Origin of the sequence: Arthrobacter sp., assembly GCF_031988865.1 — a bacterium.
Lineage (GTDB): Bacteria > Actinomycetota > Actinomycetes > Actinomycetales > Micrococcaceae > Arthrobacter_B.
Window position 1 is genome coordinate 1 of the sequence record NZ_DALZXY010000003.1, and the last position, 57,416, is coordinate 57,416.

Annotated in this window: 48 protein-coding genes, 1 tRNA gene, 1 pseudogene and 2 riboswitches (1 of these 52 running past the window's edge); of the genes and pseudogenes, 16 read left to right on the forward strand and 34 right to left on the reverse strand. The window is 65.4% G+C overall.

Translation table 11 applies throughout. From position 1 onward, the window contains the following. Positions 1–111: 111 nt before the first annotated feature. Positions 112–408 carry a DUF503 domain-containing protein gene (locus RTN46_RS00930; protein WP_312178550.1) on the reverse strand — a complete coding sequence of 99 codons (297 nt, stop codon included), beginning with the start codon at positions 406–408 and terminating at the stop codon, positions 112–114. 216 nt (positions 409–624) lie between these two features. Here RTN46_RS00930 and RTN46_RS00935 point away from each other — a divergent pair, with 216 nt between their 5' ends. After that, entirely contained in the window at positions 625–1,377 is a 753-nt protein-coding gene (locus RTN46_RS00935; protein ID WP_312178551.1) for a cytochrome c oxidase assembly protein, read from the forward strand. A 22-nt stretch (positions 1,378–1,399) separates the two neighbouring features. On the opposite strand, the gene RTN46_RS00940 is transcribed toward RTN46_RS00935, so the two are convergent. Beyond that, the gene (locus RTN46_RS00940; RefSeq protein WP_312178552.1) at positions 1,400–2,884 is read right to left on the reverse strand and encodes a CoA-acylating methylmalonate-semialdehyde dehydrogenase; all 1,485 of its coding nucleotides are present in this window, start codon (positions 2,882–2,884) and stop codon (positions 1,400–1,402) included. A gap of 27 nt (positions 2,885–2,911) precedes the next feature. Further along, entirely contained in the window at positions 2,912–3,880 is a 969-nt protein-coding gene (gene mmsB, locus RTN46_RS00945; protein WP_312178618.1) for a 3-hydroxyisobutyrate dehydrogenase, read from the reverse strand. A gap of 181 nt (positions 3,881–4,061) precedes the next feature. Between mmsB and RTN46_RS00950 the strand changes: the two genes are divergently transcribed. Then, positions 4,062–4,940 (forward strand): LysR family transcriptional regulator, encoded by an 879-nt coding sequence (locus RTN46_RS00950; RefSeq protein WP_312178553.1) that lies wholly within the window; start codon positions 4,062–4,064, stop codon positions 4,938–4,940. Between the two features lie 36 nt (positions 4,941–4,976). Here RTN46_RS00950 and RTN46_RS00955 read toward each other — a convergent pair whose 3' ends face one another. Further along, entirely contained in the window at positions 4,977–6,392 is a 1,416-nt protein-coding gene (locus tag RTN46_RS00955; RefSeq protein WP_312178554.1) for an MFS transporter, read from the reverse strand. A gap of 233 nt (positions 6,393–6,625) precedes the next feature. Here RTN46_RS00955 and RTN46_RS00960 point away from each other — a divergent pair, with 233 nt between their 5' ends. The 3 genes from RTN46_RS00960 to RTN46_RS00970 are packed head-to-tail and all read left to right on the forward strand — an operon-like array spanning position 6,626 to position 9,836. Then, positions 6,626–7,819: a type III polyketide synthase gene (locus tag RTN46_RS00960; protein WP_312178555.1), complete on the forward strand. Its 1,194-nt coding sequence runs from the start codon at positions 6,626–6,628 to the stop codon at positions 7,817–7,819. Between the two features lie 5 nt (positions 7,820–7,824). Beyond that, positions 7,825–8,556 carry a class I SAM-dependent methyltransferase gene (locus tag RTN46_RS00965; RefSeq protein ID WP_312178556.1) on the forward strand — a complete coding sequence of 244 codons (732 nt, stop codon included), beginning with the start codon at positions 7,825–7,827 and terminating at the stop codon, positions 8,554–8,556. Positions 8,557–8,579: 23 nt separating this feature from the next. Continuing rightward, positions 8,580–9,836 (forward strand): NAD(P)/FAD-dependent oxidoreductase, encoded by a 1,257-nt coding sequence (locus RTN46_RS00970; RefSeq protein WP_312178557.1) that lies wholly within the window; start codon positions 8,580–8,582, stop codon positions 9,834–9,836. 41 nt (positions 9,837–9,877) lie between these two features. Here RTN46_RS00970 and RTN46_RS00975 read toward each other — a convergent pair whose 3' ends face one another. From RTN46_RS00975 to speB, 3 genes are all read right to left on the reverse strand, one after another. Next, positions 9,878–11,458, reverse strand: coding sequence for a Na+/H+ antiporter (locus tag RTN46_RS00975; protein ID WP_312178558.1), 1,581 nt, complete (start codon positions 11,456–11,458; stop codon positions 9,878–9,880). 116 nt (positions 11,459–11,574) lie between these two features. Continuing rightward, on the reverse strand, positions 11,575–13,230 hold the full coding sequence (locus RTN46_RS00980; protein ID WP_312178559.1) for a thiamine pyrophosphate-binding protein: 1,656 nt from the start codon (positions 13,228–13,230) through the stop codon (positions 11,575–11,577). Further along, positions 13,227–14,204: an agmatinase gene (speB, locus tag RTN46_RS00985; protein ID WP_312178560.1), complete on the reverse strand. Its 978-nt coding sequence runs from the start codon at positions 14,202–14,204 to the stop codon at positions 13,227–13,229. Before speB ends, RTN46_RS00980 begins: the two co-directional genes overlap by 4 nt. A 153-nt stretch (positions 14,205–14,357) precedes the next feature. Here speB and RTN46_RS00990 point away from each other — a divergent pair, with 153 nt between their 5' ends. After that, positions 14,358–16,070 carry an FAD-dependent monooxygenase gene (locus tag RTN46_RS00990; RefSeq protein ID WP_312178561.1) on the forward strand — a complete coding sequence of 571 codons (1,713 nt, stop codon included), beginning with the start codon at positions 14,358–14,360 and terminating at the stop codon, positions 16,068–16,070. A gap of 110 nt (positions 16,071–16,180) precedes the next feature. On the opposite strand, the gene RTN46_RS00995 is transcribed toward RTN46_RS00990, so the two are convergent. From RTN46_RS00995 to RTN46_RS01005, 3 genes are all read right to left on the reverse strand, one after another. After that, positions 16,181–16,759: a helix-turn-helix domain-containing protein gene (locus RTN46_RS00995; protein WP_312178562.1), complete on the reverse strand. Its 579-nt coding sequence runs from the start codon at positions 16,757–16,759 to the stop codon at positions 16,181–16,183. 217 nt (positions 16,760–16,976) lie between these two features. Then, a complete protein-coding gene (locus RTN46_RS01000) occupies positions 16,977–18,161 on the reverse strand; it encodes an AI-2E family transporter (RefSeq protein WP_396157121.1) in 1,185 nt (394 codons plus the stop codon). A gap of 16 nt (positions 18,162–18,177) precedes the next feature. Then, a complete protein-coding gene (locus tag RTN46_RS01005) occupies positions 18,178–19,956 on the reverse strand; it encodes a long-chain-fatty-acid--CoA ligase (protein ID WP_312178563.1) in 1,779 nt (592 codons plus the stop codon). Positions 19,957–20,289: 333 nt separating this feature from the next. On the opposite strand from RTN46_RS01005, the gene RTN46_RS01010 reads away from it, so the two are divergent. After that, positions 20,290–21,420, forward strand: a complete 1,131-nt coding sequence (locus RTN46_RS01010; RefSeq protein WP_312178564.1) for a VIT1/CCC1 transporter family protein — start codon at positions 20,290–20,292, stop codon at positions 21,418–21,420. A 95-nt stretch (positions 21,421–21,515) separates the two neighbouring features. Here RTN46_RS01010 and RTN46_RS01015 read toward each other — a convergent pair whose 3' ends face one another. Beyond that, a complete protein-coding gene (locus tag RTN46_RS01015) occupies positions 21,516–23,159 on the reverse strand; it encodes an MDR family MFS transporter (protein ID WP_312178565.1) in 1,644 nt (547 codons plus the stop codon). Next, complete coding sequence (locus RTN46_RS01020) at positions 23,156–23,794, reverse strand: TetR/AcrR family transcriptional regulator (protein WP_312178566.1); 639 nt, start codon at positions 23,792–23,794, stop codon at positions 23,156–23,158. The genes RTN46_RS01015 and RTN46_RS01020 overlap by 4 nt, the downstream gene beginning before the upstream one ends. Before the next feature lie 431 nt (positions 23,795–24,225). On the opposite strand from RTN46_RS01020, the gene RTN46_RS01025 reads away from it, so the two are divergent. After that, complete coding sequence (locus tag RTN46_RS01025; RefSeq protein ID WP_312178567.1) at positions 24,226–24,795, forward strand: hypothetical protein; 570 nt, start codon at positions 24,226–24,228, stop codon at positions 24,793–24,795. Positions 24,796–24,821: 26 nt separating this feature from the next. Here RTN46_RS01025 and RTN46_RS01030 read toward each other — a convergent pair whose 3' ends face one another. The 5 genes from RTN46_RS01030 to RTN46_RS01050 all read right to left on the reverse strand — a co-directional run bounded on the left by RTN46_RS01030 (position 24,822) and on the right by RTN46_RS01050 (position 32,004). Continuing rightward, positions 24,822–26,213, reverse strand: a complete 1,392-nt coding sequence (locus tag RTN46_RS01030) for a sugar porter family MFS transporter (protein ID WP_312178568.1) — start codon at positions 26,211–26,213, stop codon at positions 24,822–24,824. An 80-nt stretch (positions 26,214–26,293) separates the two neighbouring features. After that, the gene (sucD, locus tag RTN46_RS01035; RefSeq protein ID WP_312178569.1) at positions 26,294–27,196 is read right to left on the reverse strand and encodes a succinate--CoA ligase subunit alpha; all 903 of its coding nucleotides are present in this window, start codon (positions 27,194–27,196) and stop codon (positions 26,294–26,296) included. A 31-nt stretch (positions 27,197–27,227) separates the two neighbouring features. Further along, positions 27,228–28,397, reverse strand: coding sequence for an ADP-forming succinate--CoA ligase subunit beta (gene sucC, locus RTN46_RS01040; protein WP_312178570.1), 1,170 nt, complete (start codon positions 28,395–28,397; stop codon positions 27,228–27,230). A gap of 209 nt (positions 28,398–28,606) precedes the next feature. Further along, positions 28,607–31,108, reverse strand: a complete 2,502-nt coding sequence (gene pcrA / locus RTN46_RS01045; RefSeq protein ID WP_312178571.1) for a DNA helicase PcrA — start codon at positions 31,106–31,108, stop codon at positions 28,607–28,609. 80 nt (positions 31,109–31,188) lie between these two features. After that, positions 31,189–32,004, reverse strand: a complete 816-nt coding sequence (locus RTN46_RS01050; protein ID WP_312178572.1) for an inositol monophosphatase family protein — start codon at positions 32,002–32,004, stop codon at positions 31,189–31,191. Between the two features lie 68 nt (positions 32,005–32,072). On the opposite strand from RTN46_RS01050, the gene RTN46_RS01055 reads away from it, so the two are divergent. After that, positions 32,073–32,717, forward strand: coding sequence for a hypothetical protein (locus tag RTN46_RS01055; protein ID WP_312178573.1), 645 nt, complete (start codon positions 32,073–32,075; stop codon positions 32,715–32,717). A gap of 24 nt (positions 32,718–32,741) precedes the next feature. On the opposite strand, the pseudogene RTN46_RS01060 reads toward RTN46_RS01055, so the two are convergent. After that, positions 32,742–34,703, reverse strand: a pseudogene (locus tag RTN46_RS01060) (MMPL family transporter); the annotation flags it as partial. A 92-nt stretch (positions 34,704–34,795) separates the two neighbouring features. On the opposite strand from RTN46_RS01060, the gene RTN46_RS01065 reads away from it, so the two are divergent. Next, complete coding sequence (locus RTN46_RS01065) at positions 34,796–35,284, forward strand: MarR family transcriptional regulator (RefSeq protein ID WP_312178574.1); 489 nt, start codon at positions 34,796–34,798, stop codon at positions 35,282–35,284. 90 nt (positions 35,285–35,374) lie between these two features. Then, a tRNA-Arg gene (locus RTN46_RS01070) sits at positions 35,375–35,448 on the forward strand. A 95-nt stretch (positions 35,449–35,543) separates the two neighbouring features. Here RTN46_RS01070 and RTN46_RS01075 read toward each other — a convergent pair. The 3 genes from RTN46_RS01075 to RTN46_RS01085 are packed head-to-tail and all read right to left on the reverse strand — an operon-like array spanning position 35,544 to position 38,694. Continuing rightward, positions 35,544–36,671 (reverse strand): Zn-dependent alcohol dehydrogenase, encoded by a 1,128-nt coding sequence (locus RTN46_RS01075; RefSeq protein WP_312178575.1) that lies wholly within the window; start codon positions 36,669–36,671, stop codon positions 35,544–35,546. Then, positions 36,668–37,258: a hypothetical protein gene (locus RTN46_RS01080; protein ID WP_312178576.1), complete on the reverse strand. Its 591-nt coding sequence runs from the start codon at positions 37,256–37,258 to the stop codon at positions 36,668–36,670. Before RTN46_RS01080 ends, RTN46_RS01075 begins: the two co-directional genes overlap by 4 nt. Further along, the gene (locus tag RTN46_RS01085; RefSeq protein ID WP_312178577.1) at positions 37,255–38,694 is read right to left on the reverse strand and encodes an APC family permease; all 1,440 of its coding nucleotides are present in this window, start codon (positions 38,692–38,694) and stop codon (positions 37,255–37,257) included. The genes RTN46_RS01080 and RTN46_RS01085 overlap by 4 nt, the downstream gene beginning before the upstream one ends. Before the next feature lie 322 nt (positions 38,695–39,016). Here RTN46_RS01085 and RTN46_RS01090 point away from each other — a divergent pair, with 322 nt between their 5' ends. Continuing rightward, positions 39,017–39,610, forward strand: coding sequence for a hypothetical protein (locus RTN46_RS01090; protein ID WP_312178578.1), 594 nt, complete (start codon positions 39,017–39,019; stop codon positions 39,608–39,610). 73 nt (positions 39,611–39,683) lie between these two features. Here RTN46_RS01090 and RTN46_RS01095 read toward each other — a convergent pair whose 3' ends face one another. Beyond that, positions 39,684–41,591, reverse strand: a complete 1,908-nt coding sequence (locus tag RTN46_RS01095; protein WP_312178579.1) for an ABC transporter ATP-binding protein — start codon at positions 41,589–41,591, stop codon at positions 39,684–39,686. A gap of 206 nt (positions 41,592–41,797) precedes the next feature. Here RTN46_RS01095 and RTN46_RS01100 point away from each other — a divergent pair, with 206 nt between their 5' ends. Continuing rightward, positions 41,798–43,468: an ATP-binding protein gene (locus RTN46_RS01100; RefSeq protein ID WP_312178580.1), complete on the forward strand. Its 1,671-nt coding sequence runs from the start codon at positions 41,798–41,800 to the stop codon at positions 43,466–43,468. Here RTN46_RS01100 and fdhD read toward each other — a convergent pair. Beyond that, entirely contained in the window at positions 43,465–44,340 is an 876-nt protein-coding gene (gene fdhD / locus RTN46_RS01105; RefSeq protein ID WP_312178581.1) for a formate dehydrogenase accessory sulfurtransferase FdhD, read from the reverse strand. The two genes, RTN46_RS01100 and fdhD, sit on opposite strands and share 4 nt — an antisense overlap. Positions 44,341–44,416: 76 nt before the next feature. Between fdhD and RTN46_RS01110 the strand changes: the two genes are divergently transcribed. Beyond that, positions 44,417–46,768: an FdhF/YdeP family oxidoreductase gene (locus tag RTN46_RS01110; RefSeq protein ID WP_312178582.1), complete on the forward strand. Its 2,352-nt coding sequence runs from the start codon at positions 44,417–44,419 to the stop codon at positions 46,766–46,768. On the opposite strand, the gene RTN46_RS01115 is transcribed toward RTN46_RS01110, so the two are convergent. The 8 genes from RTN46_RS01115 to RTN46_RS01150 form a co-directional block, all read right to left on the reverse strand. Beyond that, positions 46,719–48,011 carry a molybdopterin molybdotransferase MoeA gene (locus RTN46_RS01115; protein WP_312178583.1) on the reverse strand — a complete coding sequence of 431 codons (1,293 nt, stop codon included), beginning with the start codon at positions 48,009–48,011 and terminating at the stop codon, positions 46,719–46,721. The two genes, RTN46_RS01110 and RTN46_RS01115, sit on opposite strands and share 50 nt — an antisense overlap. Further along, a complete protein-coding gene (locus RTN46_RS01120) occupies positions 48,008–48,295 on the reverse strand; it encodes a DUF6457 domain-containing protein (RefSeq protein WP_312178584.1) in 288 nt (95 codons plus the stop codon). Before RTN46_RS01120 ends, RTN46_RS01115 begins: the two co-directional genes overlap by 4 nt. Before the next feature lie 40 nt (positions 48,296–48,335). Continuing rightward, positions 48,336–48,983: an NTP transferase domain-containing protein gene (locus RTN46_RS01125; RefSeq protein WP_312178585.1), complete on the reverse strand. Its 648-nt coding sequence runs from the start codon at positions 48,981–48,983 to the stop codon at positions 48,336–48,338. Continuing rightward, complete coding sequence (locus RTN46_RS01130; protein ID WP_312178586.1) at positions 48,983–49,480, reverse strand: HNH endonuclease; 498 nt, start codon at positions 49,478–49,480, stop codon at positions 48,983–48,985. Before RTN46_RS01130 ends, RTN46_RS01125 begins: the two co-directional genes overlap by 1 nt. Positions 49,481–49,720: 240 nt before the next feature. After that, the gene (locus tag RTN46_RS01135) at positions 49,721–50,503 is read right to left on the reverse strand and encodes an NlpC/P60 family protein (RefSeq protein WP_312178587.1); all 783 of its coding nucleotides are present in this window, start codon (positions 50,501–50,503) and stop codon (positions 49,721–49,723) included. 33 nt (positions 50,504–50,536) lie between these two features. Next, positions 50,537–51,331 (reverse strand): NlpC/P60 family protein, encoded by a 795-nt coding sequence (locus RTN46_RS01140; RefSeq protein WP_312178588.1) that lies wholly within the window; start codon positions 51,329–51,331, stop codon positions 50,537–50,539. 4 nt (positions 51,332–51,335) lie between these two features. After that, positions 51,336–51,524, reverse strand: a riboswitch (cyclic di-AMP (ydaO/yuaA leader). 94 nt (positions 51,525–51,618) lie between these two features. Then, complete coding sequence (locus tag RTN46_RS01145) at positions 51,619–52,401, reverse strand: M23 family metallopeptidase (protein WP_312178589.1); 783 nt, start codon at positions 52,399–52,401, stop codon at positions 51,619–51,621. A 3-nt stretch (positions 52,402–52,404) separates the two neighbouring features. Further along, positions 52,405–52,617, reverse strand: a riboswitch (cyclic di-AMP (ydaO/yuaA leader). 86 nt (positions 52,618–52,703) lie between these two features. Next, complete coding sequence (locus tag RTN46_RS01150; protein ID WP_312178590.1) at positions 52,704–53,402, reverse strand: metal-dependent transcriptional regulator; 699 nt, start codon at positions 53,400–53,402, stop codon at positions 52,704–52,706. A 228-nt stretch (positions 53,403–53,630) separates the two neighbouring features. Here RTN46_RS01150 and serC point away from each other — a divergent pair, with 228 nt between their 5' ends. After that, complete coding sequence (serC, locus tag RTN46_RS01155; protein ID WP_312178591.1) at positions 53,631–54,758, forward strand: phosphoserine transaminase; 1,128 nt, start codon at positions 53,631–53,633, stop codon at positions 54,756–54,758. Positions 54,759–54,809: 51 nt separating this feature from the next. Here serC and RTN46_RS01160 read toward each other — a convergent pair whose 3' ends face one another. Genes RTN46_RS01160 through RTN46_RS01170 form a run of 3 tightly spaced genes read right to left on the reverse strand, consistent with a single transcriptional unit; the run spans position 54,810 to position 57,119 of the window. Then, positions 54,810–56,078 (reverse strand): MFS transporter, encoded by a 1,269-nt coding sequence (locus RTN46_RS01160; RefSeq protein WP_312178592.1) that lies wholly within the window; start codon positions 56,076–56,078, stop codon positions 54,810–54,812. A gap of 54 nt (positions 56,079–56,132) precedes the next feature. Then, positions 56,133–56,720 carry a DUF3027 domain-containing protein gene (locus tag RTN46_RS01165; RefSeq protein WP_312178593.1) on the reverse strand — a complete coding sequence of 196 codons (588 nt, stop codon included), beginning with the start codon at positions 56,718–56,720 and terminating at the stop codon, positions 56,133–56,135. A 15-nt stretch (positions 56,721–56,735) separates the two neighbouring features. Then, positions 56,736–57,119 (reverse strand): cold shock domain-containing protein, encoded by a 384-nt coding sequence (locus RTN46_RS01170; protein WP_312178594.1) that lies wholly within the window; start codon positions 57,117–57,119, stop codon positions 56,736–56,738. Between the two features lie 257 nt (positions 57,120–57,376). Between RTN46_RS01170 and RTN46_RS01175 the strand changes: the two genes are divergently transcribed. Next, on the forward strand, positions 57,377–57,416 hold the 5' portion of the coding sequence (locus tag RTN46_RS01175; protein WP_312178595.1) for a hypothetical protein. It continues 278 nt past the right edge of the window; 40 of the gene's 318 nt are visible here — the first part of the coding sequence; it begins with the start codon at positions 57,377–57,379; the stop codon falls past the right edge of the window.

The following is a 57,416-nucleotide window of genomic DNA, read 5'->3' on the forward strand; positions in this document are numbered from 1 at the left end:
TTGCGGCCAAACCCCGGGCAAGAGAAGCCTGGAAGTGCAAAGCGTTCATTGACACGGTGGCTCACGGTCTGCGGCCGAACTGCCACTTACCGGTTGCCTGCTGCTGTGTCGTTACTCGTCCTCACTGGATTGCACCCGCCGCCGCGTGCTAAGCAGCTGAACCTCCGGGCGTCCCGCCACCAGCCGTTCCGCAGCATCCAGAACCTCCACAACGTGCGCCCGGTCCGCTGCAACCACCGCAATACCAACGGCCGCCCTCCGGTGCAGGTCCAGATGGCCGGATTCGGCAGCGGACACGGAGAACCTGCGGTGAAGCTCAGCGATCAGGGGCCGCACCAGGGACCGTTTCTCCTTGAGCGAGTGCACGTCATCCAGCAGCAGGTCGAATTCCAGGCTCCCCGTCCACATGGCCCTCATCCTCGCCTCCGCCAGCCAGATGTCAACAGAGGAGGCCGGCGGCTGACCCCGGGGCTAGCGGCACGCGGACACGCGCTTAGGGTTAGGCCCACGGGGAGCACGGTTAGCGGAACATGGTTAGGCCCACAGGGTTCATGGCCGGAACCAGCGGTGCTATGTTCGCACTTATGACGCCGTCCCCAACCGTGCGTTTCCCGGTTCCTCCTGATGCATAACCACGGGGCTTTCTCGGTCGAGTCACTCTTCCTGATCCCGGCGGTCGCTGCGGCGGCGGCCTATTGGGCAGGGGTCGCCTCGGCGAAATCCGGACGATGGCCGGCTTGGCGGCTGGTGAGCTTTCTTGCCGGTGTCCTCGCAGTGCTGGTTACGCTCCTGGAACCGCTGGCCAGCTGGGCGCACCAGGATTTCACCGCCCTGTGCCTCTCCCATGCGCTCGCCGGGCTGGTGGGTCCGTTGCTGCTGATGGTTGCCCGGCCGGCGGCACTCGCTCTGCGGACGCTGGATGAATTCCCTGCCCGGCGGCTGCGCCGGCTCCTGGACAGCGCTCCGGCCAGGTCCCTCTCCCATCCGGCCACCGCCACGGTGCTGGTGCTCGCGGGAATGTGGGCGATGTTCCACACCGGCTTGTTCACGTCCATGCAGGAGTCCATGCCGGTGCACTGGCTGGTGACCGGCTACCTCGCGGCAGCGGGCTGCCTGTTCACCGCGGCGGTTCTGGGCACCACCTCCGCACCGCACAGTTTCCGGCTGCGGGCTGCGGCCCTGCTGGTGGCAGCCGCGGCACACGCCCTCCTAGCCGCCGGACTGCTGGTTTTTCCACCGGCCGGGGTGGAAAACAACGCACCGGGGGCACTGCTGCTGCTGGTGACCGGCTTGGTGATCCAGGCGGTGCTCGGGGTGATCCTGCTGCGGCAACGGCAGGCACTTCGCCGGCAACTACCCCAACCCAGGGGAACTTAAATCATTGCGGTCCCGCCAGGTCCTACAGCACCTGCGGGAAGCCCAGATCGATTTCCGACGTCGACGGATCCGGCCAGCGCGTGGTCACCACTTTGCCCCGGGTATAGAAACGGATCGAATCCGGCCCGTACATGTGCGTATCCCCGAACAGCGAGTCCTTCCAGCCTCCGAAGGAGAAGGAGCCCACCGGTACCGGGATCGGCACATTGACGCCCACCATGCCGGCTTCGACGTCGAACTCGAACGCCCGGGCGGCACCGCCGTCGCGCGTGAAGATCGCGGTGCCGTTGCCGTACGGGTTCTCGTTCACCAGCTGCACCGCGTCGGCGTAGGTGGGAACGCGGACCACGGAGAGCACTGGACCGAAAATCTCATCGTCGTAGGCTTTCATTCCCGGTTTCACGTTATCCAGCAGGCTCACGCCCAGGAAGAACCCGTCCCCGTCGAAGGACGCCTCCCGTCCGTCCACCACCACGGTGGCGCCTTCATCCGCGGCACCGGCCACGTAGGAAGCCACCTTGTCCCGGTGCTCGGCCGTGATCAGCGGGCCCATCTGCGACGCCGGGTCGGTCCCGGGCCCGATCTTCAGCTCGACCATCCGCGAGCGCACAGCCTCCACCAGGTCATCGGCGATTGAGCCGACCGCCACGAGGACGCTCACGGCCATGCACCGCTCCCCCGCGGATCCGTACGCGGCGGAGACGGCGGCGTCGGCGGCCATGTCGAGGTCGGCGTCGGGCAGGACCACCATGTGGTTCTTCGCCCCGCCCAGGGCCTGGACGCGTTTGCCGTGTTCCGCTGCCCGCCGGTAGATGGTGCGTGCGATCGGCGTCGAACCCACAAAGCTGATGGCTTTCACTTCGGGGTGTTCCAGCAGCACGTCCACGGCTTCCTTGTCCCCGTGCACCACGTTCAACACCCCGGCGGGCAGGCCCGCTTCGGCGAACAGCTCAGCAATGAACACGGACGCCGAGGGGTCCTTCTCGCTCGGCTTCAACAGGACGGTGTTTCCGCAGGCCAGGGCGCTGCCGATCATCCAGAGCGGCACCATGGCCGGGAAGTTGAACGGGGTGATGCAGGCGACCACGCCTACCGGCTGACGGATGGAATGGACGTCGACGCCGGAGGCCACCTGCTCGGATCGCTCCCCTTTGAGTGTCTGCGAGAGGGCGGTCGCGAATTCGATGTTCTCCAGGCCGCGGGTGATTTCGCCTTCCGCGTCGGAGAGGACCTTGCCGTGTTCGCTGGTGAGGATGGCGGCCAGTTCGGCCTTGCGTTCGGTGAGCAGCTCACGGACCTTGAAGAAGATGCCGGTGCGCCGGGCCAGGGAGGTGGCCCGCCAGCCTGGCAGGGCTTCCCGGGCGGCTTGGATAGCTTCCTCCACCCGGGCCGCCGAGGCCAGTGCCACTTCCTTTTCCTGGACGCCCGTGGCGGGGTTGAACACTGGTCCGTAGCGTTCTGCGTCCGGAACCTGCGTGCCGTTAATGATGTGCGGGATGCGCTGCATGGGATCTCGATTCGGGACGTGCGCCGCTTAGGGCGCGGGAACCTGGTCAGTTTCCGGAACATCTGCCCGGAGGGTGCCGTCGACGAGCTGGACGATCATGGAGCAGTCCTTGCCCGCCTGGCCCGCGTCGATCAGCCGGGCGAAGAGCTGCTGGACGTGTTCGCCGATTTCCAGCGGGGTGCCGGTGTCCCGGGCCGCCGCTATGGCGAGGTTGATGTCCTTGTTCGCCAGTTCGGCGGTGAACGTGGGTTCGAAGTTATTGTTCGACGCCGCCGTGTCCACCACTCCCGGCACCGGGTACCAGGTCCGCAGCGCCCAGCTGTCACCCGAGGACACCGAAGCGATATCCCAGAAGACCTGTTTGTCCAGGCCGAGCCGGTCGGCCAGGACAGCGCCCTCGGCGGTGGCGGCGAGGTTGATGAACAGCATGAGGTTGTTGCAGATCTTCGCGGCCTGCCCGGTGGTGGGGCCGCCAGTGGGAATGACGTTGCCGGCCATCGGTTCGATATAGGCCGCTGCATCGGCGACGGCGTCCTCCGCCCCGCCCACCATAAAGGTGAGGGTCCCGGCCTGGGCGCCGCTCATACCGCCGGAAACCGGGGCGTCCACGAACCGGAACCGTCCGGCGGCCGCGGCGTCGTGCAGCGCCTGCGCCGATTCGACGTCGATCGTCGAGGAATCGATCAGCAGCGTATCCAGCGAAGCGTGGGCCAGGATCCCGTCGGGTTCCAGGTACACCGCCCGGGCGTGTTCGCCCTTGGGAAGCATCGTGAAAACGACGTCGGCCCCTGCCACCGCTTCGGCGATGCTTGCGACGGCCTGCACCCCGGCGGCCTCCGCCGTCGCCACCGCGCGGGGGCTGAGGTCGAACCCCCGCACGTTATGCCCCGCCTTGACCAGGTTCGCGGCCATTGGGGCACCCATGTTCCCCAGTCCGATCCATCCGATTTCCGCCATGGCTAAGCTCCTTTGCTTAGGTAGTGCTGCTGATGAGATAGCGCTGCGCGTCCCCCGCGGAACCAGACTTGCATCCTGCTAGGGTGCGTTCAAGACCAGAATGCACAGACACTATGTGCATCCGTGCACACGCTCGCGGGGGTGGTCCAGCAGGCCGGAACCGCTGTGCGGCCCGGAACCCCAGACCGTCGCATCCTGCGATCCGGAGGAGGAAACGGCCATGGACGATGAACGCCGCCTGCCCAGCCCAGATGACCTGTTGATCCTGCTGACCGTGGCCCGGCTGGGGCGGTTCAACGCCGTCGCCGAAACCCTCGGGACCACGCACACCACAATTTCCCGGCGGATCATCGCCCTGGAGAAACAGCTCGGCGGCCGTACCCTCGCCCGCACGCCCCGCGGCTGGGAACTCACCAGCCTCGGCGCAGAAGCCGTCCGTGCCGCCGAAGCCATCGAAGAAAGCCTGGGAAACCTGCGCTGTGTGCTGGCCCAGGACGCCGATCCCCTGGCCGGAGTGGTGCGGATCAGCACCGTCGATGGCCTCGGCGCGGAGGTCGTGACTCCTGCCTTGGTCCGGCTGCAGGCCAGGCACCCTCAGATCAGCGTGGAAATCTTCTCCGCCACGCGCAAGGTGAGCCAGAACCGTTCGGGTGTTGACCTCGAAGTCGTGGTGGGGAACACCGATGTCAGCACCGCCCAGACGATCCTCCTGGGCCACTACGTGCTGCGGCTATATGCGGGGTCCGGTTACCTGGAGCAGCACGGGATGCCGCAGGTCCCGGACGATCTGGCGGGGCATTGCTTTGTGTCCTATGTGGAGTCGGCGCTGCTGGTGGAAGAACTCGGCCACCGGTCCACCGGCCTGCCCGCCCCGCGCACCAGCTTCCAGGCCACCAGTATTTTTGCCCAGGTGGAAGCTGTCCGCCAGGGCGCCGGCGTCGGGCTCCTGCCGAACTTTATGGTGGCCGGGCGTGAGGGGTTTGTGCCCGTGCTGCCTGGCGACTTCGAACGCCGGCTGCCGATCTCGGCCCGCGTCCAGGCGGTTGTCGCCGCGATCCAGGCGGAGGCCGCCGCCCGGCAGGAACTTCTAGCGTCCTGACGGGCAGCGGCTTCCGGTCCTGCGGCTGGCAGGGATTCAGCTGTCGGCCCGCTCCGGGGCGCGGTCCTGCCCGCTGGACTTGGCAGCGGCCAGCAGGTCTGCGGTGCCCTGGGCATCCGCGGCGTCGACGTCGTGCAGCGAAATACCATTGGTTTCGCGCAGCAGCAGCACCGAAATGGCGGTGACGATGCAGGCACCGAGCAGGTAGAGCGCCACCGGGACGGAGGAGTCATACCGGGCCAGCAGCGACGTCGCGATGATCGGCGCCAGCGACCCGGCAACGATCGAGGTGACCTGGTAGCCAAGGGACACCCCGGAGTACCGCATGCGGGTGGGGAACATTTCCGCCATGATCGACGGCTGCCCGGCATACATCAGGGCGTGGAACAGCAGGCCGATCGTGACCGCCGCCAGGATCACCAGGTCCTCCCCCGTGTCCATCATCGGGAAAGCGAAGAACCCCCAGGTGGCCCCCAGTACGGCGCCGGCCAGGTAAACCGGCCGCCGGCCCAGGGTATCGGAGAGGCGTCCGGCCATCGGTACCGCGCAGAAATGGACAAAGTGCGCCACCAGCAGCAGCAGCAGGATCCGCGAGGTATCGGTCTGGACTACCGTTTTCAGATAGGTGATGGAGAACGTGACTACCAGGTAGTAGAGGATGTTCTCCGCGAAGCGCAGCCCCATAGCAGTGAAGACGCCGCGCGGGTAGCGGCGGAAGACTTCCAGGACGCCGTAGCCCTTGGCTTCGGTTTCCACTTCCTTCTGCGCTTCAAGGAAGATGGGCGCATCGGAGACCTTGGTTCGGATGTAGTAGCCCACCAGCACGATCACGGCGGAAAGCCAGAACGCCACGCGCCAGCCCCAGCCCAGGAACGCCTCGTTGGACAGCGTGGACGAAAGCAGGAACAGCACACCGGTGGCGAGCAGGTTCCCCATCGGCACGGCGGACTGCGGCCAGCTGGACCAGAAGCCGCGGGACTTATCCGGGCTGTGTTCGGCCACCAGCAGCACAGCGCCGCCCCATTCGCCGCCGACGGCGAAGCCCTGGATGAAGCGCAGCGCCACCAGCATGGCGGGAGCCCAGTAACCGACCTGGTCGAAGCCTGGCAGGCAGCCCATCAGGAAGGTGGAGACACCCACCAGGATGATGCTCAGCTGCAGGAGTTTCTTGCGCCCGAACTTATCGCCAAAGTGTCCGAAGACAATGCCGCCGATCGGACGCGCCACGAAGCCGACGGCGTAGGTCACGAATGCGGCGATGATGCCGTCGAGCTCGGTATTGGCATTTGGGAAGAACAAGTGCGCGAAGACCAGAGTGGAGGCCGCCGCATAGAGGAAGAACTCGTACCACTCCACGACCGTCCCGGCCATGGATGCCACCACGACCTTGCGGAGGCCCTCCGGGACCGGCGTCTTGGCCCGGCTGCGCTGCTTGGGAATATTAGTACTCATCCACATTCTCCTTTGGTGTCCACGTTGACACGGTCGGCCACCGCCGGGCATGACGCCCCCGGCCGAGTTAGGACGAGTATGGTGCCTGCACCGAAGCCGCTCAATCACCAAAACCGCAAGGCGCATCTGCAGAAATGCACACCGGGCGGGTTCCGTCGACCCGCTGGAGATTCCCAGAGAGCCGGCGGAGGCTAACCATTGTGCACTGCTGTATGTTCCCCTAACAATGGAGGATGCCAGTTACGCTCAGATCCCTCGAAACTGCTGTTCCCCCGACTGTCCTGGTTCAGGACCAGGTCCGCGATGTGTTTGCGGCGCAGCCTGGCCTGACCCGGCTGGGCACCCGGCTGGTCACTACATGCTTCAATTCGGCCGCCATCGACACCCGGCGCACGGCGCTGGAGGAGCTGACACTGATGTCCACGGTTGAGAACCCGCAGTTCTTCGACCCGCAGACCGGCCTGCTGCTGATGCCCAGCACCAAGGCCCGCAACGATATTTTCGCGGCAGAAGCCACCAAGCTCTTTATCGAGGCCGGCCGCAAGGCGGTGGAGAACTGCCCGGGGATCTCGCCCGCGGACGTGACCCACGTGGTGACCGTTTCCTGCACGGGGTTCTTTAATCCCGGGCCCGACTACAAGCTGGTCCGCGCCCTTGGATTGAACCCCGCGGTGCAGCGCTACCACCTCGGATTCATGGGCTGCTATGCCGCCTTCCCCGCCATGCGCGCCGCCAAGTCCTTCTGCGAAGCCGATCCGGACGCCGTCGTCCTGGTGGTCAGCGCCGAGCTGTGCTCGCTGCACGTGCGCTCGTCCAATGACCCGGACATCATCATGGGTTCCTCGCTGTTCGCCGACGGCGCCGCGGCAGCCATCATCACCAGCCGCGACCTGCCCGGTGAAAGCCCCGCGATCGTCCTGGACCATTTCGAAACCACCCTCACACCCGTGGGGGAAGAATCCATGGCCTGGAACATTGGCGACCATGGGTTCGAAATGGTGCTGGGCACCTACGTACCGCACATCATTGACGAGCACATCGTCGGAGCCTTGGAGCCGCTGCTGGCCCGGGACCCCGCGGTGGCGGCGCTGCCGTATGCGGAGATCGAGCACTGGGCCATCCACCCCGGCGGGCGCAGCATCCTGGACAAAGTTGAGGCCAAGCTCGGGCTGAGCCAGGAGCAGCTGGTACCTGCCCGCGAAACCCTGCGGAACTTCGGCAACATGAGTTCGGCGACGGTGATGTTCGTGCTCAAGCACATCCTGGAACAGCCCTTCACGGGCGGCAACGAGCGGATCTGCTCGATGGCCTTCGGCCCCGGCCTGACCGTGGAAACCGGACTCTTCACCCGGGTGCCGGGCACGGCTCCGACGGCTGAACACCGTGCCGAAGCGGCAGCTGCTCCGGTCACGGCCGCCGTGGCCTAAACCCAGTGCCGCTGTTGGACGCCGGCTCACCGCCGTTTTTCCCGCCGGACCTGAGCCGCCGGGCGGTGGAGGCCGTCGAGGAAATGGACCGCCCCGACTGTGATCCGGTCCGGCTGGAACGCACCTATGCGCAGTTCCCGCTGATCAACGCCGTCGTCTCCGGGTGGCGGCGGAATTACCGCCGGTATGTTCGCCCGGTCCTTGCCGGCCACGGCGGCGGCACTGTCCTGGACATCGGTTCCGGCGGCGGGGACTTGGCGCGTGCCCTGGCCCGTTGGGCGCGGCGGGACGGTCTCCGGGTGGAAGTCACCGGAATCGACCCGGACCCAAGGGCGCACGCCTACGCCTCGTCCCGGGCTCCGCTCCCCGGCCTTGAATTCCGTCCCGTCTTCACCTCCGCACTGGTGGCCGAGGGCCGGTCATTCGACGTCGTGATCTCCAACCATGTGCTGCACCACCTGGATGCCGGGGCCTTCGAGGGTTTGCTCGCGGACTCGCAGGCGCTGACCCGCCAGCTGGTGCTGCACAGCGACATCGAACGCAGTCCGTGGGCCTATGGCTTGTTTTCCGCCGGCACCCTGCCCTTCTTCCACGGGTCCTTCATCCGCGCTGACGGCCTGACGTCGATCCGGCGCAGCTACACGGCCGCCGAGCTGGCGGCGGCCGCGCCGGCCGGGTGGGAAACCCGCAGGCAGAAGCCGTGGCAGAACCTGCTCCTGTACCGGGCGGGCCAGTGATCAGGCCAGCGAACGGCCCGGGGATGAGCCCGGGCACGGGCCCGGAGGGTGGGCCGCTTCTCGACTCCGGGCAGGTCCTCGACGTCGACGTCGCCATCGTGGGCGGGGGCCCGGTGGGCCTTGCCCTGGCGATCCTCCTGCAGCAGCAGGGACTGCGGACCGCGGTCCTGGAGCGGCGGACAACCCGCAGCAGTCACTCCCGCGCCATCGGCATCCACCCGCCCGGTCTGGCGGCCCTTGAAGGCACGGGGATCACCGAACAGCTCACGTCCGAGGGGGTCCAGATCCGCCACGGTGCCGCCCGGACGCGGGACCGGCGTCTGGTGTCCATCCGGTTCACCCGGACCGCCACCCGCTACCCGTACGTCCTGGCCCTGCCGCAGGAACGCACCGAAACGATTCTCGAGGACCGCCTCAGGTCCCTGGCTCCGACCGCGCTGCACCGCGGGCACACCGTGACGGCACTCGTCGATACGGGTTCGTCCGTCATCCTCGCCGGCATTTCCGGCGCAGATGGCGGGACCGGCGCAGTCCGTGGGACCGGCGCAGACGTTGGGACCGGCACGGTGGGAGAGGACGCCGGTTTCGCCGTCCATGCTGCCTTTGTGGTGGCGGCCGACGGCGCCCGCTCCCCGCTTCGCGGCCTGCTGGGCGCCGCCGTCGAGGGCAAGGTGCTGCCTGATCACTACCTGATGGGCGATTTTCCCGATACCACCGGCGACGGAGCCCTGGGTGTGCTCTATCTGGAACCGGAAGGAATTGTGGAGTCTTTCCCCCTGCCCGCCGGCAAACGCCGCTGGGTAGCCCACACCCGGACGCTGCTCGCGGAGGCCGATGCCAAGCTGCTGGCCACAACCGTGCAGGAACGCACCGGACAGCAGCTGGACACTGCGGGGAACTCAATGCTCAGCGCCTTTTCCGTCCGCACCGCGCTGGCGCGGCAGCTGGTTCACGGCCGTACGGTGCTGATCGGCGATGCGGCCCATGAGGTCAGTCCCATCGGCGGGCAGGGCCTGACGCTGGGCTGGCTGGATGCAGCGGAACTGGCTCCCCTTCTCGCCTCAGGTGTGCGCGGCGTTGATATCCGTGGGCAGCTGGCGCAGTTTGACCGGCGACGGCGGCGGGCGGCCAGGACCGCTTCGGCCCAGGCACGGCTGAACATGGCACTCGGCCGCCCGCTTCCGCCCCCGATCATGCGGGCCCGCAACGCTGCGCTGGCGGCACTGTTCCGGGCACCACAGCTGGGCGACCTGGTCGCGCGCCGGTTCACCATGCAGTAGCCCGGCGGCCCCGGCCCGGGCCGTAGTCAAGAGAAACGCGGCTACCGGGGTCCGTGGTCGAGGGTGACGGTGCGCAGGTCGAGGCGGCGCAGGACGCGGTCTACGGCTTCGGGGTCCATTCCGGACTGCCGGCGGGCTGCCAGCACCTCCTTCCGTGCGGCGGCCAGGGCTTCGCGCTGGACCTCGTCCATCACCTCCAGGGTGGCCTTGAGCTGGCGCATCTTCTGCGGATCTGCCTCGGCGTCGCGTTCCAGGATTGAGTGCAGGGAGGACATCCGCCGGGCCAGCGCGGCCCGGCGTTCGGGCGGCAGCCTGTCCGCCGCCGTCGAACGTTTCATCGTTTCCAGGGCGATGCGTTCAGCACGCTTGGCCAACTCGCGCTCCTGCCGTTCCATGGCCAAGTGGTCACTCGGCAGATTGAGCCGGCGCATGAGCCACGGCAGGGTCAGGCCGGGAAGCACCAGCGTGGTCACCAGGACGGCGCCTGCGGTGACGATCATGAAGTTCCGGCCGGGCAGTTCCGCTCCGGCCAGGGTGGTTGCCGGCAGAGCCAGCGCAAGGGCCAAGGTGGCCAGGCCGCGCATACCGCACCAGGTGAGGACCAGGACTTCCTTGAGGGAGCCCGGCACGTTGTTGCGTTTTTCCGTTCCGCCGAACCGGTAGATGCCGTACATCCAGAGGAAACGGACCAGCACCACGGCGATGCAGACGGCAGCGATGCCCGGGATGAAGCCGAAGATCTCACGGCCTTCATCCTCAATGGCGTACCGCATTTCGATGCCGACCAGCCCAAAGGCGACGCCCGTGGTCAACAGTTCGACGACGTCCCAGAAGGCCGTGCGGGTGAGGCGTTCCTCGGAGTCCTGCGGACGTGCCCGGCGGCCAAGTTCCAAGGCAGTGACGACGACGGCAACGACTCCGGAAAAGTGCAGTTCCTCCGCCAGGATGTAGACGGCATAGGGAGCAACGAGGGTCACGGCGGAACGGGCCACGAGGTTGGGAACGAACCGGTTGAGCGCTCCAACGAGCCAGCCCATGCCGAGTCCCAGCAGGACGGCGCCCGCGGCCCCGATCAGGAACTTCGGAATGATCGTCCAGTCGACCTCGCCGCCGCTAACTGCGGCGCCGACGGCGGCCTGGAAGATCACGATGGCGATCGCGTCGTTGAAGAGCCCCTCAGTCTGCAGCACGGTGACCAGCCGGCGGGGCATGTTTACCTTGCCCGCCACGGCTTCCACCGCCACGGGATCGGGCGGCGCCACAATGGCGCCAAGCGCGATCGCGGCCGGCAGGCCGAGCGCCGGGACAAAAGCCCAGGAGATTCCGGCGACGACGGCGGCAGTGACCGCGACCAGTGCCACGGCGAGCAGCACCAGCGAGCGCCAGCGGAGCCGGAAGACCGACCAGGAGCTGCGCTGCGCTGCCGCATAAAGCAGCGGCGGCAGGAACAGCGGCAGGATCAGTTCCGGATCGATGTGGATCTCCGGGAGAAACGGCAGGAACGCGAACAGCGCAGAGAAAATGAGCATCAGCACCGGATAGGGAAGCCTGATCCGCTCCCCCAGGCCAACCACCAGCACGGTGCCAAAGAGCAGGGCAACCAGCAGAATCAGGAATTCCATGCCTGGAATCCTCCTCCGGCAGCACCCATCTGCCTAGTCCGGAAATTGCTCACTCGGGCCTTCCTGATAGTTGCCTGAGCTAACTTTATCCCAGCTTTCTGGGAGGTTTCCGGAGATTACGTATCCAGATGCGTCGGGGCAAAGAGCCGGAGTACGGTTTCCACCACGACGACGTTCGGACCGTCCTCGGCGAAGGATTCCTCCAGTGCCTGCCGCACCTTCGCCGGTTCCGCACGGCGGGCCGGAATCCCGAAGGACTCAGCGAGCAGGACGAAATCGGGGCCGGCCAGTTCTGTCGCCGTGGCCTTGCCGAATGCATCAACCATGTATTCGCGCAGCACCCCATAGCCGCCGTCGTCAACAATCAGCCAGGTGACCGGCACATTGTGCTGCCGCGCGGTGGCCAGTTCGGCGATCGAGTACATCGCTGACCCGTCGCCGGACACGGCGAGCACCCGCTCCCCGAGCCCCACGGCCGCTCCGAGCGCACCCGGATAACCGAAGCCGAGGCCGCCGGCGCCCTGCGCGGAATGGAACGCCCCGGATTTGGCATCCCAACAGCTCCAGGCCCAGTAGGCGGCGATCGTCATATCCCAGAAGGTCTCCATACCGGCGGGCACCGCTGCCCGGATATCGGCCATAAAGGCCCTTTCCGGACCAAGGTCCTGGGCTTCGAGCCGGGCCGTGATGCGGGCCAGTGTGGCAGCGGTCAGCTCTTCGGGTGTCTGGCCGTGCCAGTCCGGTGCCTGGGCGGGTTCCTGGAGGGCGGCGTCCAGCGCGGCGAGCGCCTGCCCGGCGTCTGCCCGGATGCCGAGCGCTGGGCCGTTGGACTCCAGCACGCGGGGCTCGGCGTCGATCTGGATGATCCTGCCGCGCGGGGCGAAGGTGAAGTAGTTGGATGTGATCTCCCCGAGGGATGATCCGATCACCAGCAGGACGTCGGCGTCCTCCAGCAGCTCGGTGGCCCACCTGTCCTCCACCCAGGACTGCAGGGACAGCGGATGGTTCCAGGGGAACGCCCCCTTGCCGCCGGGAGTGCAGATGACCGGGGCGCGAAGTTTGCCGGCCAGGGACAGCAAATGCTCCTCCGCACGGCCGCGGCGGGTGCCGCCGCCGGCAATAATGGCCGGCCGCCGGGCGCTGCCCAGCCATTTCACGGCCTCGGTGACCAGCTCGCTGCGCGGCGGGTTGTCGAAGGGTTCGGCCAGGGCGTCCTCCACCGCCGGCACCATGACCGGCGCGAGCAGGACATTCTGCGGCACCTCGACCCACACCGGTCCCATGGGTGCGGAAATCGCTTCCGTCCAGGCGTCCTGGATGGCGGAAGGAATTCCGGAGGCGTGCTGGATCAGGCGCTGGCTCTTGGTGACGTTCGCGGCGGATGCCTTCTGGTCATCGAGCTGGTGCAGCATGCCGCGGCGGCGTGCGCCCAGGCCCTCGATCGGGATCTGGCTGGCCACCACAACCATGGGCACACCGGTGGCGTAGGCCTCCTGCAGCCCGGCCAGCGAGGTCAGCGCACCGGGTCCGGTGGAGAGGAAGAGGACACCGACCTTTCCGGTGGCCCGGGAAAAGCCGTCGGCGGCGAAGGCCGCATTGTTTTCCACCCGGGAGGAGACGAACTCCAGGGTGGAGCGGGACAGTGCATCAAAGAGGCCCAGCGCGTGCTGGCCGGGGATGCCGAAAACGGTGGTGGCGCCCAGTGCTTCCAGGGTTTCGACTACAAGGTCTCCACCGTTGCGTACCGCCGCTCCGGGCGCCACCGGGCTCATGCGGAAAGTCCCATCAGGGTGATGAGGTCATAGGCCACATGGGACGCAGCCACGGCGGTGATGTCCGCGTGGTCGTAGGCGGGGGCAACCTCCACCACGTCCGCTCCCACCAGGTTCATCCCGCGCATGCCGCGCAGGATTTCCAGCAATTCCCGGCTGGTGATGCCGCCGGCTTCCGGTGTTCCGGTGCCGGGAGCGTGCGCGGGGTCCAGCACGTCGATGTCCACCGAGATGTACAGCGGCCGGCTGCCGATCCTCTCACGCAGCTTCGCGACGACTTCATCCACGCCCTGCCGGAACACATCCGAGGAGGTCACGATGCCGAAGCCGAACCGGCGGTCCTCCTCCAGGTCCTTCTTGCCGTAAAGCGGTCCACGGGTACCAACGTGGGAAATGGCCTCCGTATCCAGGATGCCCTCTTCCACCGCACGGCGGAACGGCGTGCCGTGGGTGTACTCGGCACCGAAGTAGGTGTCCCAGGTGTCCAGATGCGCGTCAAAGTGCAGCATGGCCACCGGTTGCCCGGCCCGTTCTGCCGCAGCCCGCAGGAGCGGCAGGGCGATGGTGTGGTCTCCGCCGAGGGTCAGCAGCTTGGCTCCGCCCGCCGTCAGATCCAGCGCACCGGCCTGGATCGTTTCGATGGCCTCGTTAATGTTGAACGGGTTCACGGCCAGGTCACCGGCGTCGGCAACCTGCAGGTTCTCGAACGGGGAGGTGTCCTGGGCCGGGTTGTAAGGACGCAGCAGGCGTGAGGCTTCGCGGATGTGGTTGCCGCCAAACCGGGCCCCCGGGCGGTAGGACACTCCGGAGTCGAAAGGCACGCCGACGACGGCGACGTCGGCACGCTCCACCTGGTCAAGCCGCGGGAGGCGGGCGTAGGTGGCCGCTCCTGCGTAGCGCGGGACCTGGGCGGCGTCGATCGGACCCACTTTGCCATTGGAGTTGATGCGCGGCTGGTCTTGAGGCTTATCCACTGAGTATTTCTCCCGGTTTGGTTCCTGTCGGGGCCGTGGCGGCACCCGCTTCGATGCTATCCGGCCATTGACTGAAAGTTACCTAATAGGCATCAAATGTTTATCGCTACGCTAAAGTGGAAGACCGGCTGGCGTCAAGACTAGGCTGTGACTATGGCGGACCGGGTTTCCTTTGCGAACAATGTTGGAATGAACTACGACGTCGATGTCCTGATTGTGGGGGCAGGACCCACCGGGCTGGCGCTTGCCGCCCAGCTGGCCAGCTATGGCACCAGCTTCCGGATCATCGACCGGCGGCAGGCTCCATCCACGCAGTCCCGTGCGCTGGCCGTGCAGCCGCGTACTCTGGAGGCACTGCGTCCCTTCGGGATCAGCGACACCATGGCGCGCAGTGGCAATCCCGCCAGGCAGCTTCATCTGCATCTGCCGGAAGACACGGTCTCGATCGGGCTGTTCGACATCGGGATCGAGGACTCCGCCTACCAGCAGCTGCTCTTCCTCCCGCAGGCCGACACCGAACGCATCCTCACCGGATACCTGGCCAGCCGGGGTGTGCGGATCGAACGGGGCGCGGAGCTCCTGGAGCTCGAACGCCTGGATCCGGAGGACCCGTTTGCCGGGATGGAAGCGCGGGTGGAGCGCCAGGACCGCGGCATCGACCGCATCCGGGCCCGGTACGTCGTGGGCGCCGACGGCGTGGACAGCACCGTCCGGCGACGCGCCGGCATGGATTTCCGTGGCTCCAGCTACACGGACAGCTTTGTGCTGGCAGACCTGGAAGTCGACGGCGCGGAGCCCTCTGCCGTGCATGCCTATCCCACTGACGACGGTTTTATGGTTCTTTTCCCGCTCGGCCAGCCGGCCAGCTGGCGGATGATCAGCCTCAAGCAGCGCGGTGACCGGAGCGAGACAACCCTCGAGACCCTGCAGGAGATTGCGGACCGGTTCTCCGGCGGGGCCCTGAAGCTGAGAGACCCGAAGTGGATCAGCAGCTTCAAGCTTTCCCATCAGATGGCCGAGTATTTCCAGTGGGGCTCGGTCTTCCTGGCCGGAGACTCAGCGCATGTCCACTCCCCCGTGGGCGGGCAGGGGATGAATACCGGCATCCAGGATGCCTTGAACCTGGGCTGGAAACTCGCGCTCGGGGCCCGAGGACTCGCTTCCGAGGAGCTGATCGACAGCTACGATGCCGAACGCCGCCCGGTGGCACGCGGAATCGTGGGCTTCACCGACCGCCTGTTCAAACTCGCGACCAGCCGTAACGGCCTGCTGAAACTGCCCCGGACCAAGCTGCTGCCGGCGCTGGCACCCGTCATGGCTGCCAACGAGCGCCTGCGCAGCCGCGCCTTCCGCACCATGTCCCAGCTGGGCATCAACTACCGCGGCAGTGCCATGACAGAGGCTGGAGCCAACCGCCTCCCCGCCGCTCTGTCCTCCGGCCCCCGGCCGGGTGACCGGCTGCCGGACGCCGTCGTGCAATACCAGGACCATGAACGCCGGCTCCAGGACCTGGTCGCCGCGCCCGGGTTCCACGTCCTGCTCACGGGGCCGGGCTGGCCGGAGGACACTCCGCAGCAACTGCACTCCGCTTTGTCAGCTCTGGGCGGCCTGCTGAGCGTCCAGCGCCTGGCCGTGGGCAGCCGGCTCACCCCCGGGGGCCCTGGAATCATCCAGGACATCAGCGGGATGGCGTTCAAGCGGCTCGGCCTTTCGGCCCGCCGTCCGGAAGTTATCCTCGTCCGCCCCGACGGGTACATCGGATACCGGTCTTCGGGCACGAACATCAATGGGGCCGTGGCGTATCTGGAGCGGCTCACCGGGACGGGCGAACGGACGTCGCCGCAGCCAACACTGCAAACAGCCTGATCGGCGTCGGGGCGGGCGTCCCGCCATGGGTGCCGCCGGCCCGCTGAGGCCCTGCCAGGCGTCGCCGGCCGGTTAGGCCCGTTAGGCGTCGCCGGCCGGCTGCTGGCCCGTTAGGCGGTGCCGGGGCTGACCAGCGTCCAGATAACCACGGCGGAGACGCTGTCATCGGGGTTCCGCCAGGAGTGCGGTTCCTGGCCGGGGAACGTGACGGTATCCCCGGCGGACAGGACCATGGTTTCGGTGGCGAAGACCAGGTCAAGCCGCCCCTCGGCCACGTGGAGCACTTCGACGTCGCAGTCCACGGAGTACAGGTCGGCTTCTCCGGAACCCCCGGGCACGATCTCCGAACGGATCACCTGTACCCGCCGCTCGGTCCGCGGCGTGAGCAGCCGTTCATTGATGCCATCGCCGCCAAGATTGATCCCGGGCGCTTCAGGCCAGCGGACCAGGGTGGTTTCGGGCGGAACAAAAAGGTCTCCGATGGAGATGGAGAGGACCTGGCAGAGGGTCACCAGGGAGGCGACCGACGGGGATGTGAGGTCACGTTCGACCCGGCTCAGGAAGCCCTTGGTCAGGCCGGTGGAATCTGCCACCTGTTCGATCGTTAGGTGGCGCGCCTGGCGTGCGGTGCGGATCCGCGACCCGATGGCCAGCGGGGCATTGCTGGGTTCAACCGACAGTGCCTTCATGAACTGACTGGTCCTTTCCGGCAGGGAGATGACGGGATGTAAAGCGCATTATTTCAGCGTTTGACGAGTGGTGTGCCGCGCAACTAGCGTACAGGTGAACAATCGTTGCCTTGGAGCAAACGCCGGACATCCGGCCCCCTCGAGCTGCACCGGGTCCGGACGGATCATCCCCTGCCTGTCCGGCCCCGGTGCTTTTTAAGTTTCCGGCTCGAGCTGCCTACGATTCCGTCTCGTGCTGCAGTTCGGCTTCAGACTCCTCTGCCGCCTCCGGCACAGCCTCGGGATCCCCGGTGTCTTCACCGATCCAGACCTTGATGATGGCCCAGGTAACGGCAGCAAGCGGTACCGAGAGAATCGCACCGATGATGCCGGCCAGGATAGTGCCAGCGGTGAGGGCGAGCAGGATGACCAGCGCATGGATGCTCAGGGTCTTTCCCATGACCACCGGCTGGAGGAAATTCCCCTCAAGCTGGTTGACGGCAATAATCACGATCACCACGACCAGGGCAACCACGGGACCGTTGGCAACCAGTGCAATGAGAGCCGCCAGGATGCCAGTGGCCGTTGCGCCGACCAGCGGAATAAAGGAGCCGACGAAAACGATCACGGACAGCGGCAGTGCCAGCGGAACACCCAGGAAAAACAGTGCCGCGCCAATGCAGAGGGCGTCCACGGCCGCAACAATCGCCGTGCCGCGGACGTAGTTTCCGAGCACCTCCATGGTCCGGGCACCGGACAGGGTGGCTTTTTGCAGGCGTTCGCCGTGGAACCAGCGAAGCACAAAGGCCCAGATCCGGTCCCCGTCCTTGAGGAAGTAGAAGAGGACAACCGCCAGAAGCACAAACCCGGTAGCGAAGGATCCCGCGGCACTTAGGCCGGCAATGGCGCCGTTGCCCACGGTGCTCGAGGTCGCAAAGTCCAGGATGGCGTCCCGGGCTTCCTCAATCGCCGAGGAATCGATGGCGAAAGGCCCGTTTTGAACCACGTCATACACCTGGTTGAACCCCGCCGTCGCCTGGTCCACCAGGGTGTCCCACTCACTGCGGATGGCGAAGACGATTCCCGTTACCAGTCCCCCGAACACGCCGAGCAGGAGCAGGAAGGAGGTTCCTGTCGCCAGCGCTCCCGGCCATCCCTTACTCCGCAGCCAGTTTACGAACGGCGCGATGGCTGCCGCGAGGATGAGGGCCAGGAGCACGGGAATAACCACCAGGCTCAGCCGTGTCAGCGCAAAAACGCCGAGCCCCACCAGCAGCAGCACCAGCAGTACCTGGGCAGAGCGCTGCGCGGCATGGCCGAGCCCGTCCCTCCAGTAACTGCGCGGTTCGGAAATGTTGTGCCCGTTCCCGGGCTGGCTATCCATCGTGTGTGTTTCCCCCATCAGGTGGTCGTACCGGCTCACGTTCGTAAATATGGGCCTAGGTTGTTGGTCCGGCATCCGGGCTTTCGCTTTTGCCGCCGCCGCCGTCGCCGTCGCCGTCGCCCTGCAATGAATCGCGCACATGCCGCCGGAGCACCTTGCCGATCAGCGAACGGGGCAGGTCCGGAATCTGCACGATCCGGCGCGGCACCTTGTAGGCGGCCAGTTCAGCGCGGACAAAGGAACGGAGCTCGTCAGCGTCGAAGGTTGCATCCGGCTTAGCCACCACCGCAGCGACCACGTCTTCCCCGCCGCCTGTGCGGGTCAGGCCTACCACCGCTGCTTCCGCAACGGCCGGATGGCGCTTCAGCGCTTCTTCAACTTCGGAGGGTGAGACGTTGAATCCACCGGTGATGATCAGTTCCTTGATCCGGTCGCGGATGGTGACAAAGCCGTCGTCGTCCACCGAGACGATGTCACCCGTGCGGAACCATCCATCGTCGAGCAACGCCGCCCGGGTTTCCACCGGTTTGTTCCAGTAGCCCTTGAAGACCTGCGGTCCACGGATGAGCAGTTCCCCGGCGTCCCCGTGGTTCCGTTCCTGGGTGGGATCCTCCGGATCCACCACTTTGATGTCGGTTAGCGGGAAGGGAACTCCCACGGTTCCCGCCTTGCGCGTGGGTCCCATGGGGTTGCCCAGTGCCACGGGGGACGTTTCGGTCAGGCCATATCCCTCGATCAGGTAGCCGCCGGTCGCTTTCTCCCACGTTTCCACCGTGGACACCGGCAGGTTCATGGCACCGGAGATCGCGAAACGGACGCCCTTCAGCGACACTCCTGCCTCGTCTGCCCCGGCCACAATCCGGTCGTAGATCGGCGGGACGGCGGGCAGGAAAGTAGGTGGGGTCTTGCGGGCGGCCTTCAAGACCAGGTCGACGTCGAACTTCGGGAAGAGGACCAGCCGCGCCCCGATGCTCATGGCAAAGGTGAGGCTGAGCGTTAGACCGTAGGCGTGGAACATCGGCAGCACCCCGTAGACCGTTTCCTTGCCCGGGCGCACCCCGGGAAGCCAGGCACGGCCCTGCGCGGCGTTCGCCATCAGGTTGGCGTGGGTGAGCATGGCACCCTTGGGGTCCGCGGTGGTCCCGCTGGTGTACTGGATGGCTGCGAGGTCGGCGGCGGCCGGTTTGGGATACCGCCGGGCCAGGGGCCGGTGGTCCAGGAGCTGCTTCCAGGTCAGGACCCGACGGCCGGCGCTGCGCGGCTTCTTGTCCGCGGCGAGCGCCCTCCGGCTTTTGCGGGCTGCCGGCAGCGGAAGCTTCAGGGCCAGCTGCGTCGCCCGGGGCATGGCACTAATCAGATCCACCGACACGATCGTGTGGACCGGAATATCCGCCGGGAGGGACTGGACCTTATCCGCTGTCTTGTCCCAGACGATCGCCACCGTGGCGCCGTGGTCCTCGAACTGATGGCGCAGCTCGCGGTCGGTGTACAGCGGGTTGTGCTCCACGACCACCGCGCCGAGGCGCAGCACGGCATAGAACGCGACGACGTGCTGCGGCGAGTTGGGCAGCACCAGGGCAACCCGGTCCCCCTTCTTGACGCCGAGGCGCTTCAGCCCGGCGGCGGCGCGGCGGATCTGCTCACCCATGTCCCGGTAGGAGGTGGTGGCACCAAAGAACTGCAGCGCGGTCTTGGACCCGTATTTGCTGACGGAGGCCTCAACCATGTCCACGAGGGAACCCTCGGGAAGTACGAGGTCGGCTGGCACACCCTCGGCGTAGTGGCGCGTCCAGGGCCGGGAATGGTCGAAGAGTGCCTTAGCAGGTTTACTCACGGCATTGACTCTATCCGCTGCGGGGCCGGGAGCCCGCACCCGGCCAGGTGTACGTAAATGCCCTTCAATGTTCGTTCGCCCTCCTCAGGAGCTGCGTCGGGTTCTCCGCTACACTAGGAAACCGAAGGGGAGTAGCTCCGGTCTCCACCAATTTTAGTTGCGGCTGAGGCTGCACCGAAACTGGCTGTGTTACCGAGGCCTGTCGACATACTGGCTGCCATGGCAGCCCGGCAGTCCACCGCAGGTGCACCGCACCCGGCGAGCGAGACCTTCGGCCAGCAATCGATAGCTGGCCGGAGCCCCTGAACGCTCCGGCCATGACCAGGAGCGTTTGTGACTACCCCACCGGTTCCAGGGCCCGTTTCCCCTGACCATTCCCAGCCTAGCGCTGCCGACCGCCGCCGATGGCGCCAATACCTGGCCGATGAGCAGGCCGAAGCAGCAACCTACCGCTACCTCGCTGAACGCCGGGAGGGCGAAGAGCGGGACATCCTGCTGGCCCTTGCTGAGGCCGAAGGCAGGCATGAGGAACACTGGCGGCAGTTGCTTGGTCCGGAAGCGGACAAGCCGATGCGCCCCTCCTTCCGGAACCGGCTCCTCGGGCTGCTGGCCCGGCGCTTCGGTTCGGTGTTCGTCCTTGCCCTGGCCCAGCGGGCTGAGGGACGCTCGCCTTACAGCAACGAGCCCAGTGCCACCAGTGCCATGGCAGCAGACGAACAGATCCACGAGGAAGTGGTGCGTGGGCTGGCGACGCGCGGACGCACGCGCCTTTCGGGAAACTTCAGGGCCGCTGTCTTTGGAGCCAATGACGGGCTGGTGTCCAACCTGGCGCTCGTGATGGGCATTGGGGCCACGGGGGTTTCCAGCGGGCTCATCCTCTTCAGCGGCATCATCGGACTCCTCGCGGGCGCCCTGTCGATGGGAGCCGGCGAGTATGTCTCTGTCCGGTCGCAGCGCGAACTGCTGGAAGCGTCCAGGCCCACCCAGGTCACGCTGTCCGCTGCCAAGTCCCTCGATATCGATGCCAACGAGCTGGTCCTCGTCTATCTGGCCCGGGGCATGACGCGCGAAGCCGCGGAACACCGGGCCGCGGAACGCCTGGGGCTCTACACCTGCGACTGCGATCCGTCGCTGTCCCTGAATCCCGAGCAGGAGGACGAAGCTCAGGTGGACGCCAACGAAAGCGTGGGGACAGGCCTCGGCGCCGCTACCTCCAGCTTCTGTTTCTTCTCCTCGGGCGCAATCATTCCGGTGCTGCCCTATGCGTTCGGCATGACCGGCCTCGGCGCCGTTGCGCTCTCCTGTGTCCTCGTTGGGCTCGCCCTTCTGCTCACGGGCAGCGTCGTCGGCCTGCTCTCCGGAGCCTCGCCGCTTAAGCGCGGGCTGCGGCAGCTGGGTATCGGGATGGGCGCTGCTGCGGCAACGTACGTTCTCGGTGCGTTCGTCGGCACCGGCGCTGCCTGACCCACGTAATAACCTCCCCCGCAAAGACAGGTGCGGGCCTTCTGGAAGCTCAGAAGGCCCGCACCTGTTCTCTCGATTTCTCTCGATTTCAGGTTCTACGCAGGCCCGCCTGAAGCGTGGCCAACCTGCCGCAGTTCCGTGGTGCTTGGTCCGTTACCTTCATCCTCGGTGCTGATCAGCACGTTGCCCTCACCGATCGCCTCCGGCATAACCTCCGGCTCAAGCCGGGTTGCCAGCGGCTTTTCCCTGACAAACAGGCACAGGACCGTGGCCACCACGGCCAGCGGCACCATAAACAGGAACAGCGGAATCAGGGCCTCGTTGTACGACCGGATGATGATGTCCTGGACCGCGTCCGGCAGCTCATGCACAAGCTTGGGGGTCAGCGAGTTTCCACCCCCGGTTGCCGTGGCTGCATCGGCCGGCAGGCGCTCGCCCAGCAGGTCGCTCAACCGGTGCGCGAACAGGCTGCCCACCACGGCGGACCCGAGGGTGGCACCGATCTGGCGGAAGTAGTTGTTCGCTGCCGTGGCGGTGCCGACCTGGCGCATGGGGAAAGAGTTCTGGACCATCAGGACCAGGATCTGCATGTTCAGGCCGAGGCCCAGTCCCAGCACGCCGATGTAAATGCACAGCTCCCAGACCGGGGAATCTGCGGTGATGGTGCCCATCAGGACCAGGGAGACCGCCATTATGGCGGAACCCGCAATCGGCATCCACTTGTAGCGGCCGGTCTTCGACACCAAGGTTCCCGAGAGGACGGAGGTGAAGAGCAAGGCTCCCATCATGGGGATCATCAGCAGGCCGGCTTCGGTGGCGCTGGCTCCGGTGGCCATCTGCAGGTATGTCGGCAGGTAGCCGATCGCACCAAACATGGCGACGGACGTCAGCAGGCCGGAGGCCGTGGCCAGGTTGAAGTTCCGGTCGAGGAAGAGCTCCATGGGGATGATCGGCTCCGCAGTGCGGCGTTCGACCATCACGAAGATCACGGCGGCGATGACCGTGCCAACGATCAGGCCAAGGATGACCGGATCATTCCAGTCATAGGTGCTGCCGCCCCAGCTGCTCACCAGCACCAGGCCGGTGGTTGCCAGCGCAATGAGGACCATCCCCCAAATATCGATCTTCGGACGCACGGTGACGGCCAGCGGCTTGAGGAAGAACACGGCGCCGAGCAGTGCCAGGACACCCACGGGAATGTTGAACCAGAACGCCCAGCGCCAGCCCGGGCCCTCGGTCAGCCAGCCGCCGATCAGCGGCCCCACGACCGAGGAGAACGCGAAGACACCGCCCATCCAACCCATGTACTTGCCGCGCTCACGCGCCGGAACGACGTCGGCGATGATGGCCTGGGAGAGGATCATCAGGCCGCCGGCGCCAAGGCCCTGGATCACACGGGCCACGATTAGCCAGGTCATGTCCGGAGCCAGGGCGCCGACCACGGAGCCAGCCAGGAAAATGAGGATGGCCGCTACCAGCAGGTACTTTCGGCCGATCAGGTCGCCCAGCTTGCCGTAGATGGGCATCATCACCGTGGAGGCCAGGATGAAGGCCGTGATTACCCAGAGCATGAGGTTTGCCCCGTTGAGCTCTCCCACGATAGTCGGCAGCGCCGTGCCGAGGATGGTCTGGTTCAGCGCCGAAAGAAGCATGGCCAGGACCAGTGCGGTGAAAACAAGAACGAGATTGGGTTTTTTCCCCGTGCTTGTGGGGGCTGCTCCAGCAGCAGTTCGCGTCATAGGACTTCCTTGAAAACGTCTCGGAGTAGTTCGAGGCCCTGCTCAAGGGCCTCGAACTGCGCAGTGCGGGTGGGGGTGGAAATGGTTTTTTGCATGACATAGCGCACCCGGGTGGAGGCTGTCGCCACCACTGTGCGGGCTACGTCTTCGACGTCGTGGGCGTACCAGCCGGACCCGGGCGACCGGCCGCGCCAGCGGCTGGATTCCTCCAGACGGGACCGCACGATGTCGTATACAAGTGCTTCGGCCTTGAGGATGTAGAAATATCGGCGCTGGCGAAGGTGGGGGTAGGCCTCGTAGATCCGGACCCGGACACCGTCGATGTCCTCGCCGCCCTCCATGGTGCGCATGACCGCCAACATGAGCCGGCTGACTTCGGTGAGCAGGTCCCCTTCGACGTCAAAGGAGTCCAGCATCGCCTGGTCTACGGAGGGTTCCTGCAGCCCGAGGACAGCATCTTCCTTGCAGGCAAAATAATTAAAAAACGTTCGTGCGGAAACGCCGGCTTCATCTGCAACTACCTCGACGTTTACGCACTCCAGCCCGTCCTCGAGAGCGCGCCGGGCTGAGGCTGCATGAAGGGCTGCCCAGGTCTCGGCGCGTTTGCGATCGCGGAGGGAAAACTGTTGACTCACCAATCTACTGTGGCAGCCGCAGAAACTTTTCACAACTGCAAAATTGCAGAAGTGCAATAAGTTCTCGAATTCCGGCGCCCGGAACCGCATAGCAGCCCTGCGCCGGCAAAGCGATCCGGGCACATGGGTAGTTCTCCCCATGTGCGGATTCCAGAATCCGGTTTAGCGTTGCTGATGAGGGCCAAAACCGAAACGACGCCATGGCTTTCTGGCCGGAAACCAGCTTTCCGTCAGGAATTCCGTGGCTTTAGCGAGGACATACAGGTGGAAAATGCTTAGGCACTGCAAAGGGACACCCGTCCGGACGGTACCGCGGGAGCGGCTGCCCAGAACACTTTGCCGGCGCAACTGGAGCCGGGTACGCCCCTGCGCCCGGGCAGCTTAGCCCACTACCCTCGACACATCGCCTTTCCACCTGCAAAATGCCGCAGATGAGAAGGCCAGACCCGCGCTCCCTGTGTGTGCTTGCCGCAGGGATCGTGCTGGCAGCAGGATCTGGTGGTCATCCGCCGCCCGCTGCCCCCGCCGCCGGTCCCCCAGCCGGCGGCGCCGAGCTTACCGCAGCCGAAATTGGTGTTGAGCAGCAGCGCCTCGCGCTGACCCTGATGGACGCACTCGGATCCGCCGGATGGACGCAGGCGGACGGCGCGGAGTATTCCGCCACCGCGGCGGTCGCTCCACGCACCGCACCCTGTCCCTCCTCTGCCGCGGGCCCACGGCGGCACATCCTCACAACGTCGCTCACCGGTCCCCCACAGGCTGCCCCGGAACGTGCGCGGGATGCGGCCCAGCAGATCCTGAGCTCAGCCGGGACCGATCCACTCTCAACCCTGACGCCCGGCCCGGATGCGCCACCGGAAACGGACTTCACGTTCGTCGGCACCCATGCTGGCAGCACCGTGTATTACTCGGTCAATGAGTACCGGCAGACCCTGGAAATCAGCAGTAGGTGCTCGGCGGACCCGTCCCTTGGCAAGGCAACCGGCACTCCTGTGACCTAGTTGCACCCCTGCCGACTTATCCCGGCCTATGCCTTCCGCAGTGCCAGCTCCACTTCTTCGAGGGAGAGACCGCGGGTCTCCGGCATAAAACGCTTCACGAAGAGAACGGCACAGATCCCCAGCGCCACGAAGATAAAGAAGGTGTTGGAGATTCCCATGGCGGCCATCAGCATCGGGAAGGAGAAACCCACCGCGAAGTTCGCCATCCACTGCACGAATACGGACAGGCCAATGCCCAGGCCGCGGACCCGCAGCGGGAAGATCTCGGACAGCATCAGCCAGGTCACCGGGGAAACAGCGCCCTGCTGGAAGGCCAGGAACAGCACGGTCATCGACAGGACGGTGAACCCGCGGGCAGTGCCTTCCGGCAGCAGAATGGACGCGACGCCAATCAGCGCCAACGTGCTGGAGGTCCCAATCAGCCCGGTCAGCAGCATGGGACGGCGGCCCACCTTCCCCAGCAGCCAGATGCCCAGCAGCGCGGCGCAGACGGATACGACGCCGTTGGCGATGTTGGCGGTCAGGGCGGCTTCGGTGCCGAACCCGGCGTCGGCCAGGATCTGCGTGCCGTAGTAGATAATCGCGTTGACACCGGTGATCTGCTGGACGATGGAGAGTCCCATCCCGATCAGCAGGACCCGCAGCAGCCAGGGTTCGGCGAAATCTTTCAGGCGGCCGTTGCGCGGAGGCAGACTGCCGGCCAGTGCCTTGGCTTCCTCATACTCCACCTGCGCGTCTTCGGCGCTCCGGATCCGCCGCAGCTCGGTCAGCATCTGCGGATAGCGGCCCTTGGAACCGAGCCAGCGGGGGCTTTCCGGCACAAAGTTCATGCCAACCCAGAGGGCGATGGCCGGCAGAGTGGCGACCAGCAGCATCCAGCGCCAGACGCCGCCGTCCTCGCCCCAGACATTGCCGATAACGGCGTTGCAGACGAACGCTGCGAGCTGCCCGGTAACGATCATCAGCTGGTCCCGGGTGACCACCTGTCCACGGCGGGAGGCGGGCGCCAGCTCAGCCAGGAACATCGGCACGACGGCGGACGCGCCGCCCACCGCCAGGCCCAGGACCACGCGGGCCAGCACCATCAGCCCCACGCCGGGAGCCGCAGCGGTGCCCACCGCTCCCAGCAGGAAAACCCCGGCCAGGATGATCAGCAGCCGCCGCCGGCCGAGCCGATCGGCGAGCTGGCCGGCTCCCAGCGCGCCGAAGGCTGCGCCGAACAGCAGGCTGGAGGTGATCAGCCCTTCCGTGAACGGAGTCAGACCGAGATCGTCCTGCATGTACGGCAGGGCACCGTTGATCACCCCGGTGTCGTAACCGAAGAGGAAGCCGCCCAGGGTGGCGATCCAGGTGGCCCGGCGGAGCGCGTTCCGGTGGCCGGCCACAGGCGCGGAGGGGGCGGTGGATGTTCGGTGCATGGTGTTCTTTCGTGCAGTGAGACGCACAAAACCCCCGTGCACCGGAGTTATCCGGACACGGGGGTTGTGCTTGAGTGTACCTAGAGAGCTGCGAAAACCTCGCGCAGCAGGTCAGCAGTCTCAGACGGGGTCTTGCCGACCTTCACGCCTGCAGCCTCGAGGGCTTCCTTCTTGGCCTGGGCGGTTCCAGCGGAACCGGAGACGATGGCGCCGGCGTGGCCCATGGTCTTGCCTTCGGGAGCCGTGAAGCCAGCTACGTAGCCGACAACCGGCTTGGTGACGTTGGCCTTGATGAACTCTGCGGCCCGCTCTTCGGCGTCGCCGCCGATTTCGCCGATCATTACGATCGCCGTGGTCTCGGGATCAGCTTCGAAGGCTGCGAGGGCGTCGATGTGGGTGGTTCCAATGACCGGGTCGCCGCCGATGCCGATGGCGGTGGAGAAACCAAGGTCCCGCAGTTCGTACATCATCTGGTAGGTCAGGGTGCCGGACTTGGAGACCAGGCCGATCGGGCCCTTGCCGGTGATGTTGGCGGGGGTGATGCCCACCAGGGCTTCGCCGGGGGTGATGATGCCGGGGCAGTTCGGACCGATGATGCGGGTGACCTGGTTGCCGTCCGCGTCCACCTTGGACTGGGCGTGTGCCCAGAATTCGGCGGAGTCCTGGACCGGCACACCTTCGGTGATGACCACAACGAGGCCGATGCCGGCGTCGATGGCTTCCATGACGGCGTCCTTGGTGAAGGCCGGCGGCACGAAGACGATCGAAACGTCGGCTTCGGTCTTGTCGATGGCTTCAGCAACAGTGCCGAAAACGGGCAGTTCGACGTCGCCGTGGGTCACGGTGGTGCCGGCCTTGCGGGCGTTCACGCCGCCGACAACCTGGGTTCCGGCCTTGAGCATCAGGGCGGTGTGCTTGGTGCCTTCGCCGCCGGTGATGCCCTGAACGATGACCTTGGAGTCCTTGTTCAAGAAGATAGACATAAGTGAATTCTCTTTCTGGGGATCGGCTCGGTCAGCGAGCTGCGTTGGCGAGCTCGGCAGCCTTGTCGGCGCCGTTGTCCATGGTGGTGGCGAGGGTGACCAGCGGGTGGTTGGCCTCGGCCAGGATGCGGCGGCCTTCCTCGACGTTGTTGCCGTCGAGGCGCACGACGAGCGGCTTGTTGGCCTCGTCGCCGAGGATCTCCAGGGCCTTGACGATGCCGTTTGCGACGGCGTCACAGGCGGTGATGCCACCGAAGACGTTCACGAAGACGGACTTGACCTGCTCATCGTTGAGGATGACATCCAGGCCGGCGGCCATAACGGAAGCCGAGGCTCCGCCGCCGATGTCCAGGAAGTTGGCGGGCTTCACGCCGCCGTGCTTTTCGCCGGCGTAGGCCACAACGTCCAGGGTGGACATAACCAGGCCTGCACCGTTGCCGATGATGCCTACTTCGCCGTCGAGCTTGACGTAGTTGAGGTCATTTTCCTTGGCCTTGGCTTCCAGCGGGTCGGCCGCGTCCTTGTCCTCGAGCTCGGCGTGGCCGGCCTGGCGGAAGTCGGCGTTCTCATCCAGGGAGACCTTGCCATCCAGGGCAACAATGTCGCCGGCACCGGTCTTGACCAGCGGGTTGACCTCAACCAGGGTGGCGTCTTCCTTGACGAAGACGTCCCAGAGCTTGATGATCGCGTTGATGACACCGTCGCGGATTTCCGGAGCGAAGCCGGCTGCGTCAACGATTTCTTCGGCCTTGGCCTGATCGATGCCGACGGCGGGATCCACGGCGATGCGGGCCAGGGCGTCGGGACGCTCCACGGCCAGCTGCTCGATCTCCATGCCGCCTTCAACCGAGCACATGGCCAGGTAGTTGCGGTTGGCGCGGTCCAGCAGGACCGAGAAGTAGAATTCTTCGGCGATGTCGGCGCCCTGCGCGATCATCACCTTGTTGACGGTGTGGCCCTTGATGTCCATACCGAGGATGTTGCTGGCGTGCTCGAAAGCTTCGTCAGCGGTCTTCGCGACCTTTACGCCGCCGGCCTTGCCGCGGCCTCCGACCTTCACCTGGGCCTTGACGACTACAACGCCGCCAATCTTCTCGGCAGCAGCTTTGGCTTCTTCAGGAGTGTGCGCCACGATTCCGGCAAGCACGGGTACACCGTGCGCCTCAAACAGATCGCGCGCCTGATATTCAAACAGGTCCACGGGCTAGTGTCCTTCTACGTCGAAGTAGGTTTACAGTCGATCAGCTGATCGGAAGCAGATGCATGGTGCCGGGCTGCTCCAAAGGAACTTTAGTCCCTAAGCGCCGGAGGCCCCTCACAGAGTACCCCTTTAGTGATGAAGGGCACAGTTCTATGGTTTGTAGAAAACGGCGTCCTTCGGCTATGGGAGCCAATTCACTAAAGGGCCCGTCACTCCTCCTTAATGAGCGGCGCGTAGCGCAGCAGCAGGCGCTTTTCGCCGACGTCGAATTTCACCTTCGCCACCGTTTTATCCCCGGCACCCTCAACCGAGAGCACAGTGCCGTGCCCGAACGAGGTGTGGTTGACCTTGTCCCCCACGGTGACGGAAATAACTTCCTTCTGCGGCTGGACCCGGCCCATGGTCTTGGAAACAGGGGCGGCAGCGATGCTGCCGCCGGTGGACGACGGCGCGCCGGCACCCCAGTGCGATCCGCTGTAGCGGCTGGAGGTGCTGCTTCCTCCGCCGCCCCAGACCGGACGGTCCATGCCTTCGCGCTTCCAGTCGATCAGCTCGGCCGGGACTTCGCCCACGAACTGGCTGGCCGGGTTGTACTGGCTCTGGCCCCACATGCTGCGCACTTCCGAGCGTGTCAGGTAAAGCCGCTGGCGGGCTCGGGTGAGCCCAACGTAGGCCAGGCGGCGTTCCTCGGCCAGTTCCGCGGGGTCGGTGGCCGAGCGCTGGTGCGGGAAGATGCCCTGTTCCATTCCGGTGAGGAACACGACCGGGAACTCCAGTCCCTTGGCGGTATGCAGCGTCATTAAGGTGACGACGCCCTGCCGGCGGGATTCCTCCACCGCGGCGGCAACTTCCTCGGCCGAGCCTTCCGGGGCGTCGGGAATCTGGTCTGCGTCGGCCACCAGGGATACCTGCTCCAGGAACTCGGCGAGGGACCCTTCGGGGTTGTCGCGCTCATACTCCCGGACCACTGCCACGAGTTCCGCGAGGTTCTCCACCCGGGATTCGTCCTGCGGGTCGGCGCTGGAGCGCAGCTGTGCGAGGTAGCCGGTCTGTTCAAGCACGGCTTCGAGCGCTGCGGAGGCCCCGGAGCCGGTGGCAACTTCGGCGAGGTCGTCGATCAGCTTAACGAAGCCGTTGACCGCGTTCAGTGAGCGCGTGGCCAAGCCCGGCGCTTCCTCGGCCCGGCGCAGCGCAGCCATGAAGCTGATCCGTTCGCGTTCGGCCAGGGCGGCCACGGAGTACTCTGCGCGGTCCCCGATGCCGCGCTTGGGCTCGTTGAGGATACGGCGCAGGTTCACGACGTCGTCCTGGTTCGCCAGGACCCGCAGGTAGGCCAGGGCGTCCTTGATTTCCTTGCGTTCGTAGAACCTTGTGCCGCCGACTACCTTGTACGGCAGCCCAACCCGCACCAGCACGTCTTCGAGCGAGCGGGACTGCGCGTTGGTGCGGTAGAAGATCGCGACGTCGCCGGGGCGCAGGTCTTCTTCATCCTGCAGGCGGTCGATCTCCTCGGCGATGAACCGGGCTTCCTCGTGTTCATTCTCACCGACGTAGCCAACGATCTTCGCGCCGTTGCCCTCCGCAGTCCAGAGTTTTTTCTCCGGCCGGTTCGGGTTGCGGGAAATCACCGCGTTGGCGGCGGAAAGGATGGTCTGCGTGGACCGGTAGTTCTGTTCCAGCAGGATGGTGCGGGCCGAGGGATAGTCCTTCTCGAAGTCCACGATGTTACGGACGTCCGCCCCGCGGAAGGCGTAGATGGACTGGTCCGAGTCACCCACCACGGTGAGTTCCGCCGGCGGGATGTCCAACGTGTTGCCTTCGCCGGGCACCCCCACGAGCTCGCGGACCAGGGCGTACTGGGCATGGTTGGTGTCCTGGTACTCGTCGACCAGGATGTGGCGGAAGCGGCGCCGGTAGTATTCGGCCACACCCGGGAAGGCCCGGAACATAAACACGGTCTGGGCGATCAGGTCATCGAAGTCCATCGCGTTCGCCTGGCGCATGCGCTGCGTGTACCCGGTGTAGACCTGGGCGACGGCCTGCTCGAAGGGATCGGAGTAGTTGGCCGAGGAGGCGTAGGACTCGTCGTCGATCAGCTCATTCTTGAGGCCGGAGATCTTGTTCGCGATGGCCTTAGGCGCGAACCGCTTCGGGTCCAGATCCAGGCCCTTCGCCACCAGGGTGATCAGCCGCAGCGTGTCCGCGGAATCGTAGATGGAGAAGTTGGAGTTCATGCCCACGGTCTTCGCCTCGCGCCGCAGGATCCGCACGCAGGAGGAGTGGAAGGTGGAGATCCACATGGTCTTCGCCACACCGCCCACCAGCGATTCGATGCGTTCACGCATCTCCGCTGCGGCCTTGTTGGTAAAGGTGATGGCCAGGATCTGCCCCGGGTTGGAGCGGCCCGTTGCCATCAGATAAGCAATGCGGTGGCTGAGCACCCGGGTCTTGCCGGACCCTGCGCCGGCCACGATCAGCAGCGGCGAACCGGCGTGCTTTACGGCTTCTTCCTGCTGCGGGTTCAACCCGCTCAGCAGGTCTGCCGCCCGCTCTTCATTGACGCGCGGGGACCGGCCGGCGTGGTGATTTCCGCGGCCCTCGGGGCCGGAAGCAGCGGCATCCGCTGCGGGACCGGGGTCGTCCCCGGACGGCTCCGGGGCGGTCTTGGACTTGCCGGGCGTGGAGAAGTACGGATCAAAGAGATAGTCCATGGTGCGATTAAGTCTAGGTCCTGCCCCCGACATTTTCCCGGACGGCCCCCGCGCCTGCGGATTCGGCCGGTTGCAGGGTGCTAATCCTCAGCCAGCAGGCGCTGGATTTGGCGGACAGCGGCTGCCGGCCCGGCGATATGCCAGCGGAAGCCGTGGACCTCCTGGATTGCTGTGGTGCCGCCGGCGGCTTCCACGATTGCCTTTCCAGGCAGCCAGTCCCATTCAGGGCAGCTGTGCTGGAACCAGGCCCCGAGCCGTCCCATGGCTACCGAGCCCAGGTCGCAGGAACCGGAACCGAGCATCCGGATGGTGGCTGAACCCTGTGCCGCCCGCATCCAGGGGCCGGCAACATCCTCATGCTGGAGCCAGGTCGGGTGCAGGTAGGTCCCGGCGCTGAGGCGATCCAGGCCGGCATCGGGGAGGGCAGGAAGTTCCACCCCGTTCAGCGTGGCGGGCCTGCCGGGTCCGCCAAGCCACAGGTTGTCCTCCTGGGGCGCGAACACAGCCCCCAGCAGCACGGCCGGGGCCTCTGCCGGCTCGTCTGCCGGCTGCCCGGGGGTCTCCTCGGTGCGCAGCGCCAGCGCCGAACACCAGTAGCTGGACCCGGACAGGAAGTTGTAGGTACCGTCCACCGGGTCTATGACCCAGGTGCGGCCGGAGGTGCCCGCATGGCTGGAGCCTTCCTCCCCCACGATCCCGTCCTCGGGACGCAGCCGGCGCAGCGTGTCCACCACGAGGGTCTCCGCCGCGTGGTCCGCTGCTGTAACGACGTCGGACACCGAGGTTTTCTGCTGGCCGGTCAGCCCCTCTTTCCGCATCGCGAAAGCAAGTGCGCCGGCCTCGCGGACGAGGGAAGCGGCCAGGACAAAATCCGCTTCAGCGGCGAAGGCACTCATGCTGCCAACCCTATCGGCCTGGCCAACGTTCCGGCAGGCCGGTGCTGCGCCTCAGCCATACTGTAGTTATGGGAAAAACTCCGGCACAGCGCGCAGCCAAGCACGGCAATAACGCCGATGCCCCTGCCGCCAGACAACTGCCCGCCAACCAGAGCACCGAACGGACGCCGCAGCAGGCCAAGTCCAACGCGAATTTGATCGTGATCGCGGCGACGGTCACCACGCTGTTTATGTTCTGGTACTTCCATCTGCTCGTGCTGAACCAGATGACCCAGCTCTCGGGCGGGCTGGCCATGCCGGACTCGCTGATCGGCGGGTATGACATGGACTACCTGGCGGCTCTCCGCACGGCACTGGATGCCGACGCACTGGGTCAGCTCAGCTACGTCCATAAGACGGCCGGCACGCTGTTTCCCCTCATTTTCGGATTCACCTGGCTGCTGATCATCGGCCTCAACACCCAGCGCCGAATGCTGCGCTGGGTGCTGTGGGCCGCGCCGATCCTCTTCGTCATCGTGGATCTGTGGGAGAACGTTGTGATCGACAACGTCCTGGGCTCTGCCGAGCTAGCGGCTGGCGATGCCGGCCTGGCCAGCTTCCTCACGGTCGCCCGCTGGGTCCTGCTCGGGCTGAGCCTGGTGGCGTCCCTGGTTGCCGTGTTTAGCTCCCGGAGAACCCGGCCACCAGAACTTGTCGCCAAGAACGAAGGTTAGCGCCGGCACCACCACGGTGCGCACCACAAGGGTGTCCAGCAGGACGCCGAGGGCCACGGTGATCCCCACCTGGGTGAGCGTGACCAGCGGCAGGACACCGAGGACGGCGAACACGGCCGCGAGCAGGATGCCCGCGCTGGTGATCACGCCGCCGGTGGAGCGCAGCGCCGCGAGCATACCCTTCCGGGTGCCCATCGTGACGGCGTTCTCCCGGGCACGGGTGACCAGGAAGATGTTGTAGTCAACGCCGAGGGCTACCAGGAACAGGAAGCTGTAAAGCAGGGTCAGGGTGTCCAGCGCCGGGAAGCCGAGCACGTTCACGAACAGCAGCCAGCTCAGGCCCGTGGAGGCGAAGAACGTCAGCAGGACCGACGCCACCAGCAGGATTGGCGCGACCAGGGACCGCAGCAGCACCAGCAGCACCAGGAAGACCAGAACGATCACCAGCGAGACCACCAGGATCACGTCGTGGGTATTGGCGGCCAGCTGGTCAACGCGTTCGGCGGCTTCCCCGCCCACGATTCCCTCATAGTCGGGATGTTCGGCGAGGTCGCTGCGCAGTTCCTCGATGAAGGTGTTGGCTTCCGCAGTTCCGGCTTCGTAGCTGCTGACCAGGTCAATCCGGGTCAGGCCGTTGTGTTCGCCGGCGACCGTGGCGGTTTCCACGCCGTCCAGTCCGCCCAGTTCCGCGGCAGCCGCGTCCGCGCTGTCCGAATTGACCAGGACGATTACCGGCGACGTTGAGCCCGCAGGGAATCCGGTGGCCAGTGTTTCGGCCGCGGTCACGGCCTGCGGCTTCTCGGTGAACTGCTCGTTCTCGCTCAGGCCGATCTTGGCGCTGAAGACACCCGAGGCCATCACCAGCAGGACGACGACGGCGATCCCGGCGATCGTCTTCGGCTTGCGTGCGGTGGCTTCGCCGAGGCGTCCCCAGAACTTGCCTTCCCGGGCGGGGTCGCCGACCTTCGGGACAAAGGGCCAGAAGAGCCTGCGGCCGAGCAGCACCAGGGTGGCGGGCAGCAGGAACAACGCGCTCAGGATGGCAAAAACAATCCCGACGGCGGCGGAGAAGCCCAGTCCGCGGTAGCTCAGGGTGTCAGTGAAAAGCAGGGTCAGCAGGGCCAGGATGACGGTTCCGCCGGAAGCGATGATGGCCTCCCGGGTGCGGCGCAGCGCTTTGCCCATGGCCTCGAAAACGCTCTCATGGGCGCGCAGTTCTTCCCGGTAGCGCGCAATCAGCAGCAGGGCATAGTTGGTCGCGGCACCGAAGACCAGCACGCTGGTGATGCCAACGGCGGAGGGGTCCACCTCGATTCCGGAGAGCGGCGCCAGGACATCCACCATCCGCAGTGAAAGCTGTTCGATCGTCCCGACGATCGCCAGCGGCACCATCCAGAGCCACGGCGAGCGGTAGGTAATCAGGAGCAGCAGGGCGACGACGGCGGCGGTGACCGTGAGCAGGGTGAAGTTGGCTCCGGAGAAAACGCCGGCAAGGTCTGCGTTGAAAGCTGCTCCCCCGGTCAGTTCCGCACTGAGGCCTTCCGGGGCAGCACCGGTAATGGCGTCCCGCAGGCTCTGCACCTCGGCGTTGACGGCGTCACCGTCGTCACTTACGGCCTGCAGCGTAACCGGCACCAGCGCCACCAGGCCGTTGTCCGAGACGATCGGCGGAACCTGTGCCGGCGGCGTCGAGACCCCGGCATCAGCGGCCGCGGCGGTGATGTCTGCGATGGCCGCGCGGTCGGCGTCGGTCATTTCAGCACCATCGGTGCGGGAGACCACGATCAGCGCCGTCGACTGCTGGGCTTCGGGGAATTCCTCGAGCAGCTCCTCTACCTGCGTGGTCTGGTACTGGTCGCTGAGACCGCCTACGGTGGAAGCCTCGTTCTCCTGTACCGGGAGCGCGAACAGCCCGACTATCACCGCGAGGCCAACGAGGAGCGTGACCCACGCTGCCCTGGCCGAGCGAACTATCCCTGCGTGCATCGAAAGACTCCTGTGGCGCTCGGAAAAAAGTAACTAGGGAACAAAGTATCTCTATAATAGAGATACTTCAAGGTGAAGTTACTATGGGAACCGTGGACAGAAATGAGTTGAGGCGGGAGATCGTCAACGCCGTCCGGGGCATGGGCCTGGACGGCCAACAGGTGTCGGATGCGTTCGCCCACGGCAACGGACTGAATTCCACAGATATGCGCGCGCTAACGCTGATCATGGAGGCCGAGACCCGCGGCGAGCCCCTCACCGCGGGCAGGCTGAGCAATATGCTGGGCACGTCAACCGGCGCCACCACCGCCGTCATTGACCGGCTGGAACGCATCGGCCATATCCACCGGACCCGTTCCGAGGCGGACCGGCGCAAGGTCACCCTGCACCTCGAGGCGCTGGCCCGCCAGGTTGCCGGCGCCTATTTCGGCCCGCTCGGCGCGCTAACCAGTGAGGTCATGGACCGGTACACCGAAGCCGAATTAGACACCATCCACGGTTTCCTCACCGCCATGCGGCAGGCTTACAGCACGCACCTGCAGGCCTTGGAAGCAGAGGCCCGCGGCAGGTCAGGCGCCTAGCCACCGGCCCTTCGCCCCCTTCAAAGCCCGCGCCGCACCGGCTGGTGAAAACAGGTAAGCTGTTTATCGCTGCCAGCCAACGGCAGCCACGCCTCCGTAGCTCAGTAGGATAGAGCGGCCCTCTCCTAAAGGGCAGGTCGTCGGTTCGATTCCGGCCGGGGGCACTTTTTATGCCCAGACCCGTTGTCTCCCGATTGCACTCCCCACGCCGTCACCTGGACAGCGTGAGGAGACTGCCGCCTAACGCGGTAGGGCTTTCTCAGTAATCGATGACGGTACGGATCCCTTTACCTAAGCGCATCTGTGCGAAGGCCTCGTTGACGTCCTCGAGCTGGATGCGGTCGGTAATCATTGAGTCAAGATCGACGAGTCCTTCCATATACAGGTCGACGATTTTTGGGAAATCGATTGATTGGCGGCTCGAGCCATAGTTTGAGCCGATCAGCTTTTTCTCCTGGTCGCTCATCACAAAGGGGTCGATCGAAATCTTCACCCCGTCCGCCACCTGACCGACGACGACGGCGGTCCCGCCACGGCGAACCGCCTCGTAGCAGGCCTCGATCGTAAAGGGCAGGCCAATCGCTTCGAAGGCGTAGTCAACGCCGCGGCCCCCGGTCAGCTCCTGCACCGCTGTCACCAAGTCAGCCTCGCGGCTGTTCACGGTGTGGGTGGCTCCAAATGTGCGGCCGAGTTCCAGCTTCTCCTCGTTTACATCTGCGACGATGATCTGCTTCGCCCCGGCGAGCCGGGCCCCCTGGACAACATTGAGGCCGACACCCCCGCACCCCACTATGAGAACCGTGCTGCCGGCCTCCACCTTCGCGGTGTTCACGACCGCTCCAATACCGGTGCTCACCGCGCACCCGACCAGCGCAGCCTGCGCGAGCGGGGCGTCCTTGCGGATTTTGATGGCGGCGGAGGCCGGAACCATCGCGTGGTCGCCGAAGGAGCCCACCGCGAGGAAGCTCTTGACCCCTTCCTGCTCGTCGTTGTGGAGGCGGGGCTTGCCATCGAAAAAGACGTGGTTGTATGCCGTCTCGTTGGCGAGCTGGCAGAGCACTGGATTGCCGGACACACAGAACTCGCATTTCCGGCAGGAGGGAGTCCAAGAGAGAATCACGTGGTCATCCACGTCGAGTTCCGTGATTTCGGACCCCACAGCCACGACGACACCGGCCCCCTCGTGTCCGAGCACCAGCGGTGCCGGCGTCTCCCAGTCACCGTCCAACGCATGGAGATCGCTGTGGCACACACCGGAGGCTGCGAGCTTCACCAGCACCTCCTGCGGGCCGGGAGTTGCGCTGATCTGGAGCTTCTGGATGTCGAGAGGCTGTTTGGCCCCAGTGAAGACTGCGGCCTTCACGCTGATTGTGTTCGTGCTGCTCATGCTGTTTGCCTTTCGTTTTTGGCTGTTGCGGCTTCGAGGCCGCGAACCGCGCGGATGAGGGCCAGGATTCTGTCCGGTTCTCCCGGCGGGAGGGCTGTGGCTTTGAACACCGGCGGAATCAGCACCCATACGTAGGAACCCCCGAGGGGCGTCACGGTGAAAATGCGCTCGCCGTTCCTGGCAGAGATGGCGGAAGAAAGCACGTCGATGCCGCCGAGGTGGGGGCGTGCCGCTAGGTTCAAGCGGTCAACCGCCGCGGTTTCTGCCCCTGCTCCCTCTTTTATGTACCGCGAGCCGGCTCGGTCTTTGTGGGAGATCCTGACTCCGGATGGAGCCCCGGAACCGGCAGGAAGGGCGGTGGAAATCGTGAGGTTGTAAACACGGGAGAACACAAAGTTCCCCGGGTCGTAGCTGAGGCTCAGTTCGATACCGTCTCCGGTACGTACAGTTACCGAAGTTTGCGTTGCTTCGATGACGTTGCCGAACTGCGGCGCGACTCTGCGTAATGCATCCCGGGCCCGGTCCACGATGGGGCCGTTCCCGGCAAGTGCGTGCTTTCGCTCTTTCTTAGAGCGCGGGGTGATCACCGGTATTCCTTGCCAGCGTCTACTGACGCAGATTGCCCGGGCCCGTAATCTTCTTCTACGTCCTCGGACCGGAAGGCGATGTTCGTCTGGGTGTCAGCCAAATCTGTCGGAGTGAACAGCGGCAACCGGTTCATCTTGAGCCAGATGACTCCGAACAGGGTGATGGCGGCGATGATGATTCCTGCCGCGCCCCAAACAACCAGGCGCTGCTCCATGTCGGGGACGATGAACGCGATGAGGTAGACACATGAGGTGATGCCGATGATCTGCGGCAGCGGGTACAGCGGGGTCTTGAAGGGACGCTTCGCGTCCGGATAGCGGCGGCGCAGTACGATCACATCGACCTGGGCGATGATGTAGCTCAGCAGCCACGTTGTGCAGGCGATACTGACGAGGTTCAGGATCAAGTCGATGCCGCCGTCAGAGGCAGTCGAATAGAGCAGTACAGCTGCCATGCAGCCGGCGGTGACGAGCATGCCTGCCCACGGCACCCGGCTGCGGCGGCTCACTCTGGCGAACCACCGCGGCAGCAGGCCCTCATTGGCCAGGCCGTAAAGCATGCGCGGGATCGCGGCGAGATAGGAGTTGCCCGTCGAGAAGGACGCCAGGATGGTCACCGCGGTCATGATGAAGCCGCCGGCGGCACCGAAGATCGCGGTTGCGCCGACGACATGAGGGATCGAGGAGGCAGCCATGACGGAAAGGTCGGCGTATTGCGTTGCTCCCCATCCGAAGAGCACGTCAACGACGAAAATCGTAAACACACCGGTGACCATGGCCAGCGGAATATTCCGCCAGGGCCGCTTCACTTCTTCCGCCAAGGGCGCTACGAACTCCATGCCGATGTAGAGCCAGATCGCTACGGCGCCCATTGAAGCGAGGGTGCCCCAGTCGGTGTTGAGTGCAGGGTTGTCGACGGGCGTCTGCCCGGTGAAACCGAAGACGCCGGCGAGGCCCATGACCGCGAGAATTCCCATCATGCCGAACACAATCGGGATCTGGACACGCGCGAAGATGTCCACACCCGAAATGTTGAGGATCAGAAGGACCGCGAGCAACGTGAAGGAGAAGACTGTCGCCGGGAAACCGGTGAGGGATTCGAATGATTCACCAGCGACGAGGAGCTGGGTTCCCCCGTCGGCCGAGACCAGCACCAGGTACCCACCAAGCACCGCGACTATGGCCAGCAGCCTGCCGAGGGCAGGGAGCGTGTATTCGCCGATCATCCCGCCGCCGGGAAGCATGGAAGCCAATTCTCCGTAGGAGATTGCCACCATCGTGATAATAATCAGGCCCACGAATGCTGGGATCGCGAAGGCGATTCCACCGGTGCCAAACCCGTTACCGAGCGACACCATGGCCGTGCCGGAGACAACGAGTCCTGTCGATGCAGCGTAGGCCGCCGCAAAGCCAAGACTCCGCTTAAGTTTCGTCATGTATCAGTTCCTTTGCACAAATAAGTGATTACAACCGTTGAGAAACCGCGGACGTCTGGGCGGCCTATCTGTTCGGCACCGATGCTGGAATAACATGCATGATGTATCTGATGAGATTTATATCACACGCATCATGCTGCAGATATGGCCTTTCACGCAAGGAACTGAGAGCAGGCTCCACCTCAGAAGACGGGAGAGAATAACTTCTGTTATGTGCTGCTTCCCGCTACGGTTGAGCTCGGCAGTCGTGGTGAATGAAGGCGCATGAGAAACTGTCCTGACCGAAACGGCTGTGCCGAAACACGCAAGAAAGGGAGCCGCATTGGAACGAATTGGCGACCGAGTGGATCTGTTGGATCGCGTCATCGATGCGGTAGCCGCTCGAGGCCTCGAAAGGTCAACGTTCCGTTCCCTGGCAACCGATCTGGGAATCAGCACTTTCCCGTTGGTGAGCACATTCGGCACCAAAGAAGACTTGCTGGCGACGGTTGTTCAGCACGTGGAAAAACGCCAGGCGGACCTAGCCAGGACCATGTTGGACGGCGACGTCTTGGACGCAAAACTCTTCTATGAGTTCTGGAATTGGTGCGTCTCCAATGTGCAGGCGATGAATCTTGATCTTGAGATCATCCTTCACCAAAGACGATCTCGCCCGGAGGATCAATCCGTTCCGCACAGCGCCCTTGGGCAATGGCTCGAATTGTGGACCGCCAGATACCGCCGGTCGGGTTACAGCGAGCCGCACGCACTGCAGAAGGCCACTTTGATGACTGCCGTCGTGTGGGGTCTACAACTCGACTTGGTCATTACCGGTGACACCTCGCGTGTCACAGCCGCCTACGTCCAGCTCGTCGATCAAATCCTGCGGGAGCTGGACGCCGGTCCGGCGGATTCAGATCAGGCAAAGCCGCTCTAGCCCGAGTTTCGAGCGCGCATCGAGGAGGCTCCCGCCGGCGGGGGACCCGCCGGCGGGGCCGCAAGCCGCGCGGCTACGCGCTGATACCGGACGAAGTGCCCGCACTCGGAGCGGCGTCGTCGGATTCCGCGAACTGGGTGCGGTAGAGCTCGGCGTACCGGCCGTCCTGCGCCAGTAGCTGCGAGTGCGTGCCCTGTTCCGCAATCCGCCCATTCTCGATCACCAGGATCCGGTCCGCGTTGCGGATCGTGGAGAGCCGGTGGGCAATCACGATGGCGGTGCGTCCTTCGAGCGCTTCGGTCAGGGCCGCCTGCACCGCTGCTTCCGAGGTGGAATCCAGGGCGGCGGTCGCTTCATCGAGCACCACGATCCGCGGCTGGGCCAGGAGCAGCCGGGCAATGGTCATGCGCTGGCGTTCCCCGCCGGAGAGCCGGTAGCCGCGCTCCCCCACCATGGTTTCCAGGCCATCGGGCAGGGACCGGATGAGGTCCTCAAGCCGGGCCCGGCGCAGGGCATCCCAGATCTCGGCTTCGCTGGCCTCCGGATTGGCGAGGAGCAGGTTGGACCGAATGCTCTCGTGGAAGAGGTGTCCGTCCTGCGTGACCATGCCCAGGGCAGAACGCATTCCCGCGAAACTGAGGTCCCTGACATCCGTGCCGGAGAACCGAACGGCACCGCTGTCGGCGTCGTACAGCCGCGAAAGCAGCTGAGCAATCGTTGACTTCCCGGCCCCGGAACTACCCACCAGGGCAACGGTCTGTCCCGGTTCTACCCGGAAGGAAACATCATGCAGCACGTCCTCCCCGCCGCGGCTGTCCAGGACGGCCACGTCCTCCAGGGACGCGAGGGACACCTTGTCCGCCGTCGGGTAGGCGAAGGTGACATCCGCGAATTCCACACCCAGCGGCCCCTCCGGCACCGGCGCCGGCTGTTCCTTTTCACGGATAAGCGGTTTGAGGTCAAGTATCTCGAAGACCCGTTCAAAGCTAACGACGGCGCTCATGATCTCCACCCGGGCGTTTGCCAGCGAAGTCAGCGGCGCATACAGGCGGGTCAGCAGCAAGGCGAGGGTTACGACGTCGCCGGTGTTCAGGCTGCCGGTCAGGGCCAGGTAGCCGCCCAGGCCGTAGACCAGGGCCAGCGCCAGCGCTGAGACCAGGGTCAGCGCAGTCACGAAGATGGACTGCATCATGGCGGTCTTCACGCCGATGTCCCGCACCCGGGCCGCGCGGACGGCGAACTCCGTGGATTCCTGGTCCGGCCGGCCGAAGAGCTTCACCAGGGTGGCGCCGGGGGCGGAGAACCGCTCGGTCATCTGTGTGCCCATGGATGCGTTGTGGTTCGCAGCCTCACGGCGCAGCGCCGCGAGCCGTCCACCCATCCGCCGGGCCGGGAGCAGGAACACCGGGAGCAGGAGCATGGCCAGGACGGTGACCTGCCACGAGGTCGTGAGCATCACGATCAGCGTCAGCACCAGGGCAACAATGTTGCTGACCACTCCGGAGAGCGTGCCGCTGAATGCCTGCTGCGCCCCTATGACGTCGTTGTTCAGCCGGCTCACCAGCGCACCGGTGCGGGTACGGGTGAAGAAGGCGATCGGCATCCGCTGGACATGGTCGAATACCGAGGTCCGCAGGTCCAGGATCACCTGTTCACCGATCCTGGAGGAGAACCAGCGCGTCGCCAGTGAGACGCCGGCGTCGGCCACCGCGACCACTGCGATCAGGCCGGACAGCCAGAGCACCCTGTCCACAGCACTTCCGGCGACAATCGCGTTAACCACTTCGCCGGCCAGGACCGGGGTTGCGACCGCGAGGAAAGCCCCTCCGGTGGAGAGCAGCAGGAACCCGATGAGCTGCCGCCGGTATGGCGAGGCGAACGCGAAGATCCGTTTCAGGGTCTCGCGCGAAATTTTCTTGTCTGTGCCTTTGGCGGTGGAGATCTTGTGAAGGGAACTCCAGGCCGCGCCTTCCATGCTCATGTGACGACTTCCTTTAAGTAACGGCAACTTCCAGCTTAGGCTCTTGCGCAGCTCTTCCGTCCCGGTGCATAACGGCTTGCGGCTTCGTTGAATTCCCGGGGCAGACACGCCCGTAATCTGTGTCCCGCGCCACGGGGAACAGGCCCCCGCTGGGATACACTGCAAACGGTCCGCACCGAGCCGGGCCCCCGGAACGAAAGGCCGCTATGCCGACGGCGCCGACCCACGAGGGAACATTTACGGACGGTCGCAGCGAAGACCTGCCGGCACTGGTTGCGGTCAGTGACGCCGGGCTGCGGAGATCCGTGGAGGAAGCGCTGGCGGGTGCGCGGCTGCGTCCGGTGCCCAGCGGAACCACGTTGGAAGGCCCGCTTCCTGTCCTCGCCGTCGTCGACACAGCCGCAGTGGAAGCCGCCGGCCCCGATCTGCGGCGCTGGCTGCTCCCGTCCGCGGAAGGTTCCGGACCGCCCGTCATCCTGATCACCTCTGGCGAACTGCTCGACGTCGAGGACATGGTCCGGCGGGGCATCACCGACTTCGTACTGAGTCCGCTCTCCGGCACCGAACTGGCCTACCGGGCGGCCCTGATCCGCGCGGAGTCGCTTGCCGTGCGCCGGCGCCGGGAGGTCAACAACATCCTGCGGGGAAAGACCCGCGTTATTTCGGCCGCGGTGCGGGCCACCAATGACCCGGACATCATGGCGGACGCTGTTGTCGCCGGGCTGGGAGACGCCTTCGGCGCTGACCACGTTTCGCTCACCACGTTCCCGGACGAGCGGGTTCCGGAACTAACGAACTCCTGGAGCCGGCCCGGATCGGTTGCCTCCATACCGGCACCTGACCCCGCGCAGGCGGCCGCTGTGGCTGACCTGCTGTGGGATAACGGCAAGATGCTTGCAGCACGCGACCATCTTGATCCGGAGTGCGACACCCATCCGATCCTCTTCCCGGCTCCGCGGTCTGCGGGGCTGCGCACCTCGGTCATCGTCCCGCTCGGCCACGGCGACAGGCCCTTCGGCATCATCTGGCTCGCCGGGGAGAACATGGCCCGGATCTGGACGCCCACCGAACTGTCACTGATCCAGCATGTCAGCGGCAACCTTGCCCACGGACTGGTGCAGGGTCACCTGATTACCGCCCAGCGCACTGTCCTGGCCCGCCAGCGGGAGCTGGACCGGGAGAAAACAGACTTTGTGGCCACAATCAACCATGAGCTTCGCACCCCGCTGACCTCGATCACCGGCTATCTTGACCTGATCCTGGACGGCTCCGGGGGTGGGCTGTCCCCCGAGATCGCGCAGATGCTCGAAATCGTCGGACGCAACGCGAACCGGCTGAACCACCTCATCGGCGACCTGCTCACCATTTCCCGCACCGATGCGGAAGAAACCCGCTTGGACGTGGAGGAAATTCTCCTGGCGGATCTGTTGGAACAGGTCCTCGCGTCGCTGACCCCGGCGGCGGCGAGCCGGAACATCAGCCTCACCCTGGACGCAGCGGAAGCCGGTCTTCGGCTGGACGGGGACAGGGAACAGCTTGAGCGGGTCTTCACCAATCTGGTCTCCAACGCGGTGAAGTTCACCCCACCAAATGGGTCCGTCCGGATCCAGGCTGATCCGCTCCCGGGCGAGGCCGGTGCCGCTCCCATGGTCCGCGTCCGCGTCCAGGACACCGGCATCGGCATCCCGGCAGAGGACCAGCCCAAGCTGTTCAGCCGGTTTTTCCGTGCCTCAAACGCCACAGCTGCAGCGATTCCGGGCACCGGACTGGGTCTGGCAATCGTCCAGGACATGGTCCACCAGCACGGTGGAGAGCTCTCAATCAGCTCCACCGTGGGCGAGGGCACCTGCGTCGAGGTCCTGCTCCCCAGCTCTTAGGCTCCCGTGCCCGCTCCGCTGCTCGCCCCGGCGACAGCCGCTGCCTTCGCTTCGATCCGCTCTGGGAAGCAATAGCAGTTCAGCGATGTGCCCCGGCTGAAGCCCACCAGCGTCATACCGGCATCCTGGGCCAATTCCACGGACAGTGCGGACGGTGCGGAGACGGCGGCCAGCACGGGAATACCGGCCAGCTGCGCTTTTTGAACAAGTTCAAAAGAAGCCCGGCCGGACACCTGGAGCACGGTACCGCGCAGCGGGAGCAGCCCTGCGCGCAGCGCCCACCCCACCACCTTGTCCACCGCGTTGTGCCGTCCCACGTCCTCCCGCAGGCAGAGCAGCTCCCCCTCGGCGGTGAACAGGCCCGCAGCGTGCACGCCTCCGGTCTTCTCAAAAAGCGCCTGTTGTTCGCGGAGCTTATCCGGAAGCGAGGCCAGCACCTCCAGGGGAACCCGCACCCCGTCGGAGGCGACATCGAAGTGTGAGGACTTGCGGACAGCCTCAATGGAAGCCGTTCCGCAGATGCCGCAGGAGCTGGAGGTATAGACATGCCGCTCCATGCCGGTGTCCGGGAGCGGGGTTCCGGGGCGCAGCTGAACATCAACCACGTTGAAGGTCTGCTGCCCGTCTTCATCCACCCCGGCGCAGTACCGCAGGCTGATGAGCTGGCCGGCCTCCCAGATAACTCCTTCAGAGACCAGGAACCCGGCCACCAGGTCAAAGTCGTCGCCCGGAGTGCGCATGGTCACCGTGAAGGAACGCCCCTCGAAACGGATCTCCAGCGGTTCCTCACCCGCCAGCATGTCATCACGCCGGCTGATGGTTCCGTCCGTGCGGAACCGTGTAATTCGGGCACGCCGTGAAACACGTCCCATCCCATCGCTCCTCAATAAAGTCTTAGACTGGCCTGACTTCAGACTAGGTGATTTCCTGCACAAGGACGTGGTGGCTATGCCAAGCAAGGCTCCGAAGAACGGAATCGACGAAACCGAACTACGGGTCGGTGAGCCGAAGACGCATGCGGTTGGCCTGCCCGCGGTCATCAATTCCATCCGCCTCTCTTTCGACCAGATGGGGCCTCTGCGCAGCGCGCAGACTCTGCTGCACGTAAACCAGAAGAAGGGCTTTGACTGCCCCGGATGTGCCTGGCCGGAAGGCGACAAACGGCATGCAGCTGAGTTCTGCGAAAACGGTGCCAAGGCCGTGGCGGAGGAAGCCACCAAACGCCGGGTGCCCCCGGAATTCTTCGCCGAACACTCGGTGGCCGAAATGCTGGAGAAGGATGACTACTGGCTTGGGCAGCAGGGCCGGCTCACCCACCCCATGGTGCTCGACGCCGGCGCCAGCCACTACCGTCCGATCAGCTGGGAGGGCGCCTACGACATCATTGTCGAGGAGCTGGCGGCCATGGATTCCCCTGACCAGTCCGTTTTCTACACTTCCGGACGGACCTCCAACGAGGCTGCCTTCCTGTACCAGCTGATGGTGCGCGGCATCGGCACCAACAACCTGCCCGACTGCTCCAACATGTGCCATGAGTCCTCGGGCTCGGCGCTGACCGAAACGCTCGGAATCGGCAAGGGAACAGTGAGCCTGGACGACGTCCAGGGCTCGGAGCTGATCATCGTGGCCGGGCAGAACCCCGGCACCAACCACCCGCGCATGCTCACCGCCCTGGAACGCGCCAAGAAGAACGGTGCGGTGATCATCGCGGTAAACCCGCTGCCCGAAGCAGGCCTGCTCCGGTTCGATAACCCGCAGACGGCGTCGGGCATGCTCGGCACTAAGTTCGGTGGCGGCACCCAGCTGGCCGATGACTTCCTGCAGATCCGCCTCGGCGGGGACCAGGCTCTCTTCCAGGGGCTGGGCAAGTTCCTGCTGGAGCAGGAAGAAGAGCATGGAAACGTGTTCGACCACTCCTTCATCGCTGCCTACACGGACGGCCTGGATGCCTATCTCGCCACGCTTCGGAAGGCCTCCTGGGATGAGATCTGCCTCGCCAGCGGCCTGACCCGGGCCCAGATCGAAGCCGCCGGTGCGCGCATGATCGCGGCGAAGTCCACGGTTGTCTGCTGGGCCATGGGCCTCACCCAGCACAAGCACTCGGTGCCGATGCTGCGCGACGTCGTCAACGTTCTCCTGCTCCAGGGCAACGTGGGACGCCCGGGCGCGGGGGTCTGCCCGGTCCGCGGGCACTCAAATGTCCAGGGCGACCGCACCATGGGAATTTTCGAGCGGATGCCCCAGGCCTTCCATGACCGGCTCGACGCCGAATTCGAGTTCGCGTCCCCCCGCCCCGATGGTTTCGATACGGTCAACGCGATCCGGGCGATGCGTGACTCAAAAGTACGGGTGTTTATGGCCATGGGCGGTAACTTCATCCGTGCGACGCCGGACTCCGCCGTCACCGAGCAGGCGCTGCGCAACACCAAACTGACTGTCCAAGTCTCAACGAAGCTGAACAAGTCCCATCTGGTGCATGGGCGCCGTGCGTTGATCCTGCCTGCCCTGGGGCGCACCGACAGGGACACACAGGCCGGAGGCGACCAGCGCGTCACGGTGGAAGACTCCATGAGCGCCGTTCATGCTTCCCAGGGCCGGCTGGACCCGCCCGGGCCGCAGGTCCGCTCGGAGATTGCCATTGTGTGCGAGCTCGCGGAACGGCTTTTCACCGGTTCCCAGGCACCATTCCGGGAAAACGCACCGAAACTGGACTGGATCGGTGCGCGCGCCGACTACTCCCTCATCCGTCGGCATATTGAAAACGTGATTCCCGGTTTTGAGGGGTTCGAAGCAAAGATTAAATTCGGCGGCGGCGGATTCGTGCTCCCCAACGGACCGCGGGACGGGCGGAATTTTGCCACGGCGACCGGCAAGGCGCGTTTCACGGACAATGAACTGCAGTATCCGAAAGTCCCAGAAGGCCGGCTGATCCTGCAGACCCTGCGTTCGCATGACCAGTACAACACCACGGTTTACGCCAAGGACGACCGCTACCGAGGCATCTACGGCGGGCGGCGCGTGGTGTTCGTCAACGCAGCTGACCTGGCGGCAGCCGGGCTGCAGGACGGCGACCAGGTGGACATGATTTCAGAGTACGACGACGGGGTGGAGCGCCGGGCGGAGAATTTCCGGGCCGTTGCCTACAACACCACGGCAGGGTGCGCCGCCGCCTACTTCCCCGAGGCGAACGTGCTGGTGCCGCTGGACTCCGTTGCCGATGTCAGCGGCACCCCAACCTCCAAATCGGTGATTATCCGGTTGGAGCCTGCCGCACGCGCCATGGCAGCGGCAGCGCAGTGACGGCTTCGTCCGCGGTGCAGCCGGCTTCGGGGATCACCATCACGGCGTCGGCGTCGGCCAGTCCCCGCAGCATTCCCGAGCGGTAGTACTGCGAGGGCACGGAGCGCCCGTCCTGGATCCGGCTTGGAACCAGTCGGGTCCGGCCGGGCATCGGATCGATGTCGACGCCCGCCAGGACATGGCGCTCCTTGGCGAATTCCGCGCCCCGAAGGCCGTCCAGCAGCGGCTGGAGCACGGTGAAGACCGCCATCATGGCTGCGAGAGGGTTCCCCGGCAGGGCCACGACAAACCGTCCATCCGGCAGGCGTGCCAGCAGGGTGGGATGCCCGGGGCGCATGGCAATTCCGTCGATCAGCAGTTCAGCGTCGACGGCGCTCAGTGCGCGCCGCAGGTGGTCTGCAGAGGAGGTTCCTGTGCCTCCGGTGGTCACCAGCACGTCCCCGGAGGACATCGCAAGTGACGCTTCATCGATGGCGTCGGTACTGAGGGCGGCGATCACGTCCTCCAGCCGGTCTGCCAGGCGGTAGACCGAGTCGACACGTCCACCCAGCATGCCGATCAGCTGCGGCAGCTGCGGTCCGAAGGTGTCCCGAACCTGGCCCGAATCGGGCAGTCCGGCTTCGATGACTTCGTCACCCGTGAGCAGCAGGGATACGCGCGGGGCACGCAGCACGGGCAGGGTGTCATGGCCGCAGACGGCGGCCAGTGCGATGTGCGCCGGGTTCAGGACGGTCCCGGCTGCGATGGCGGTCTCCCCCGCCGCTGCCTCCTCGCCAGCCGGCCGAATGTGTTCTCCCGGACGCGGTTCATCGCTTCGTGCGGTGGGTCCCGGGACCAGCGTCGCCGGGTCACCCTCGCTCAGCAGGGCGTTCTCCGACCGGAGAACGGCTTCTCCGCCCACAGGCATCAGGCCGCCGGTAAGGATGGGCACGGCTTCGCCGGGCTGCAGCGGCCGGCGGCCGGACTCCTTATGGATCTGCCAGCGTTCCTGTTCTGGTTCCTCCGCAGAGACGATCGTCCAGGGCGCGGCGCCAGCCACGGCCCAGCCGTCCATGGCAGAGGACGCATAGTGCGGCACTGGTTGGAGGGCGACGGCATCCTCCGCCAAGGTTTGGCCCAGTGCTTCAGCGAGGGGCACCGTCTCAAACGGCAGCGGCCGTGCCGCGGCATACGCCGCCTTACGGGCCTGTTCCCAGGATGTGTTGGGCTGCAGGGGCAGAATCACCGGCACCGGCCCGTTCATTTGCCCGCCTCCGGAGCCGCTGCGGCCTCACATTCCCGGTGAGCTGCCCGGATGGCGGCCCGCATGGCGAGGTTTTCGTCTGCCTGCCCGCTGCCCGCGGCCAGTCCTGCCGCCAGCCCTGCAACGAAAGTCGTCAGCGGTGCCGCCGGACGGACAACATTGTGGGCTGCCGCCGCCGCCAGGTCCAGGACCGCGTCAATATCAACTGCGGTTCCCTCCAATTCCAGGCTCCGCAGCAGCTGCTGCGTCCAGGCCTCGAGTGTTTGCTGTTGGCTTCCCATCATGGCTCCTTCGTTAGGCGTCGCTGCGGGACCGTCAGGGGACTCAGGCAGTGCGGTTGCCTGGCCTGATCCCCCACTTTCCGGCATCAGCCCAGGTGTCCACATCAGCGGTGCTTCCCTCCGGTACGGCAACCTCTCTCCACTGCACCCTAGCAAGGAGGCGGAACATTGATAGATTTTCCAGCCCGTCTGGCTGTCCATTCACCGCGCGCAGCAGATCCGCGGTTCGGTAGAGCGCGGCCAGCGGCTGGAGGGCTCCGCTGCTGTCCCGCGCCATAACGGACTGCGCCGGGTCGCTGGCTGCCTCGGAAAGAAGTGCCCGGACGGCACCCGCCGATGCCGGCATATCGCAGGCCAGCACCAGGGTCCATGGCCGTGCCCGGCTGCCGTCCGCCGTCTGGCCTTCGCCGTAGAGGGCACTTAGGGCGGCGCCGACGGCGGCTGCCGGGCCGGAAAAGGGAGGGTCTTCGCGGACCATAAAACTACGTTCCCGAGGCAGGAAGGCTTCCAGCTCCGCGGGACCAGCAACCGCCACGCAGCCGGCGTGGCTGACGGCCTCCAGCGTCCGCTCCAGCAAGGTCTGCCCGTTGTAGAGCAGGCCAGCCTTGGGTACCCCGTCCAGCCGGGAAGACCGCCCGCCAGCGAGCACAACCGCATTGAAAGCGGGCAACTGTTCCGGTTCGAGGTCCATCAGGCAGCCGTGTCCCCGAGGAACGGACTCCATTGGGCGGCCGGCTGCTCAAGTTCCCGGATCTGCCAGCGGGCGCCGCTTGGCGGCCGAGGGGTAAACCGGAGCTTCCAGCCGAGCTGGTTCAACGTTGTGTCCCCTTTATTGTTGTTGCAGCGCAGGCAGCAAGCGACCAGATTCTCCCAGCTGTCCTCGCCCCCGCGGGATTTTGGAACCACATGATCCACCGTGGAGGCCTGCTTGCCGCAGTAGGCGCAGGAATGTGCGTCCCGCCGCAAGACCCCCCGGCGGGTGGCAATGGTTCCTTCCCGGTAGGGAATCTTGACGTAGTGGTTTAGCAGAATGACAGATGGCCGCGCAAAGACGTCGGCGGGGCTAACCACAGGTTCACCCGTCTCCGCCAGCACGCTGGCCTTCCCGGTCAGCACAAGCACCAGCGCGCGCCGGAAGGTCACGACGGCCAGCGGCTCGTAGCCCGCATTCAGAACCAGGGTTCGCATGCACGTTCCTCTACGCCTTCCCGCAGGTCCGGCAAAAGAATAAGTCCACCGTTACACCGCGGTACTTCGAATCTTCATGCAAGAGTAAGCCGGGAGGGGCAATTCCCGCCATTTAAGCGGCGCGAATCCACAGCTGGGAATCCGCTGCAGTCTCCGGCATAAGCAGGGCGGAAACAACAAAGGACCTTCCCCCATGGGGGAAGGTCCTTTGGCGAACTGTGTCAGGTTCTGGTTTTGCTGCTAGCCGCCAACGCGGATGTACACGCCGCCCGAGCCAAGCTCGGCAGGAGCAACGACGGTCTGGTTGCCGAAGAAGCCACCGTGGACGGCCTGTCCGTTGCCCACGTACACAGCGATGTGGGCCATGCCCATGCCGCCGTCGGCGTAGTAGATCAGGTCGCCGGGAATTGCTTCGGCTGCACTTACGGTGCGGCCGAGGGAGAGGTAACCCGCCGGCCATCCGTGGTAGTTGATGCCAGCCGCTGCAAGAGCGTTGGTAGCGAGCATGGTGCAGTCCTGCATAACGCCGAGCTGGGCGTATGCAGCGGCTGCGATCGTCGCGGCGGTGCCGGAGGAGGCAGGCGGAGCCGTGTGGGTGGGTGCAGCAGCAGCTGTCCCTGCCTGGGCGGTTCCGGCCTGGGCAGTTCCGGCCTGGGCGGGAGCTTCAGCCTCGGGGCTGATTTCCTGGGACTGAACCGTAACATCGGGCGTGGCAGGTGCTTCAGCCACGATCACGCCGGGTACCGGCGCGAACGTGAGCTCAGGACCAACCGCGTCCGTGGGTACCTGCAGCGGGATGGAGGACAGATCCAGCTTGCTGGTCTGCACATCGCGGGAGATTTCCGGTCCGGCCGCGTTGGCAGCGATACCGGTGCTCAGCACCAGGCCGGAGGCAGCCGCGATCACGGCAGCCTGGCGGCCAACTGTTCCGGCATTGGAGGTAACGGCGTCGGCCAGCGCGGTCAGTGAACTTGTGCGCTGGACCGGCGCACGGTGACGGGCGCGCTCAATAGTCGAGGTCATAAGGGTGTGCTCCGTTTATCAGGCAACTAGGCGTCAGCTGACGCGGACGAAGCTTGCACCGGGAAGGTCGGACAGGGAGTGGAGGCCGGTGTTCATACCGTTGAGGCCACCGCTGATGACCTGGCCGTTACCGACGTAGATGGCCACGTGGCCACCGGTGATGACGAGGTCTCCGGCCTGGGGCGAGCCGACTACGGCGCCGTAGGCGAAGAACTGACCCGGGGCGAGGTCACCGACGGACTTGCCGACGGAGCGCAGGGCCTTCTCGACCATGGCGGTGCAGTCCTGGGCAACGCCGATCTGCGAGTAGGCGGAGGCAACGAGGCCGGCTGCAACGCCGCTGGCGCTAACTTCAGGTGCCGGTGCTGCAGGTGCGGAAGAGGCAGTGGTGACGCCGGTGGAGGCCGGTGCCGGTGCGGCGGCGGCCTGCTGGGCAGCGAAAGCTTCCTGCTGGGCGGCAGCGGCTTCGGCAGCCTCTTCGGCGGCAGCAAGTTCGGCAGCAGCGATCTGGGCGCGGGTTTCGGCTCCGGAGAGCGAGCCGGCCAGGGGTGCAACCGGAAGATCGTAGGGTGCCTGCTCGGAGACCGTAACGGTCCCGTTGGAGGTCACAACGTTGAGAGGGGTTGCTTCAAGGGCCTGGCGGTCGGTGGAAACCGATGCTGCCTGAGCCGGCATGCCTGCAGCCAGAACAAGTCCGGAAGCTGCGACGACGACTGCGGCCTGGCGGCCGACGTTCCCTGCGTTAGCGGTTACGGCCTTCGAGAGCGCCGTAAGCGGGCTGGATTGGACGTGGGCAGCACGATGGCGGCCAGAAGTGATTGTTGACACAGTTTTTGCCTCTCCCAACGCCTGCGAGGTGAGCTGTCGGATTCGGATGGGAGTCACCCGGTTGCTGGACTGCTAAGTCCGGCAACTTAACCCCTAGGGCTTCTTGCGAAACCCGAAATTGGTTCCCCCGCCTCTGCCATGCGATTTTTGCGAACGGATCTCGAACAGTGGCAGAGCTCGGCGAACTGTCTGAGAGTGTCTGATCTTTGGCCAATCAGGCACGGTGACGAGAATATAACAACATCAAGGAAATGTCACGCTCAGGTCACGAAAGGGTGTTGGAGCGGTCACAACCAGCCGAGGGGGTCGACATGAGTGCCGTTGACCATTACCTCGAAATGCAGGTGGCAGCCGGTTGAGGCGCCGGTGGTGCCGCTGGCGCCCACCAGGTGGCCGCGCTCGAGTTCGTCGCCCACAGACACGCTGATGGCCGAGAGGTGGTTGTAGGTGGTTTCCACGCCGTTACCGTGATCGATCACCACGCGGTTTCCACCGCCGTACGGGTGCCACCCGGCGGACTTGACCGTGCCGCTGGCGGCCGCCGTGACTTCCGTGCCGCACGTTGCGGCGAAGTCCTGGCCGGTATGCAGTTCGCCTGCGGTGCCGGTGATCGGGCTTACCCGGTATCCGAAGGAGGAGGTCTCCACCAGTTCGGAATCCAGCGGAGTGGCAAGGGTGCCCTTGGCAGCCGCAGGCGTGACATCTGTGCCGGCAACAGTGAGTCCCTGAAGTTTCGCGTCCGGATCGAATTTGCTCGTCAGGGCGGCTCGGTCGAACTCCAGCGTGGCGTTGGGATCAGCCGAAACCGGGGCCGGCGCTGCCGTTGCCTCCGGGGGCAGTACGGGATCCACCGCCGCTGCCGTCGTTGGCAGGGCAACGGTCAACACCAGCCCGGAGGCGGCGGCGGTGATGGCGAATTTCTGGGCAGAGCCTCCCAGCGGGCGGCGGACGGGTTCAGCCCGGCGCCGTCCAGCTGACGGGGCGGCAGTGGACCGTGCGGCGGTGCGTGGACGCAGTGGAGCGGCCGTAGTCTCGGCCCTGCGCCTGCCCGAAGCGGCATGCTTCGACAAGTGGTTCCCTCTCTACAAAGCCTGCGAAGTTAGCTGTCGGATTCGAGTAGAGAACTCGGCCCACGACGCCCAGGGGAATCCGCGGTTTGCGGACGATCCTGCGCTGCTCGGAGGCTTCACCCCAAGGCAGTGAGACTGCCGCTTGATGGGTCCTCCGCCCCTGCCTGCGAACGGTTGCACCTGCGGTCCAGTGGCAGGGTTCGGCTGTCGGACCGGTTAGCGGTGTTGTTGCTGTAGTCAGAAGTCACTATAGGGGAAAAATCCCAAAAGATACCATTCCGTTACCCGCGTGGATGAAAGGACTAGGCCTGGCCGGACACGAACACGTGCGCAGCCACTTCCGCCGGCAGTTCCAAGGCTCCCTCGATCCCCGGAACGCGGACCGAAATGTAGCTCCCGGCCACCTCGGCAGTGATCGAGGCGCCCGGGCGCAACCCGGCCTCGTCCAGCTGCGCCAGCAGTTCGGGGTCCACCTGGATCGGTTCGGCCAGCCGGAGCAGGTTCATCTGGGTTCCGGGTTCGGCCGCACCGACTGCGGAGACCAGGTCCATGTAGCCGGCAGCCGGAGCCGCTGCGGTTGTTCCGCCCAGGGCCTCGAGCCCCGGGATGGGGTTGCCGTACGGCGACTCTGTGGGGCGGCCCAAAAGGTCGTAAAGCCGCCGCTCGACCCGTTCGCTCATTACGTGTTCCCAGCGGCAGGCCTCGTCATGGACATAGGCCCAGTCCAGCCCGATCACGTCGGCCAGCAGGCGCTCGGCCAGACGGTGTTTGCGCATCACTTCCGTGGCACGGCGCCGGCCCAGCTCGGTCAGTTCCAGCTGCCGGGTTCCCGCAACCACCACCAGGCCGTCCCGCTCCATCCGTCCAATGGTCTGCGACACCGTCGGGCCGGAATGGCGCAGGCGCTCGGCGATGCGCGCCCGCAGGGCCACGATGTTCTCCTCTTCGAGTTCAAGGATGGTTCGAAGATACATCTCAGTTGTGTCGATGAGGTCCGTCATGACCAGCCGCTCCTAGAATTCGTGCGGAAGAAAGGGTGTAGAACCTCAGCGGTGCAGACCGCGCCGCAGGTTCGTTTCCACGTTAGCCCATGGCGCCAATCCCGGGGCAATTGTGCCCGCCCCGGACTGGTCGCCAACTCCCGTTCACAAATACGTCCAGTACGGGGCCGGGGTGCAGAATAGAGGAGTATCTTCAGCACCCTGCCAACCCGCTTGGAGCAAACAAAAATGGGCGAAACCGCCACAGTTACGATCCCCGCAGAACTTCTTCCCCAGGATGGGCGTTTCGGTGCCGGTCCTTCCAAGGTTCGCCCCGAGCAGATCGAGGCGCTTTCGCAGGCAGGTGCCAAGCTGCTGGGCACCTCCCACCGCCAGGCTCCGGTCCGGAATCTGGTTGGGTCTATCCGCGAGGGGCTCTCCTCCTTCTTCTCCGCGCCCGAAGGGTACGAAGTTGTACTGGGTGTGGGCGGCTCGACGGCGTTCTGGGACATCGCGTCCTTCGGCCTCGTGGAAAACAAGGCGCAGCACCTGTCCTTCGGCGAGTTTGGCTCCAAGTTCGCCGCCGCGACGAACAAGGCACCGTTCCTGGCCGAATCAAGCATTCTCAAGGCCGAGCCGGGCACCCGCCCCGATCCCCGCGCCGAAGCCGGCGTGGATGTCTATGCCTGGCCGCAGAATGAGACCTCCACGGGCGTTGCAGCTCCGGTCCGGCGTGTGGCGGGTGCAGATGAAGGCTCCCTGGTCCTGGTCGATGCGACCTCCGCTGCAGGCGGCCTCGACGTCGACCTCGCGGAGGCAGATGTCTACTACTTCGCTCCGCAGAAGAACTTTGCCTCCGACGGCGGCCTGTGGCTTGGAATGTTCTCCCCGGCTGCGATAGAACGCGCCGCCCGGATCAACGCATCGGACCGCTGGATTCCCGACTTCCTGAATCTGCAGACGGCGATCGATAACTCGCGCCTGAACCAGACGTACAACACGCCTTCACTCTCCACACTGGTGACCCTGAACTCCCAGGTCGAGTGGCTCAACGAAAACGGCGGGCTGTCCTTCGCCGCCGCACGCACGGCAGACTCGGCCAACCGGATCTATTCCTGGGCCGAAGCTTCAGCGGTCGCGTCCCCGTTCGTTACCCGCCCCGAAGACCGGTCCAACGTCATCGCCACGATCGACTTTGATGACTCGATCGACGCCGCGGCGATCGCCAAGACCCTGCGCGCCAACGGCGTCGTGGATGTGGAGCCGTACCGCAAGCTCGGCCGCAACCAGCTGCGCATTGCCACCTTCGTGGCGATCGAGCCGGAGGACGTCAGCGCGCTGCTGCGGTGCATCGACTACGTGATCGAACACTCGTAGCCACCCGGGCGTTCGTCCCGCCGCCGGCGGCACCGGACAGGACCCTAAGTGCTACTTAGGGTCCTGTTCTGTGTCCCGGGTCGTGACGACGAGGCGGCGGCGCACGGTGCGGTCGTAGTGCACCCGCAGATGGTGGGAGCGCCAGGCCCACACCAGGCCAATGACGGCTGTGATGAGCCCCGACGCCGCTGCGACCCCCAGGCTCCACCGCGGGCCGAAGGAGTTGGAGACCCATCCGACGATCGGGGCACCCAGCGGCGTGCCGCCCATAAAGATCGCGAAGTACAGGGCCATCACCCGCCCGCGCATAACGGGCGTCGTCGTCGTCTGCACATAGGCGTTGGCGCTGGTCATCAGGGTGAGGGCGAAAAGTCCGGTTGGGATGAGCGAGAGCGCGAAGATCCACAGGGTGGGTGAGAGCGCTGCCACCGCACAGGAGAAGCCGAACGCACCCGCGGCACCGAAGATAAACCGCAGCCTCGGCTTGTCCCTCCGCGCCGAGAGCAGTGCACCGGCGACCGAGCCAATGGCCATGATCGAGTTGAGCAGGCCGAAGATCCCGGCGTCCTGTCCGAACTCGGTCCGGGCCATCGCCGCGATATAGACGGCGAAGTTCAGCCCGAACGTCCCCACGATGAAGATGGCCACCAGCACCATGATCAGGTCCGGGCGGTACCGCACGTATTTCAGTCCGGCACGGATCCGCCCCTTCCCCGCCGGAGCCTTGGGCAGGACCCGGAGTTCACCCGACCGCATCTTCAGCAGCGCCAGGATCATGGCGGCGAAGGTGACCGTGTTGATCAGGAAGACCCAGCCCGGACCGACGGCCACGGTCAGCAGGCCTGCGACAGCCGGACCGATCATCCGGGCACCGTTAAAGGAAGCACTGTTAAGGGCGACGGCGTTGGGCAGGTTCTCTTCGCTGACCACCTCTGAAACGAAGCTCTGGCGCGCCGGGGCGTCGATCGCCGAAACCACGCCCAGTGCGAGGGCGAAGGCGTAGACATGCCAGAGATGCGCCTGCCCGGAAAGCACCAGCAGGCCCAGCCCGGCGCCCAGGGCAGCCATCGCGATCTGGGTCGTCAGGAGGACCTTGCGGCGGTTATAGGTGTCTGCGATGAGTCCGGCCCAGGGCGCCAGGAGCAGCTGTGGCCCAAGCTGCAGCGCCATGACAATACCCATGGCGGCTGCGTCCTGCTCGGTCAGGATGTCATAGACCAGCCAGTCCTGGGCGGTGCGCTGCATCCAGGTGCCAATGTTGGAGACGAGTGCCCCAACGAACCAGATGCGGTAGTTGAAGATACGGAGTGAACGGAACATTTAGGTTCACCCCTCCCTTCCGGGATGATGAACCGCGTTCCAAACACTCACCAGTTATTCGTCCTCCATCGACACAGTCTTCGGTGCGCCGTCCCGTTCTGCATCCGGAGCTTCAGCGTCCGCCTGGGCGGCTACGTCCTCAGGACCCGCTTGCTCCTCGTCCTGCTGCGCCGGTTCCGCTCCGGAACCGGCGTTCTCGTTTTTCGGCGCGTCCGCGGACTGCGAGCCGGCCTCCGCCTCCGCGGCCTCGGCAGCCTCCGCAGCGGCCTCTTCCGGACGGATCCGCTCGGACCAGGGGACCCACTCCGGGGCCAGGACCGAGTCCTCCGAAGGCAGCAGTCCTACCTCGCAGACCGTGGCCACCTTGCCGCGGGGAACACGTGCCAAGGTGGCGAACCACTGCCAGCCACCGTAGCCCGGACGGTTGGCCTGGAACCGGTGGGTTACCAGACGGTCCGCTTCGGGGAACGCGCCGATGTAGTCGCCGATCTGCGCCTCGGGCACAACCTCCAGCAGGCCTGCCCGCGCGCTCTCCACGGCAGCAGCCAGCACGGCATCCGGCTTGGACGGACGGCGGAGCGCCTTCCGTGCCGCAGGTTTGTTGGGCTGTTCTTCTGGGATGGTCGTGTCGTTGGTGTTCACTCGGAGAATCTGCTCCTATGCGTCAAGGTCGTCGGCGACGGCCCGCAGTACCGCGGCGACCTTGGTTGCTAGCTTCTTCTCCGGGTACCTGCCGCGGCGCAGGCCGTTGGAAATCCCATCCAACAGTTTAATAAGGTCTTCCGTAATCACAGCCATATCATCCGCAGGCTTGCGTGTGGCCTTAGCCACCGACGGCGGAGCCTCGAGGATCCGGGCGGAGAGCGCCTGGGGGCCGCGGCGTCCGTCGGCCACACCAAACTCCATGCGTGTTCCGGGCTTCACCTCGCTCACACCGGCGGGAAGCGCTGAGGCATGCAGGAAAACTTCCTGGCCGTCGTCAGTGGCCAGGAATCCGAATCCCTTACCAGTGTCGAACCACTTGACCTTGCCGATGGGCACTTCGCTTACCTCGTTCTTAGATAATGGATGCGGCGCTATCGCCCGCACGTTGTCGTAGCCGTTCTTACTGCATCTGCGATGCGTCCCGTGCTGCATCAATACTGGTTACAAAATACTGCACGTCCCTGCCGTTGCAGCCGGGCACCTTCAGAGATACTACGGGGAAGTCTGTTCCCTTTAGAATATCCTGTGCCCCGGATTCTGCCTCCGGAGAGCGCTTTCTCGGCGTGGATTTTTAGCTGCTAGCGTTTATTCCCATGGACCCCCGCCTCCCCAACACCGGAAAAACCGCCGGAC

Excerpts from the sequence above, each read along its gene's own strand:
- RTN46_RS01160 (WP_312178592.1), bottom strand. The coding sequence starts at position 56,078 with ATGTTCCGTTCACTCCGTATCTTCAACTACCGCATCTGGTTCGTTGGG.
- RTN46_RS01055 (WP_312178573.1), top strand. The coding sequence starts at position 32,073 with ATGGGAAAAACTCCGGCACAGCGCGCAGCCAAGCACGGCAATAACGCC.
- RTN46_RS00990 (WP_312178561.1), top strand. The coding sequence starts at position 14,358 with ATGGCGGACCGGGTTTCCTTTGCGAACAATGTTGGAATGAACTACGAC.
- RTN46_RS01085 (WP_312178577.1), bottom strand. The coding sequence starts at position 38,694 with ATGACGAAACTTAAGCGGAGTCTTGGCTTTGCGGCGGCCTACGCTGCA.
- RTN46_RS00955 (WP_312178554.1), bottom strand. The coding sequence starts at position 6,392 with ATGAGTACTAATATTCCCAAGCAGCGCAGCCGGGCCAAGACGCCGGTC.
- RTN46_RS00930 (WP_312178550.1), bottom strand. The coding sequence starts at position 408 with ATGTGGACGGGGAGCCTGGAATTCGACCTGCTGCTGGATGACGTGCAC.
- RTN46_RS01025 (WP_312178567.1), top strand. The coding sequence starts at position 24,226 with ATGAGAAGGCCAGACCCGCGCTCCCTGTGTGTGCTTGCCGCAGGGATC.
- RTN46_RS00940 (WP_312178552.1), bottom strand. The coding sequence starts at position 2,884 with ATGCAGCGCATCCCGCACATCATTAACGGCACGCAGGTTCCGGACGCA.
- RTN46_RS01095 (WP_312178579.1), bottom strand. The coding sequence starts at position 41,591 with ATGAGCATGGAAGGCGCGGCCTGGAGTTCCCTTCACAAGATCTCCACC.
- pcrA (WP_312178571.1), bottom strand. The coding sequence starts at position 31,108 with ATGGACTATCTCTTTGATCCGTACTTCTCCACGCCCGGCAAGTCCAAG.
- fdhD (WP_312178581.1), bottom strand. The coding sequence starts at position 44,340 with ATGGGACGTGTTTCACGGCGTGCCCGAATTACACGGTTCCGCACGGAC.
- RTN46_RS01135 (WP_312178587.1), bottom strand. The coding sequence starts at position 50,503 with ATGACCTCGACTATTGAGCGCGCCCGTCACCGTGCGCCGGTCCAGCGC.
- RTN46_RS00960 (WP_312178555.1), top strand. The coding sequence starts at position 6,626 with ATGCCAGTTACGCTCAGATCCCTCGAAACTGCTGTTCCCCCGACTGTC.
- RTN46_RS00970 (WP_312178557.1), top strand. The coding sequence starts at position 8,580 with ATGAGCCCGGGCACGGGCCCGGAGGGTGGGCCGCTTCTCGACTCCGGG.
- RTN46_RS00975 (WP_312178558.1), bottom strand. The coding sequence starts at position 11,458 with ATGGAATTCCTGATTCTGCTGGTTGCCCTGCTCTTTGGCACCGTGCTG.
- RTN46_RS01125 (WP_312178585.1), bottom strand. The coding sequence starts at position 48,983 with ATGGACCTCGAACCGGAACAGTTGCCCGCTTTCAATGCGGTTGTGCTC.
- RTN46_RS01015 (WP_312178565.1), bottom strand. The coding sequence starts at position 23,159 with ATGACGCGAACTGCTGCTGGAGCAGCCCCCACAAGCACGGGGAAAAAA.
- RTN46_RS01100 (WP_312178580.1), top strand. The coding sequence starts at position 41,798 with ATGCCGACGGCGCCGACCCACGAGGGAACATTTACGGACGGTCGCAGC.
- RTN46_RS00995 (WP_312178562.1), bottom strand. The coding sequence starts at position 16,759 with ATGAAGGCACTGTCGGTTGAACCCAGCAATGCCCCGCTGGCCATCGGG.
- RTN46_RS01075 (WP_312178575.1), bottom strand. The coding sequence starts at position 36,671 with ATGAGCAGCACGAACACAATCAGCGTGAAGGCCGCAGTCTTCACTGGG.
- RTN46_RS01030 (WP_312178568.1), bottom strand. The coding sequence starts at position 26,213 with ATGCACCGAACATCCACCGCCCCCTCCGCGCCTGTGGCCGGCCACCGG.
- RTN46_RS01115 (WP_312178583.1), bottom strand. The coding sequence starts at position 48,011 with ATGAACGGGCCGGTGCCGGTGATTCTGCCCCTGCAGCCCAACACATCC.
- RTN46_RS00950 (WP_312178553.1), top strand. The coding sequence starts at position 4,062 with ATGGACGATGAACGCCGCCTGCCCAGCCCAGATGACCTGTTGATCCTG.
- sucD (WP_312178569.1), bottom strand. The coding sequence starts at position 27,196 with ATGTCTATCTTCTTGAACAAGGACTCCAAGGTCATCGTTCAGGGCATC.
- RTN46_RS01130 (WP_312178586.1), bottom strand. The coding sequence starts at position 49,480 with ATGCGAACCCTGGTTCTGAATGCGGGCTACGAGCCGCTGGCCGTCGTG.
- RTN46_RS00980 (WP_312178559.1), bottom strand. The coding sequence starts at position 13,230 with ATGAGCCCGGTGGCGCCCGGAGCGGCGGTACGCAACGGTGGAGACCTT.
- RTN46_RS01150 (WP_312178590.1), bottom strand. The coding sequence starts at position 53,402 with ATGACGGACCTCATCGACACAACTGAGATGTATCTTCGAACCATCCTT.
- RTN46_RS01120 (WP_312178584.1), bottom strand. The coding sequence starts at position 48,295 with ATGATGGGAAGCCAACAGCAAACACTCGAGGCCTGGACGCAGCAGCTG.
- RTN46_RS00935 (WP_312178551.1), top strand. The coding sequence starts at position 625 with ATGCATAACCACGGGGCTTTCTCGGTCGAGTCACTCTTCCTGATCCCG.
- serC (WP_312178591.1), top strand. The coding sequence starts at position 53,631 with ATGGGCGAAACCGCCACAGTTACGATCCCCGCAGAACTTCTTCCCCAG.
- RTN46_RS01050 (WP_312178572.1), bottom strand. The coding sequence starts at position 32,004 with ATGAGTGCCTTCGCCGCTGAAGCGGATTTTGTCCTGGCCGCTTCCCTC.
- RTN46_RS01110 (WP_312178582.1), top strand. The coding sequence starts at position 44,417 with ATGCCAAGCAAGGCTCCGAAGAACGGAATCGACGAAACCGAACTACGG.